The sequence below is a fragment of the Pseudomonas sp. GM18 genome, assembly GCF_000282195.1.
In the GTDB taxonomy this organism is placed as follows: domain Bacteria; phylum Pseudomonadota; class Gammaproteobacteria; order Pseudomonadales; family Pseudomonadaceae; genus Aquipseudomonas.
In genome coordinates, this window is sequence record NZ_AKJT01000108.1 from 1 (window position 1) to 43,034 (window position 43,034).

36 protein-coding genes are annotated in these 43,034 nt (G+C 60.4%); 29 read left to right on the forward strand and 7 right to left on the reverse strand.

Translation table 11 applies throughout. From position 1 onward, the window contains the following. The 8 genes from PMI21_RS03430 to PMI21_RS03395 all read left to right on the forward strand — a co-directional run. Nucleotides 1-850: WD40/YVTN/BNR-like repeat-containing protein (locus tag PMI21_RS03430; protein ID WP_007941328.1), on the forward strand; the 850-nt coding region annotated here is incomplete at its 5' end. Between the two features lie 11 nt (nt 851-861). After that, nucleotides 862-1,311, forward strand: coding sequence for a VOC family protein (locus tag PMI21_RS03425; protein ID WP_007941329.1), 450 nt, complete (start codon nt 862-864; stop codon nt 1,309-1,311). Nucleotides 1,312-1,325: 14 nt separating this feature from the next. After that, nucleotides 1,326-1,928, forward strand: coding sequence for an amino acid synthesis family protein (locus PMI21_RS03420; protein WP_007941330.1), 603 nt, complete (start codon nt 1,326-1,328; stop codon nt 1,926-1,928). A gap of 29 nt (nt 1,929-1,957) precedes the next feature. Beyond that, on the forward strand, nt 1,958-2,821 hold the full coding sequence (locus PMI21_RS03415) for an alpha/beta fold hydrolase (RefSeq protein ID WP_007941331.1): 864 nt from the start codon (nt 1,958-1,960) through the stop codon (nt 2,819-2,821). Nucleotides 2,822-2,823: 2 nt separating this feature from the next. Then, nucleotides 2,824-4,428, forward strand: coding sequence for a bifunctional 3-(3-hydroxy-phenyl)propionate/3-hydroxycinnamic acid hydroxylase (locus tag PMI21_RS03410; protein WP_033064217.1), 1,605 nt, complete (start codon nt 2,824-2,826; stop codon nt 4,426-4,428). Further along, on the forward strand, nt 4,425-5,204 hold the full coding sequence (locus tag PMI21_RS03405; RefSeq protein ID WP_007941333.1) for a 2-keto-4-pentenoate hydratase: 780 nt from the start codon (nt 4,425-4,427) through the stop codon (nt 5,202-5,204). Before PMI21_RS03410 ends, PMI21_RS03405 begins: the two co-directional genes overlap by 4 nt. Nucleotides 5,205-5,281: 77 nt before the next feature. Further along, entirely contained in the window at nt 5,282-6,226 is a 945-nt protein-coding gene (locus PMI21_RS03400; protein WP_007941334.1) for a helix-turn-helix domain-containing protein, read from the forward strand. A 345-nt stretch (nt 6,227-6,571) separates the two neighbouring features. Then, complete coding sequence (locus tag PMI21_RS03395) at nt 6,572-6,793, forward strand: SDR family NAD(P)-dependent oxidoreductase (protein ID WP_007941335.1); 222 nt, start codon at nt 6,572-6,574, stop codon at nt 6,791-6,793. Between the two features lie 72 nt (nt 6,794-6,865). On the opposite strand, the gene PMI21_RS03390 is transcribed toward PMI21_RS03395, so the two are convergent. Continuing rightward, on the reverse strand, nt 6,866-8,074 hold the full coding sequence (locus tag PMI21_RS03390; protein WP_007941336.1) for an MFS transporter: 1,209 nt from the start codon (nt 8,072-8,074) through the stop codon (nt 6,866-6,868). Between the two features lie 85 nt (nt 8,075-8,159). After that, on the reverse strand, nt 8,160-9,182 hold the full coding sequence (locus PMI21_RS03385) for an alpha/beta hydrolase (RefSeq protein ID WP_007941339.1): 1,023 nt from the start codon (nt 9,180-9,182) through the stop codon (nt 8,160-8,162). 202 nt (nt 9,183-9,384) lie between these two features. Between PMI21_RS03385 and PMI21_RS03380 the strand changes: the two genes are divergently transcribed. Continuing rightward, a complete protein-coding gene (locus PMI21_RS03380; RefSeq protein ID WP_007941340.1) occupies nt 9,385-10,302 on the forward strand; it encodes an AraC family transcriptional regulator in 918 nt (305 codons plus the stop codon). A 94-nt stretch (nt 10,303-10,396) separates the two neighbouring features. On the opposite strand, the gene PMI21_RS03375 is transcribed toward PMI21_RS03380, so the two are convergent. Further along, nucleotides 10,397-11,146, reverse strand: coding sequence for a GntR family transcriptional regulator (locus PMI21_RS03375; RefSeq protein ID WP_007941343.1), 750 nt, complete (start codon nt 11,144-11,146; stop codon nt 10,397-10,399). A gap of 135 nt (nt 11,147-11,281) precedes the next feature. Here PMI21_RS03375 and PMI21_RS03370 point away from each other — a divergent pair, with 135 nt between their 5' ends. From PMI21_RS03370 to PMI21_RS03355, 4 genes are all read left to right on the forward strand, one after another. After that, a complete protein-coding gene (locus PMI21_RS03370) occupies nt 11,282-12,121 on the forward strand; it encodes an ABC transporter ATP-binding protein (protein WP_007941344.1) in 840 nt (279 codons plus the stop codon). Further along, the gene (locus PMI21_RS03365; RefSeq protein WP_007941345.1) at nt 12,118-13,119 is read left to right on the forward strand and encodes an ABC transporter substrate-binding protein; all 1,002 of its coding nucleotides are present in this window, start codon (nt 12,118-12,120) and stop codon (nt 13,117-13,119) included. The genes PMI21_RS03370 and PMI21_RS03365 overlap by 4 nt, the downstream gene beginning before the upstream one ends. Before the next feature lie 7 nt (nt 13,120-13,126). Then, the gene (locus PMI21_RS03360; protein ID WP_007941346.1) at nt 13,127-13,876 is read left to right on the forward strand and encodes an ABC transporter permease; all 750 of its coding nucleotides are present in this window, start codon (nt 13,127-13,129) and stop codon (nt 13,874-13,876) included. A gap of 61 nt (nt 13,877-13,937) precedes the next feature. Next, nucleotides 13,938-16,307 (forward strand): hypothetical protein, encoded by a 2,370-nt coding sequence (locus PMI21_RS03355; RefSeq protein WP_007941347.1) that lies wholly within the window; start codon nt 13,938-13,940, stop codon nt 16,305-16,307. 77 nt (nt 16,308-16,384) lie between these two features. Here PMI21_RS03355 and PMI21_RS03350 read toward each other — a convergent pair whose 3' ends face one another. Further along, nucleotides 16,385-17,623, reverse strand: a complete 1,239-nt coding sequence (locus tag PMI21_RS03350; RefSeq protein WP_007941348.1) for an acyl-CoA dehydrogenase family protein — start codon at nt 17,621-17,623, stop codon at nt 16,385-16,387. A 432-nt stretch (nt 17,624-18,055) separates the two neighbouring features. On the opposite strand from PMI21_RS03350, the gene sfnG reads away from it, so the two are divergent. The 7 genes from sfnG (at nt 18,056) to PMI21_RS03315 (ending at nt 25,460) form a co-directional block, all read left to right on the forward strand. Then, a complete protein-coding gene (gene sfnG / locus PMI21_RS03345) occupies nt 18,056-19,156 on the forward strand; it encodes a dimethylsulfone monooxygenase SfnG (protein ID WP_007941351.1) in 1,101 nt (366 codons plus the stop codon). 15 nt (nt 19,157-19,171) lie between these two features. Beyond that, nucleotides 19,172-20,332: an AMP-binding protein gene (locus PMI21_RS03340; RefSeq protein WP_007941352.1), complete on the forward strand. Its 1,161-nt coding sequence runs from the start codon at nt 19,172-19,174 to the stop codon at nt 20,330-20,332. Nucleotides 20,333-20,346: 14 nt separating this feature from the next. After that, on the forward strand, nt 20,347-21,138 hold the full coding sequence (locus PMI21_RS03335) for an ABC transporter ATP-binding protein (RefSeq protein ID WP_007941353.1): 792 nt from the start codon (nt 20,347-20,349) through the stop codon (nt 21,136-21,138). Nucleotides 21,139-21,207: 69 nt separating this feature from the next. Continuing rightward, nucleotides 21,208-22,089, forward strand: coding sequence for a branched-chain amino acid ABC transporter permease (locus tag PMI21_RS03330; RefSeq protein WP_007941354.1), 882 nt, complete (start codon nt 21,208-21,210; stop codon nt 22,087-22,089). A gap of 11 nt (nt 22,090-22,100) precedes the next feature. After that, a complete protein-coding gene (locus tag PMI21_RS03325; RefSeq protein WP_007941355.1) occupies nt 22,101-23,168 on the forward strand; it encodes a branched-chain amino acid ABC transporter permease in 1,068 nt (355 codons plus the stop codon). An 84-nt stretch (nt 23,169-23,252) separates the two neighbouring features. Beyond that, nucleotides 23,253-24,578, forward strand: a complete 1,326-nt coding sequence (locus PMI21_RS03320; RefSeq protein ID WP_007941356.1) for an ABC transporter substrate-binding protein — start codon at nt 23,253-23,255, stop codon at nt 24,576-24,578. 96 nt (nt 24,579-24,674) lie between these two features. Continuing rightward, on the forward strand, nt 24,675-25,460 hold the full coding sequence (locus tag PMI21_RS03315) for an ABC transporter ATP-binding protein (protein ID WP_007941357.1): 786 nt from the start codon (nt 24,675-24,677) through the stop codon (nt 25,458-25,460). Nucleotides 25,461-25,475: 15 nt separating this feature from the next. Here PMI21_RS03315 and PMI21_RS03310 read toward each other — a convergent pair whose 3' ends face one another. Continuing rightward, nucleotides 25,476-26,753 (reverse strand): flavohemoglobin expression-modulating QEGLA motif protein, encoded by a 1,278-nt coding sequence (locus PMI21_RS03310; protein WP_007941358.1) that lies wholly within the window; start codon nt 26,751-26,753, stop codon nt 25,476-25,478. A 203-nt stretch (nt 26,754-26,956) separates the two neighbouring features. On the opposite strand from PMI21_RS03310, the gene PMI21_RS03305 reads away from it, so the two are divergent. From PMI21_RS03305 to PMI21_RS03295, 3 genes are all read left to right on the forward strand, one after another. Further along, nucleotides 26,957-28,219, forward strand: a complete 1,263-nt coding sequence (locus PMI21_RS03305) for a serine hydrolase domain-containing protein (protein ID WP_007941359.1) — start codon at nt 26,957-26,959, stop codon at nt 28,217-28,219. A 117-nt stretch (nt 28,220-28,336) separates the two neighbouring features. Further along, on the forward strand, nt 28,337-29,674 hold the full coding sequence (locus PMI21_RS03300) for a hypothetical protein (protein ID WP_007941361.1): 1,338 nt from the start codon (nt 28,337-28,339) through the stop codon (nt 29,672-29,674). 39 nt (nt 29,675-29,713) lie between these two features. Next, entirely contained in the window at nt 29,714-30,817 is a 1,104-nt protein-coding gene (locus tag PMI21_RS03295; protein ID WP_007941362.1) for a polyamine ABC transporter substrate-binding protein, read from the forward strand. 68 nt (nt 30,818-30,885) lie between these two features. Here the strand turns inward: PMI21_RS03295 and PMI21_RS03290 are convergent, their stop codons facing one another. Both PMI21_RS03290 and PMI21_RS03285 read right to left on the reverse strand, forming a co-directional pair. Then, nucleotides 30,886-31,497 (reverse strand): TetR/AcrR family transcriptional regulator, encoded by a 612-nt coding sequence (locus tag PMI21_RS03290; RefSeq protein WP_007941363.1) that lies wholly within the window; start codon nt 31,495-31,497, stop codon nt 30,886-30,888. Between the two features lie 323 nt (nt 31,498-31,820). Then, nucleotides 31,821-33,596 carry a sigma-54-dependent Fis family transcriptional regulator gene (locus tag PMI21_RS03285; protein ID WP_007941365.1) on the reverse strand — a complete coding sequence of 592 codons (1,776 nt, stop codon included), beginning with the start codon at nt 33,594-33,596 and terminating at the stop codon, nt 31,821-31,823. Nucleotides 33,597-33,878: 282 nt separating this feature from the next. Here PMI21_RS03285 and PMI21_RS03280 point away from each other — a divergent pair, with 282 nt between their 5' ends. From PMI21_RS03280 to PMI21_RS03255, 6 genes are all read left to right on the forward strand, one after another. Then, a complete protein-coding gene (locus PMI21_RS03280; protein ID WP_007941366.1) occupies nt 33,879-35,354 on the forward strand; it encodes a benzaldehyde dehydrogenase in 1,476 nt (491 codons plus the stop codon). 73 nt (nt 35,355-35,427) lie between these two features. Beyond that, nucleotides 35,428-36,195, forward strand: a complete 768-nt coding sequence (locus PMI21_RS03275; protein WP_007941367.1) for a coniferyl-alcohol dehydrogenase — start codon at nt 35,428-35,430, stop codon at nt 36,193-36,195. Between the two features lie 79 nt (nt 36,196-36,274). Beyond that, a complete protein-coding gene (locus PMI21_RS03270; protein WP_007941369.1) occupies nt 36,275-37,921 on the forward strand; it encodes a DUF1302 domain-containing protein in 1,647 nt (548 codons plus the stop codon). A 15-nt stretch (nt 37,922-37,936) separates the two neighbouring features. Then, complete coding sequence (locus tag PMI21_RS03265) at nt 37,937-39,298, forward strand: DUF1329 domain-containing protein (RefSeq protein WP_007941371.1); 1,362 nt, start codon at nt 37,937-37,939, stop codon at nt 39,296-39,298. 71 nt (nt 39,299-39,369) lie between these two features. Further along, entirely contained in the window at nt 39,370-40,470 is a 1,101-nt protein-coding gene (locus PMI21_RS03260) for a WD40/YVTN/BNR-like repeat-containing protein (protein ID WP_007941373.1), read from the forward strand. 52 nt (nt 40,471-40,522) lie between these two features. Further along, the gene (locus PMI21_RS03255; RefSeq protein WP_007941374.1) at nt 40,523-42,946 is read left to right on the forward strand and encodes an efflux RND transporter permease subunit; all 2,424 of its coding nucleotides are present in this window, start codon (nt 40,523-40,525) and stop codon (nt 42,944-42,946) included. The last annotated feature ends 88 nt before the right edge of the window (nt 42,947-43,034 follow it).

Consider the following 43,034-nt stretch of genomic DNA (forward strand, 5'->3'; position numbering starts at 1 on the left):
CCATGACACCGTTGGCCACTGGCGGCAGGTCGACTCGCCCTTCAACGGGCAGACGGTGTGGAAGGTGGCCGTCGACCCACAGGATGCGCAGCGTATTTTCGTCGGCACCGGTGCGCCGTCGCGTGCCGTGCTGTGGCGCACCCTTGACGGTGGCCAGACCTGGGACCGCGCACCCGTGGATATCCCGGAGTTCTGCGAGGGTGTCAGTCGGCCCCGTTTGCTGGCCTTCGCCTATGACCCGACAGACCGCAACCAGCTATGGTTCGGCCTGGAAGAGGGCGGGTTGTTTCACTCGCGTGATGGCGGTGATACCTGGACGCGTGTCGATGATCGGCTGCTATGGGACTACAACTCGGATGTTCACAACATTCTGGTGCTGCCTAACCATGGCAACAAAGTCATCGTGGTGGTGTGCGTCAACGCTGTCTACCGCAGCCTTGATGAAGGCCTGACCTGGACAGGCATCGTGGCTCGCGAAACCTTCGGCCTTTACTACGTGCGCGCCATGAATGCGCCGTTGGGCACGCAAAGCAGCCTGTACCTGAGCATTTCCGACGGCACCCCCGGCACCACCAGCAAGGTCCTGGTCTCCCACGACGCGGCGGTCAGTTGGGAAGTGCTGCCTCTTCCCCAGCAGCCCAATTCCTGCGTCTGGGCCATCGGCATCAACCCGGCTGACCCTCGGCAAGTCCTCGCCGGTACCAAGTACGGCCACTTGTTCACGTCCGAGAATGGCGGCGAGGGTTGGCAGAAACAGTGGCGTGAGTTCAGTGAAATCGCTGATGTGCTTTGGACGCCCGCTGTGGCGCAGATCAAGGCCGGACACCAGTCCATCGTCAAAAAGAACTGAGGTATCGCGCGATGAAAGTCGAAGTCGTTCGTACTCACTTATCGCTATGGGTGAGTGATCCTGATGTGTCGGCACGTTGGTACGCCGACATCCTGGGCATGCATGAAAGTGCCCGGGGCGATAGCTGGGTCATGATGGCGTTTGGTAGCAAACACCATGACATCGCGTTGATCCGTGCAGCGCCCGGCGCCCATCAAGGGGGCTTGGGGTTACAGCACTACGGATTGGAAATCGCCGGTGATTTCACCACCCTGCGCCAGCTCTACGGCATGTTGCTCAGCAAGGGGGTCGAGGTGGTGAAGATCACTGATCACGAAATCGGCAACGGTGTTTACTTCAACGACCCCGATGGCAATCGCATGGAATTCTTCCTCGAGACCGAGCACGACGACGCGCGGGGCAAGGCCCGCTTCAAGGCGGCCGGCGCGCCGAGCCGGAATTTTGATCTCGACCCACTTTAAGAAGAGAAAATCTGATGAAAGCGCAAAACTTTGCCAGTTACCACATCCGCAAATGGTACAGCTTCACCGAAGAAACGTTGGCCAACGAAAGCGGACAACTGGCTGACGGTGAGCCGCTGTTCAAGTACGCCGTCGCTGCAGTGATTCACAACCCGTACGCCGGCCGTTACAGCGAGAGCCTGGCCGAGCTGGTGGAACCGTCGCCGCTGCTGGGTGAAGAGTTCGGTCGACGCATTCAAGAACTGGCCGGTGAGCGCAAGATTGTCAGTTATGGCAAAGCTTGCCTGGTGGGTAGCCAAGGCGAATACGAGCATGGCAATGCGTTTCTCACCAACCCCGCAGCCGATCCGATCCGGGTTGCTTTAGGCGGGGGAAAATCCTGGGTGCCGTCCACGGGCAAACGCGGTGGTCCGGGCGCCACGATCGATGTGCCACTGGCGCACAAAGATGCGCTCTACGTGCGTTCGCACTACGACAGCATCTCCCTGTCCTTTGGTGATGGTCCGTCGCCCGATGAAGTCGTGATCATCTGGGCATTCGCCACTCGTGGCCGATTGCATGCGCGTCTTGGCGGTTTGCAAGCCAAGGACATCAAGGGTAACGACGGCCTGGTTTAAGACCCGGTCAACTGCGGGGGAGTATGCCGATGACTGCACAAAGCTGTTACTTCACCACTGGTTCTTCATTGCGCCTGCATTATCTGCGTTGGGGAAGCGAGCAAGGTATACCGGTGCTGCTCTTGCACGGACTTCGGGCTTACGCTCAAACCTGGGAGTCATTGGTCGAGGCGTTGGGCGATGGTTACTGCTGCTACGCGCTGGATCAGCGTGGCCGGGGCTTGAGTGACTGGGCACCGAGCACCAGCTATCGAACCGAGTCTTATGTCAGCGATCTCGAGGATCTGGTGGCACATCTGGGCTTGCAGCGCTTTGTGTTGGTTGGGCACTCCCTTGGCGGCACCAATGCCCTGGAATATGCGCGGTTGAATCCTGGACGACTGCAGGCATTGATCATCGAGGACATCGGTCCTGGATCGTCGATCAGTGGCGATGGCGCTGCGCGTATTCGTCGCGAGATGAGTCAGACCCCACTGCTGTTTCCAGACTGGGAAAGCGCCCGCAGCTTCTGGCGACAATCGCGCCCCGGGTTGTCGGAGCAGGGCCTGGCCTCACGGCTGGCTCACTCCATGAAAGAAACGGACAACGGCATCGTTTGGCGCCACGATCAGCAGGGCATTGCCCAGGCCCGTCTGAGCATAACGCCTACGGATTTGTGGCCAGCGGTGCGAGCTCTGGATTGCCCGACGCTGTTTATTCGTGGGGCTCGCTCAGACTTTCTTCCTGCGGCGACGCTTGCGGCGATCAAGTCCGCCAACCCCTTGGCGCAGACTGCGCAGATCGCTGACGCCAGCCACTACGTTCATGATGATCAGGGCGAAATGTTCAACCGTGTCGTGTTGCACTACCTCCAGGGGCTGCCTACACAACAACTACAAAAAATCGGTGAATGACGATGAAGCAGGAGAGAACCCAGGTTGTTATCGTGGGCGGTGGCCCCAACGGGATTACGGCGGCTCATTACATGGGCTTGTATGGTGTCGACTGCGTCGTATTGGAACTCTCCGACGGCATCCTGCCTTATCCTCGAGCGGTAGGCATGGATGATGAAGCGCTGCGTGTACTGCAGGGCATTGGCGTCGCAGAACTCGCGGCGCGCGACATGATTTGCGATGTGCCGTTGCGTTACTACAATGCTCGCGGTGTTTGCTTTGCCGAGGTCAAGCCAAGCACCGCCCATTACGGCTGGCCGATGCGCAACATTTTCATGCAGCAGATGCTTGAAGGCACTTTGCGTGAGGCGCTGGGAAAATACCCGGGAGTGGAACTGCGCCAGGGGCATGAGATGCTCGACCTGGTGCAGGACGACCAGGGCGTGACCTTGCAGGTTCGGGACGCCTCGGGTGAACAATACCAGTTGCACGCCCAGTATGTGATCGGCGCCGATGGTGGACGCTCAAGCGTGCGTAAGAAGCTCGGTATCGAGTTGTTGGGCATGACCCACCCACGCAAATGGGTGGTGGTGGACACTCGCAACGACCAGCTTGATGCGCCTTACACCGCATTGCATGCCGACCCGCAACGTCCCTTCGTTTGTATCTACTTGCCATACCGGCAACGTCGATGGGAGTTCATGCTGCTGGAGGGCGAGGATGAGACGCAGATGTGCGAAGAGGCGACTATCCGGACACTGATTCGTGGGCATATCGGCGACGCGGAAGAACAGTTGGATATCGTCCGCATCCGGGCCTATACGCACAACTCTCGGGTCGCCGCTCGATTTGTCGAAGGGCGCGTTGCCTTGGTGGGGGATGCCGCACACATTTCGCCGCCATGGGCCGGGCAGGGGCTCAACTCAGGCTTGCGCGATGTCGCCAACGTGGTCTGGAAACTGGCCGCCATCATCCAGGGACGGGCCAACGCCTCCATTCTTTCCAGCTACGATCTGGAACGTCGTGGTCATGCCACGGACCTGATCGGCCTGGCCGATAACATGGGAGCGGTGTTAGGGCTGACCAATCCGCTGATGGCGGGGGTCCGTGATTGGTTGTTTCAGGCCGTCAACACGGTGGATAACCTGCGCTCACACCTGCTGGAGTTCAAGTTCAAACCCAAAGCGACCATCACCAAAGGGTTGGTTTATCACGAGCGAGCAGAGTTGCTCGAAGGTGATCTGGTCGGCCAATTATTCGTGCAACCCTATGTAGAAGATGCACTGGGACGCAAGCGACGACTGGATGAAGTACTCGGCGACTCTTACGCGGTGCTCGGTTATCGGGTCAATCCGAGAGAGCACCTCAGCGAAGCGTCGGCAGCCTACTGGGCGCGCTGGAACACGCAGTTCATTCAGGTCAATCGCTCACGCAGCGGCGAACGTAATCAACCGCTCACCAGTGTGGGAGCCATCAGTGTGGAGGATGTTGATAATCGTCTGGGTGATTGGTTCTCCACGGTACGAGACTGCATTGTCGTCGTGCGCCCTGACCGTTTTGTCGCGGCCATCACTACGCCTGAACGGCTGGATAGCGTGCTCGTCAAACTCGCCAGGCAGTTGTCATGAGCCAGAATAAAATTTTGATCACGCGGCTGCGCAATGCGACCCGGTCGGCTGTCGCCTTGCCGCCAATGGGTCATGAAGCACTCGACGTACTCGACGGTTATTTTCTTCAGTGCCTGGCACTGCAGCAGCGCTTGATCTCAGGAGAGAAGTTGACCGGGTGGAAGGTTGCATTTTCCGGCGCAGCTGCCCAGAAGCGCTTTGGTCTTAACGAACCGGTGTTTGGTGCATTGACCGATGTCATGCGTGTCGAGGCGCAAGGCTCCGTTGATCTGGCGCTATTGATTCAACCGAAACTGGAAGTTGAACTGGCTTTTGTCGTGGGCCATTCACTGACTCCAGGGGACTACAGCGATGATGAGATCCTGGCCGCCATCGCCGAAGTCGCGCCGGCATTTGAGATTGCCGACTGTCGCTGGGAGGGCTGGAGTTTTGGTGCCGGGGCTTTTCTTGCCGACAACGCAGCGGCGGGATTCTACTGCATGGGTCAAATCCAGAAATTTGATCCGGTTCAACACGCCAGTGTGACCTATAGCCTGGAAAGCGAAGGAATGATGCACGGGGGCGGTGATACTGAAGAGCGAGAGGATACGCCGTTGGTAAACCTGTGTTGGCTGATTCGGCGATTGCTGGCAGACGGTCATCCGCTTGAAGCCGGACAGGTGATCTTGTCCGGCGCTCTATTGCCACCGATGAATATCCAGCCTACCCGGTATCGGCTACACATGCTTGGCACGGAATTGGCTTTAAGCTTCAAGGCGCCTTCCGGCGCAACCTGACTGACTCTACTGTCATGGATGATCGAGCACTCGAGTATTTGCCGATAAAAAATCACGGCATCTGAGGAAAGATGATCATGTTCACCGAAGTTCGTACGTTCAACGATCCTCAAAAACATGCTGGTTCCATCCTCGGCTGGCAACAGATTTACGACCAGTTGGGGCGTGGCTGTCTTTCCAGCGAGCTGAAGCAGGTTTCGGCGGACCGCTTCCAGATTTTTCAGGAGGTTTTGGACAAGCGTATTGTCCAGCACGGCTGTGCTCCGAAAGGACGCTTTTGCATCGCCATGTCGCTAGGTTCCGGCAATGCTCCGGTCGTACAAGGGCACCAAGTAGGGGCACATAGCGTGGTGCTGCTGCGTGATGGCGAGGAGTTTGTCTTGCACGCGCCAGAGGGTACTCATTTTTTTGCGGTTAACGTCGACACTGTCAGGTTTGCAAAACTGGCCGCGCTCGAACTCTCGAACGATCAGCTCATACGCTTGAAGAGGGTGCCGCAGATCAACGTCGATGACGCCGTTTTACTACGCGTGCAGCAACGGATACATCCGCTGTTTCGCCACCTGCTGGAACAGAAGGGCGCAATCAGTGCCGCTTCGGAAAAAATGCTTGAAGACACGCTGCACAACGCCCTCCTTGATCTTTTCAGCAACGCCTCGGATGAAGTGCGCTGTCGTCGGAGCAACTTTGCCGTCAGCGCCTACCTGGTCAAAAGATGCCAAGAGTTGGCTGATGCCAGCGGTGACACGCCGTTGAGTATCCTTGATCTGTGTGAACAATTGCGTGTCAGCCGCAGAACGTTGCAGAACAGTTTTCAGGCGGTCACCGGCACGCGTCCGGTCGAGTATCTGAGGAACCTGCGACTCAATGCCGTTCGCCGTCGTTTGATCACCACACACGCTGCAGAGATCAATGTCGGAGAGATTGCCGTCGAGATGGGTTTTTTTCACCTGAGCCACTTCGCCGCTCATTACCGGGCATTGTTCGGGGAGTCGCCTTCGGACACGCTCAGGGCGACGTGAAACCCTGCGTGATAGCGCTTCCAGACACGTACACGATCAAGGCTTTCCAAGCCATCTGGCACCATTGCCCGATTGCTTAAGTGAGCTACTTGGTCCTGCCGCGATTCTGTGGCGCTTTAATGTAGCGCTCAGTGATCTTGCCTATGCCGGCATGTTTTATCACCTGCTGCTCTCCGCTTTAGCACACCTGGGTGTTCGCAAGCCCAAAGGCTCTCTCCCGGCAGTTGTAGGATTCATCCTCCTGGTCGCCTCCTTCATGACACAAAACGCTGTTCGCGATCTTCCGTCGCCTTACGCACCGCCGACGGCGGTAATCCAGACGCCTCTTGAATAAAGGAGATCTATATGACTCGACTCAGTGGAAAAGTGGCCATTGTCACCGGTGCCGGCCGTGGCATCGGCCGAGCCATCGCCAAGCTTTTTGCGGTGCAAGGTGCGATGGTGGCGGTTGTTTCACGCACGGCTGAAAATGTCGATCAGGTGGTTGTCGATATCCAGGCCGCGGGCGGCATCGCTCTCGGAGTCGTCTGCGATATCGCTGATCCTGATCAAGACAGCGCACGCTGATTTTACCGAGCGGCTCCGGACGTTTGCGCCACCGAAACCACAAGAAACGCCTTGGCGCGTCTTGTGGTTTTTTCAAGCGATGTTCACCGATGCAACAGGCTCCCGCGAGGCTGCGCGTGCAGCCAGGAAGGCAAGCACAGCCGCCATGCCCAGCAATGCAGCGCTCAACTCGAAGGTCGCTCGATAACCGCTTGAATCAAAGACCAGCCCGCCAACGGTTGCCCCCGATGCAATGGCCAGTTGAATGATCGCCACCATTAAGCCGCCTCCCGCTTCAGCAGCCTCTGGCAATGTTCTGGCCAGCCATGTCCACCATCCCACCGGTGCAGCCGTTGCAACCAATCCCCAGAGGCCCAACAAGACAGTCGTGGTTGCGGCCGAACTGCCGAACGAAACCAGCGCCAGTGCCATCACCGCCATCAAGATCGGGATGACGATGAGGGTACGATGCAGGCCATTTTTCAAGAATGGTTCAATCAGGAAGGTTCCCGCGAAGCCCGCCAGACCCAAGACGAGCAACATCAGCGACAGTATGGAAACACTGACGTGCGTGACCGTTTCAAGGAAGGGGCGCAAATAGGTAAACAGCATGAACTGCCCCATGAAAAAAACACTGACTGCCCCCATGCCTGACGCAATCGGCAGGCTTTTCATCAACCTGAAGACATTTCCAGTGCCTGAACGGTTCTGCGACTTCATCGCTGGAAGGCTAAACAGAAGCCAGACAGAGGCGACTATCGCGACCGGGATGACGCACAGGAATGCGCCGCGCCAGCCGATCAAGGCGCCGAGAAAACTGCCCATGGGGGCTGCAATCACTGTCGCCAGAGCGTTGCCACCGTTGACGATTGCCATTGCGCGAGTGATCTGGTCATCAGGCACCAGGCGCATGGCGGTTGCCGCCGACAGTGACCAGAAGCCGCCTATCGCCACACCGATCAACGCGCGGCCGATCATGAACACCCAGTAGTTCGGCGCGAATGCAACCACTGTTCCGGAAAGGATCATCAACAGTGTCAGTGAAAGGAGCAGCGGTTTGCGCTCGACCCGCGCAGCCACCGAAGCAGTCAGGAGGCTGGCAAACAGCGCAACCAACCCAGAGACAGAAATGCCCTGGCCCGCTTGCCCCTCGGTGATATGCAAGTCGGCAGCAATCGGCGTCAGCAGGCTGACGGGCATGAATTCCGATGCCACCAGGACGAACGCAGCGAGCGACATGGCGAATACGGCGCCCCACGATTGTTCAGTGCTCCGGTGGGCTGGGAGGGAGTGACGGGTCATTGATTGAGTCCTGTATTGCGCGAAGCGTCTCGGCCCCGGGAACGAGGCCACGAGCCAACCGGTGCCCGACCGGGGCACCGGCAAGCTACTTCAGGTTGCTTTTGAAGAACGTGGTTAACTTGGCGAATGGAATGAGGTTGACCCGGTCGTAAAGATCCACATGCCCGGCATCTGGAATGATGAGCAGTTCTTTGGGCTCGGCAGCCCGTTTGTAGGCATCCTCACTGAACTCGCGTGAGTGTGCCTGGGCGCCAGCAATGAACAGCAGCGGGCGAGGGGAGATAGTCTCGATATCGTTGAACGGATAGAAGTTCATGAACTTCACGTTGCTGGTCTGCGTCGGCATGGTGGTTGTCTGCGCCGATGCGCCAGCCGGAGTGACTTCGCCCCGCGACGTGCGATAGAAGTCGTAGAACTCGTCGCCTACGGCGTTGCCGGTCAGTTTGAGCGGTGTGCCGCCGGTGTAGCGGATTTCACCGCCCTGGAATTCGGCATAGCGCTGCTCGCTCGCTTCGCGAATGATCTGCTGGCGCTGTTCTGCCGTTACACCGTGCTTGAGGCCATTACGATTGGCCGCGCCCATGTCGTACATGCTGACGGTGGCGATGGCCTTCAGTCGCGGATCAATCTTGGCCGCACTGATGGCGAAGCTGCCACTGCCACAGATGCCGATGACGCCGATTCGTTCACGGTCGACAATCGGTCGAGTGCCGAGAAAATCAACGGCGGCACTGAAGTCTTCTGCGTAGATATCCGGCGAGACAGCCTGGCGAGGCGTGCCCTCGCTCTCGCCCCAGAAGGACAAGTCCAGCGACAGCGTGACAAACCCTTGCTCGGCCATTTTGCTGGCGTACAGGTTCGCACTCTGTTCCTTCACCGCCCCCATGGGATGGCCCACGATGATGGCGGCGTTTTTCGTTTTCGGGTCGAGGCCTTTCAGGGTGAACAGGTTGCCCACCACCTTCATGCCGTATTGATTCCTGAAGGTGACCTTTTCTACTGTCACTTTTTCGCTTTTGTAGAAGTTGTCCGCGCCGTTCGACAGATCGGCTCCCATTGAAGAAAAAGAGGTAACAAGCAGCCCTAGGGCAAGCAAAATGCCTTTCACGGGATAGTCCTTTTGATGAGTGGTTATTCGCTGGCGCCTTTCGCTTGGCCAGTCAATGTGGCGATGAACATTCTCCGGCTCTGCCCAGACTTCCTGTAGTGCATTGCGCTGGATTACTTGCCTGATTCTATGAGTCTCTGTTTTTTTGCAGGACGGTCGCGAGCGGGCGAGTTAGAGTTCAGCGAAGAGGTGCAAGACGAACATGACGATCAAACACGGCACTGCTGCTCAACACCTATCGCCACAAGAAACGTTTGCGCGGATCATTGGTGAGCAGATCCCGAAACCAGGTGACTACGGAACGCCTATTACGGGCCTCGGCTTTTTCCGGCGCGAACATCCATCGCCGCCCGTCGTCTGCATGGTCGAGCCAAGCATCATCCTCGTCGCCCAAGGTGAGAAGCAGCTATGGGTTGGTGGCGAGGGCTACCCGTATGACACGTCGCGATTTCTGATCACTTCATTGGACTTGCCTGCCAATTCAGAGGTGCTGGCGGCAAGCCCGGAGCAGCCATGCCTGGGGCTGACTTTGAAGCTCGATCTGCGCATGCTGGCTGAGCTGATAGTGCAGGGTGACTTGCCGCCAACCCGTGATCGATCAGTGGTGAAAGGTGTAGGCATTGGTTCAGTAACGCCTGCCATGTTGGCGTCGTTCGAGCGCTTGCTGGCGCTACTCGATGAACCCGAAGCCATCCCTGTGCTTGCGCCCTTGATTCAGCGCGAAATTCACTATCGTCTCTTGAAGAGTGATCAGGCTGCCAGGCTGCGGCAGATTACCTCGGTCGACGGCCAGGGTTATCGCATCGCAAAAGCCATCGACTGGCTGAAGTTGAATTACGCCTCGGCGCTTCGCGTCGAGGAGCTTGCGGCGCGAGTGCAGATGAGCACACCCACTTTTCACCACCACTTTCGCCAGCTCACCGCGATGAGCCCGTTGCAGTACCAGAAATGGCTGCGATTGAACGAGGCGAGGCGATTGATGCTCAACGAGCATCAGGAAGTATCAAGCGCAGCCTACAAGGTCGGTTATGAAAGCCCGTCGCAGTTCAGCCGCGAATACAGCCGCCTGTTTGGAGTCGCGCCTAAACGTGATATCGCAGTGTTGCGAGGGGCAGGCTAGCGACATTCAAAAATGGCCGTTGGCGGCTCTTCAATGTGCTGCCATATCTAGATACTTTGGGGTTCCTTTCTCAAGCACCGTGCGGCCTGCATGATCAATCTGCCGGTGCGGATCTGGACTTGAAGACACCACTGAGGACAAAGGCATAACGTTCCGGGCGGATGTAGAAGGTCGTACGGTCGCAGCAGCGGCCGTCGGCAAACCAGGAAGTGCGCTCCATGACCAGCAGTGCCGCGCCACGTTTGATGTGCAAGGCACTGGCCAGGTTTTTATCGGCTTCTTGCGCGCGGATCGCCAGATCGGCGCGGGTGACCGCCATGCCGGTGATCGACTCGAGAATGGAGTAGATCGGTTGATGCTCGACTTCAGTCCAGACCACGCTGGCCAATTCGGCCGGTAAATGGCTGCGGCCCAGCGCGATGGGTTCGTCATCGACGAAATGCAGTCGTTCCAGAAGCAGGCAGTCGTCCGCTTCTTCAAACAAACCACGCAATGCCTCTGGAACCGGCTGCAGGGTATGGCTGATGACGCGCATGCTCGGTTCGAGCCCTTGCAGCAACAAGGCTTCATGAAAACTACGCAACGCGTCCAGGCCGTGCCGCACCTGTTTGGCCGCCACGAAGGTGCCTTTGCCTTGCTTGCGCTCCACCACGCCGTCATCGCTGAGTTTGCCCACCGCCAGGCGAACCGTGACGCGGCTCACTGCAAAGCGTTTGCCCAGCTCCGCTTCTGACGGCAGCTTGCCGCTGGGCTCAAAGTCGCCGCGTTGAATCTCTTCCAGCAATTGATGGGCTATCTGTTCGTAGAGCGAGGTGGTGCTGTCGCGAAGAATGGACGTAGACACTGTCGGTTTCCATGGCCTTGGAGGAGGGCGGTGCGCCTTCACTTCTAAGGTTATAAAAATAGGTTATTGGGACTACTTGTATTAATACGTATTATGTCAGGAGTTCCCATTGTAAACGACCTGACGACACTTGCCATGCTCAAAACTCTCCCTTACGCACAGCAGCAAGCCGACGCGCTGACGGTCGATGACATCAGCTTCAGCTACCCCAATGGCCATCGCGTGTTTTCCTCTTTCAGTCTGAACGCCAGGCCTGGTGAGTTCGTCGCGATCCTGGGGCCATCCGGCTGCGGGAAAACCACCTTGCTGAATTTGTTGTCAGGCTTTCAGCAACCTCAGAGCGGTCAGATCAGTATCAACCAGACGGCGGTGCGTCCAGAGCGTTCGGAGTTGGGTTATGTGTTTCAGGCGCCGCAGTTGTTTCCCTGGTTGAGCGCCTTGGAAAACGTCCGTTTCGGTCTGCGGATGGCGGCTCGGATCAACGAATCGCAGCAGCGTTCTCAAGCCTTGCAGTACCTGCGTCTGGTCGGTCTGGAGAATGCCGCGCATCGGTTGCCGCATCAGCTTTCTGGCGGCATGCAGCAGCGGGTTTCCCTGGCCAGGACTCTGGCATTGGAGCCCAGCGTGTTGCTGATGGATGAGCCGTTCGCCGCGCTGGATGCCATCAGCCGCAACAGCATGAACGAAGAGACCTTGCGCATCTGGGCCGAATTGGGCCAGACGGTGCTGTTCATTACCCACGATATCGACGAAGCGGTGTTTCTGGCGGATCGGGTCATCGTGCTCAACATTGCCCCCGGCGGTATCCACAGCGAGCTGAATATTCATCTGCCGCGCCCTCGCTCCAACCTGAAAACCCGCCGCCTGCCGGCCTTTCTCGATTACCGCAATGAGCTGATGGAGCGCATTTCCCAGGTCATGGAAGTGTCTGCGGCCTCCGCTTACCCAACCCGCCAACCTGAGTTAACAGCATGATCAAACATTCGCTGCTTGCCCTTTCCTTGTCTGTTGCCGCCCTGGCAAGCAGCGTATTCGCCGTGGCTGGTGAAGAGAAACCCTTGCGTGTGGGTTACGTATTCGCCATGGCCAACGCCCCGGCGTTGATCGCCGACAAACAGGGCTACTACCGCGAGGAAGGTCTGAATGTCGATCTCAAGGCCTTGGGCGATGGTCCGGTGATCCAGCAGGCGCTGGCCGCTGGCGAGCTGGATGTGGCCTATGTCGGTACGCCGCCGGTGTATCAATGGTTTTCCCGGGGGCTGCAAAGCCGGATTCTGGCCAAGGTTAATTACGGTCAGGCCGCAGTGATCGTCGACGCCAAGAGCCCGATTGCCACCCTGGATGAACTCAAGGGGAAAAAGCTGGCCGGGGTCAAGAAGGGCAGTGGCATGGATGTGCTGTTGCGCGGCTATGTGCTGAAAGAAAAGGCCGGGCTCAATCCTGACAAGGATCTGGACATCATCGACATGCCACCCGGCAATATGAACGCGTCGCTGGAGCGCGGCATCGTCGACGCGGCGTTTTCCTGGGAACCCTTTGTCAGCCAGTCGTTGCTGCGTGGGTCGAGCCGGATCTTGCTCGACGTCAATCAGGCGCTGCCGAATTACCCGTGGTACGTGGTGATCGCCTTACCGAAAACCTTGCAGGAACGACCGGACGATGTGGTGAAGCTGCTGCGTGCGCACCGCAAGGCCATCGCCTTCCTCAACGAGCATGCCGATGAGTCGAATCGAATCATCGCCGAGGCGTTCAAGCTTGAGCCGGTGCAAGGTGCTGACGGCAAGACCATCGCCCCGCAAACCATCGTCGCCCAGGCACGTACCCGGTTGGGTTGGTCAGCGGACTTGCAGCCTGCGGATATTCAATTCATCCAGCGCCTGATGAATTACTCCCACGACTTGGGCTTTATCGATACCACGCTCAAGACTGAACAGATCGTGGACACCTCCTACCTGCAAAAAGCCTCGCACTGAGTCCGTCATGTCCTTGCCAAAACCGAATTGGGGCTGGGCGTCGCTGCCATTCCTGCTGTTGATCTGGATGGCCCTGGCCAGCCGCTTTCCCACTTACATCCTGCCGCAACCATGGGATGTTGCTCGCGAGGCTGTGCGCTGGCTGGGCGACAGTTCGCTGTGGCAGCACCTGCGGGCCAGCGTCCTTGAAGAGGTTGGCGGCTTCTGCGCGGCAGTGGTCGTTGCGGTGCTGCTGGGTACTGCCGGTGGCTTGTCCTCGCGGTTCCGCGATTTCATCTCGCCGCTCAACAGCCTGTTCATGGCCATCCCGCCGATCGCCTGGGCGCCGCTGATCATGATCATTTTCGGCCTGGGTTATGTCTCCATCGTGCTGGTGATTTTCATTGCCGCGATGTTCCCCATGGCCGTGACCATTCAGGAGGGCGTGCAGAGCATCCGCGGCGGAGAAGTCCGCGCGGCACGCACCTTGGGCGCCAACCGCTGGCAACTGCTGGCCCACGTTTACCTGCCAGCCTCATTGCCCTTCGTGACAGCGGCCTTGCGCATCGGCTTCAGCCAGGGCTGGAGGGCATTGGTCGCGGCGGAAATGATCGGTGCGTCCCAGGGCATCGGCTGGATGGTGTCGACGGGTGGGCAGATCGGCAACAGCAGCCAGGTGTTGCTGGGCATTGTCGTGATCGGCCTGATTGCCTGGCTGATGGAGAGTTTTGTGTTCAGGCGTATCGAGCGTCATTACCAGAAATGGCGAGTGCAATAAGCATCGTCATTTGGTTTCAACCCCCTTCAAACCTTCAGTGGACCACTGCACGAGGTGTCATGTGAGTAACGTTTTCGATCCCCGCGAAGCCGGGTATTACATCGCCCCTCAAGGCCTCTATGAACGCAACAAAAAACGCCCGTTTCTGGGCAGCATCCACTGTGATCGTGACACGCTGATTGCCGGCCAATGGGATGAAATCACCCTGGTCTACGAGGTCGGCGGCAGCGGCCTGGCGGACGGCGCCTGGTTGAAGCTGGCCTTCAAGTTCTACTCTGACTGGGCCTTGTTCCAGACGTCGAATCCGACTGGCCCCAACTATGTCAGCGCCGAATATCAAACCGGCGAGCTGGTCCCCGGTCAGAGCCAGGCCTCTGTGCAGCATCTGAAAGTGCGCTTCGACCAGAAGGGGCATGAACGACCGTTTCAGAAAGCGATCATCATCGACATCATCGACGGTTACCTGAATCCGGGAGACAAAATCATCATTCGCCTGGGTGATCGTCGTCAGGGCGGCGCGGGTACGCGGGTGCAGAGTTTCGTCGAGAAAGACTTCCGTTTCCGTTTGTTCATCGACCCGTTGGGCAGTTCGAAATTTGCCGAGGTGCCGGGTGATCCGCTGCTGAACATCGTGCCGGGACCGGCGCAAAGCGTGCAGTTGATCGTGCCTCGTCTGGTCAGCGCGGGTGAGGCGTTCGACGTACTGCTCAGGGTTGATGATGCCTGGGGCAACACCTGCCGCAATTTGCCGCTCCAAGGTGTCCTGACGCTTGTTGATCCTGAAGGGGGCGAGCGCCAACAGCCGTTCACCTTGGCGGCTGAAGGCTGGGCGACTGCCCGGCTTGAGGGTTTTGATCTCGGTGCGGTGGGGGAGTGGCGTTTGTCGGCCAATGTGGAGGCGCCGTTTGTGCGCGGGGCTCAGGCGTTTGTCACGGTCGATCCGGTCGGCACCGGATTGCGTCCGCTGTACGCCGACCTGCATGTGCACTCCGATGACACCGTGGGCACCAACGACACCTTGTACAACCTCAGTTACGGTCGCGATGTCGCCGGGCTCGATGTACTCGGTTACACCGCCAATGATTTCAATATCACCGAGCAGCGCTGGGATCAGGCGGTCAAGCTGATTCACGAGCTCAATGAACCTGGACGATTTGTTTGCTATCCCGGCACCGAATGGTGCGGCAACTCCTGCGCGGGCGGCGACCGTAATGTGGTGTTCCTGCATGACCGCAAACCCGAGTTTCCCTTCGACAATCAAGGCCGATTGGTGCGTTCCTTCGAGTGGAACGAGTTCACCGCAGGGACCATCAAACCGGGTGCCTGGCCGGTGGATGAGTTGTATGCCGCCTATGCCAAGGACCCCGAAGGGCATTTGATGATGCCTCACGTCGGCGGGCGCCGTTGCAACCTCGACTGGCATCATCCTGAGCTGGAACGGTTGATCGAAGTCGGTTCGGCCTGGGGGCAATTCCATTGGGTCTACGCCGAAGCCCTGCAGCGTGGTTATCGGGTTGGCGCCGCAGCGAACAGCGATGAGCATCAGGGCCGTTGCGGCGGCGGTGTTCCGGCCACGGCGGTGTTCGGCTCTCGCGGTGGGCTGACCGGCGTGGTGGCTGAGGCCTTCGATCGAGCCAGTGTCGGCAAGGCACTTCGCGCCCGTCGCACTTTTGCCACCACCGGCGAACGTTCATTTGCGAGCCTGCGCCAGGGCCAGCATTTTATGGGTGAAGTTTTCACGGCCGATGCAAATGCCACGCTGGACTATCGACTGCTCGGAGAGGCGGGCTGGGAGCAGGTCGATCTGTTCGATGGCGACAAACTGATCTGGTCGCGCAACCTGCACCAGGAGCTGGGGTTTTCCGGCCAGCGCATTCGTCTACGCCTGGGCGGCGCACGGATCAAGGATCGCTATCGCGGTGCCTACTGGACCGGCGAGATTCGCGTGACGGGTGCGGTCATCAATGGCTTTCGCGCCTTGGGTCTCGACCACCCCGAGCAAACTGTATGGCGCAAGGATGCAACGGTTCTGGCTTTTCGCACCGACACCAATGGCGACACCGACAGCATCGAAATCGACCTGTCGCAATTGGCCGGCGCCACGCTGCAGGTTCATAGCCGCATCGATAACTACATCAAGGTCGGCGACCCGTCTGAGCCGCAACCTTATGTGCATGCGCCGACGGTGCTGATGGAGGTGTCCGGCGATGAGTTGCTGGCGCAATCACAAGTGATCGAAGAACTGCCGGGCGCGGAGTTGAAGGTGTCCCTCGAAAGGACAACCGCTGCACCGCTGCCTCGAGAACTGCAAGGGCAAATCGAGCTTGCCCGGTTGAATCTGCAACCGGGTCGTGAGCATCCATTGTTCATCTGCGCCCGTCAGCGCGATCAATCCCGAGTCTGGACCTCGGCGCTGTTTCTAACGTTATAAACGCTCATGCCCCGCGACGTTTTCCTCGAACGTTCGGCGACTGCTCAATAATGATTGAGCAGTCGCGTAATGTCGGCTTACTTCGATCCTGCACCGATCTGCCAGACGTAGGGCGGTTCGGTGCCGTTGATTTCCCAATCGCCGATGATGCGTTCCTTGTAGATCAGCGGGTTGTGTGAGGCCGCGGTGCGCGCGTTGCGCCAGTGCCGGTCGAGGGCCTTGCCGGTGCTGGTGGCCGAGGCGCTGAGGGCGTTGAACAGGTCACTGGTGGCGCGCAGCACCAGGTCGGCGATCACCACTTGGGCCTGGGCCGATTCCAGTTCGGCGGCGATGTTGGCCTCGCGTTCGGCGACTTCGTCGTGGGCGAAGCGGCTTTCGTACGCCACCTGCAAGGCGGCCGCCGCGCGCAGGGTGGTGGCGTGTGCGGCGTAAACCTGCGCCGACGCCTTGCCCACCACTTGCTGCACCTGAACGTCCTGGCTGACGTGGCTGGCATTGCCGGTGCTGAAGATGCGCGTGCGCTTGCGCACTTCTTCCGTGATGTCGTGCACCGCGGCACGGCCGGCACCGGTCTGAACCGCCAACAGTACCAGTTGGTAGAAGGCCGTCTGGTACTTGAAGCGGGTGGCGAAGTCCAGCAGGTTCTCGGGCTCCACCACCGCGTCTTCGAACACCGAGGTACCGCTGCCGGTGGTGCGCTGGCCAAAACCATCCCAATCGTCGCTCTGGGTGATGCCCGGTTGCTGCACACGAACGGCGGCGATCACGTCGGCGCCGGTGTCATCGCGCTGGGCATAGAGGTCGATCCAGTCGGCGAAGATGCTGCCGGTGCTGTAGTACTTGGTGCCGTTGACCACCCAGTGTTCACCCAGGCGCGAGACACGGGTGCCGACCTGGCCGATCTTCACGCTGCCGACTTCGGTCCAGGCGTTGCCCACCAGGTCACCCTCGACAAAGCGCTTGAACCAGGTGTCCTGCGGCGCGTCGGCCTGCGCATTGAGGCGGTCTTCGACAAAGGCAAAGTGACCGCGCAACGCCTGCGGCAGGTTGGAATCGGCTGCGGCCAGTTCGATCAGCAACTCAAACAACTGGGGCAGGGAAGCGCCGGCGCCACCGTACTGCACTGGCACGCGCACGGCGCCAAAGCCAGCTTCCTTCAGCCACTTCACTGGTTCAAAGGGCAGGCTACGGCTTTGCTCGCGCTCCAGTGCGCCGGCGGCGATGCGTGCAAAGATCGGCCGGAAGCGCTCGGCCAGGGCCTGGTATTCGGTATCGCTGGAGAGGGGGCGTGGCAGGTGCTGTTGCTGGACAGTCATGGTGCTGCTCCTTATGGAAGGCAAGAGAAGCAACAGAGCAGTCGATCTGTTGCGTACTGCTGTCAGTGCACAGGTCGTGCCTGGCGCTGCAAAGGCCGTTTTACCGGGTGCGCGGGGGTGTTGACGAAGCTCGCGGCTGTCGCCTGCCGGGTAACTTGCTGAAGCACTGACCGCCCGGCAACAGTAGCCGAGACGCGCTGTGTTGCGCGGACCCGGAGGCAACTGTTGGGCGCGCAACAGTTGAACATCAGCCTGTCCGCCAGGCGACACCGCACAAGTCTGCAAGAACTAAATAACCATTTGATTAATAAAGGTTTATTGAAGTGGCATGGTTGCTGCCTTAGTCCTTGTGCAGGTGCCGTGATGGCCTCTGCCATCACGAGGACGGGCAATGAGCAACACACTGAAAATGGTCGCAATGGAGTACATGCAATGAGCCAGGACAACATCAAGTTTGCCTACTGGGTTCCCAACGTCAGCGGTGGCCTTGTGGTCAGCAAGATCGAACAGCGCACCAGCTGGGACATCGATTACAACCGCAAGCTGGCGCAAATCGCCGAAAAGGCCGGCTTCGAATACGCCTTGTCACAGATCCGCTTTACCGCCGGTTATGGCGCCGAAAACCAACACGAGTCGGTGACCATCAGCCACGCGCTGTTGGCCGCCACCGAGAAGCTCAAGGTGATCGCGGCCATCCTGCCTGGCCCTTGGAATCCGGCGCTGGCGGCCAAGCAGCTGGCCACGATCGACCAGTTCACCAACGGTCGGGTGGCGGTGAATATCGTGTCGGGCTGGTTCAAGGGCGAATTCCGGGCCATTGGCGAGCCGTGGCTGGATCACGATGAGCGCTATCGTCGCTCGGAAGAGTTCATCCAGGCGCTGAAGGGCATCTGGACCCAGGACAACTTCAGTTTTCACGGCGACTTCTACCGTTTCCATGACTACACCCTCAAACCCAAGCCACTGCAGCAACCGCACCCGGAAATCTTCCAGGGTGGCAGCTCGCGCGCGGCGCGGGACATGGCTTCGCGGGTTTCCGATTGGTACTTCACCAACGGCAACAGCGTCGAAGGCATCAAGGCCCAGGTCGACGACATTCGGGCCAAGGCCGCGATCAATGGCCACTCGGTGAAAATCGGGGTGAACGCCTTTGTCATTGCCCGCGAAACCGAGGCTGAAGCCCGCGCGGTCTTGCAGGAGATTATCGCCAAGGCCGATCCGGAGGCCGTCAATGGTTTTGGCAGCGAGGCGAAGAACGCCGGCGCCTCCAGCCCTGAAGGCGAAGGCAACTGGGCCAAGTCCACCTTCGAAGACCTGGTGCAGTACAACGATGGCTTCAAGACCAACCTGATCGGTACGCCGCTGCAGATTGCCGAACGCATCGTCGCACTCAAGGCGGTGGGGGTGGACCTGGTGCTCAGTGGCTTCCTGCACTTTCAGGAGGAAGTGGAGTACTTCGGCCGCAAGGTGTTGCCGCTGGTGCGTGAGCTGGAGCGCGAGGCGGTGGCGACCAAGGCTGCGGCACTGGCGTAAGGGACGGGAAAGGTCATGCCTACATTCACCGATAACCCGCAACCTGCCGCGAGCACCTTGCCGCAGTGGCTGCAACAGCAGGCACGTCAGCAAGGGACGAGCATTGCCCTGCGCCATAAGCGCCTGGGGGTGTGGCAGGTGCGAACCTGGCGCCAACTGGCCGCTGAGGTTGAACACCTGGCAACGGCCTTGCAGGTGCGTGGTTTTGTGCCTGGCGCGAACTTGGTGATTGTCAGCCGCCCGCGGCCGGAGGCGTTGATTGCTGCCCTGGCGGCACAGTGGTTGGGCGGCGTGGCCGCACTGTTGGATCCGCTGGAGGCTATGGACGCGCAGGTGCCGCTGTTACATGAGTTGCGCAGTGAATGGGTGTTCGCCGAAGGCCATGAGGAGATTCAGCGCCTGCGCGCCGCCGGACTGGCGCCAAGGCTGCTGATTTACGCCGACGGCCGTGGCCTGGCTGAGGTGAGTCAGGTCGGTGACACCCTGGCGTTCGCACAACTGCTGCAGGGCAGCGATCAGCGGCTGCAACCCCAGGCCCGAGCCGAGCGCACAGCTTTTGCCTTCTACCGTTTGGGCGCGGGGCAGCGCATCGAGCAGCAGCGCATCAGTCACGCCGAGTTGCTACAGGAAGGCCGGCGCCTGGTGCACAGCGAGCAATTGGGGCGGCAGGAAGAAGCCCTGGCGGCGCGAGCGTTTGCCGCGAGCGGTCAAGCGCGCTATTTGCTGGCGCCTTGGTTGATTGCCGGCTTTCGCCTGAATTTTCCGGAGAACCTGGCGACTCGCGACCAGGACCGTCGTGAGCTGGGCCCGACGCTGGTGGCGGGCACCCGGGAAACCTACGAGCGCCTGCATGCTCAGGTCCTGGCCCGCTTGCCGGAGCCAGGCAGCTGGCGCCGGCGGCTGGTGGATTGGGCGCTGGTGGCGCACCCCGGTGCGCTGCAACGGCACCTGGGGTACTGGCTGATCCGCCGGCCGCTGCGCGACGTCCTCGGCTTTTCCCGCACCCGCGCGCCGTTGTTGGTGGGCGAGGCGCTGGCGCCACACACCCTGGCGTTTTTCCAGGCCTTGGCGATTGAGGTCCGCACTTGGCCGGACCCGGCGCAGTGGCACCGCCCCACGACGTGGCCAGCCCCGCTGGTCAACGGCTGGATCGAAGACAGCACGCAACCGGCCTGACAAGGACATGATTCATGGCACAGACACAGGCGACAAAGGTTGAACATTTGCTGGTGCTGGAAAACATTGGCTTGTCGTTCAAGGGCGTCAAGGCAGTGACCGACATCAGCTTTGCCGTGGCCGCCGGGGAGATTTGCGCCTTGATCGGCCCCAATGGCGCGGGTAAAAGCTCACTGCTGAATGTGATCAATGGCGTGTACCAGGCCCAGCAGGGGCGCATCCGCTTTGCCGGAGAAGAGCACCGGCGCATGCGCCCGCATGATGTGGCGGTGCGCGGCATTGCCCGCACCTTTCAGAACATTGCCTTGTTCAAAGGCATGAGTGTGCTCGACAACGTGCTCACCGGACGCACCCTCAAGCGACGCAGCAGCTGGATCGAGCAGGCCCTGCACATCGGCCGCGCCGCGGGCGAAGACGACCGCCAGCGTGAGGCCGCCGAACGGATCATCGACTTTCTGCACATCCAGCCCTGGCGCGACACTCTTGTCGGCAAGCTGCCCTATGGCTTGCAGAAACGGGTGGAGCTGGCCCGTGCCCTGGCTGCCGAACCGCGCTTGCTGTTGCTGGACGAACCGATGGCCGGGATGAACGCCGAAGAGAAGCAGCAGATGAGCCGGTTCATCGTCGACATCAACCGTGAGCTGGGCACCACGGTGGTGTTGATCGAGCACGACATTGGCGTGGTCATGGGCATTTGCGATCACGTGGTAGTGCTCGACTACGGCCGCAAGATCGGCGACGGCCCGCCCGATGAGGTGCGGCAAAACCCCGAGGTGATTGCCGCCTACCTCGGCACGCGCCACTAACCCCCGAGTCTACAGCGCCGCCAGCGATCTGCTGGCCGGGGACTCTTTGCCCGCAAAACAGGAAGGCCTATGGAATTTTTCTTCGAGGTGTTGATCGGTGGACTGCTGGCCGGGGTGATGTACGCCTTGGTGGCCATCGGTTTTGTCCTGATCTACAAGGCGTCCGGCGTCTTCAACTTCGCCCAGGGCGCGATGGTGCTGTTTTCGGCGCTGACCTTTGTCAGCCTGCTGGAGCGCGGGGTGCCGTTCTGGCTGGCGTTCGCCATCAGCCTGGCGGCGATGGTGCTGCTGGCGGTGGCTGTGGAGCGGGTGGTGTTGCGTCCGCTGGTCAACCGCTCGCCGATCACCTTGTTCATGGCCACCCTCGGCCTGTCCTACGTGATCGAAGGGTTCGCCCAGGCGTTGTGGGGCGCCCAGGTGCATGGCCTGGAACTGGGCATCAGTGACGAGCCACTGGAACTGGGCGGCATGCTGCTGTCGCAGTTCGACATTTTTGCCGCCGTGACCGCCGCGTTGCTGGTGTTGGCGCTGTCGCTGCTGTTCAACAAGACCCGTATCGGTTTGTCGTTGCGTGCCGTGGCCGATGACCCGCTGGCGGCATTGGCCGTGGGCGTTCGCCTGCAACGGGTGTGGGTGCTGGTGTGGGCGGTGGCCGGGTTTGTCGGTCTGGTAGCCGGCCTGCTCTGGGGCGCGCGGCTGGGGGTGCAGTTTTCGCTGTCGCTGGTGGTGCTCAAGGCCTTGCCGGTGCTGATCATCGGTGGCTTTACCTCGATCAGTGGGGCGATTGTCGGCGGCTTGATCATCGGCGCCTCGGAGAAGTTGGCCGAGGTGTACCTGGGCCCCGTCATCGGCGGTGGTATCGAGAACTGGTTTCCCTATGTGCTGGCGTTGCTGTTCCTGTTGGTGCGGCCGGCCGGGCTATTTGGAGAACGCGCGATCGAGCGGGTTTAAGGAGATGCGTCATGTTTTATCAGGAATCTGGTCAGTTCAGTACCCGCTATGCCCAGGACCGCCGGGTGTTTCGCCTGCGCCAGGACCGTTACGGCTTGATTGCCTTGCTGCTGTTGGCCTTTGTCGGTGTGCCGTACCTGGGTAATGACTATTGGTTCAGCGCCATTCTGATTCCGTTCCTGGTGCTGTCGCTGGCCGGGCTGGGGTTGAACCTGCTGACCGGCTACGCCGGACAGCTGTCGCTGGGCTCGGCGGCCTTCATGGCGGTGGGCGCCTTTGCCACTTACAACATTGAAGTGCGGGTGCCGGGCTCGCCGTTGTTGCTCAGCATGGCCCTGGGCGGGGGAGTGGCAGCGCTGATGGCGGTGCTGTTCGGCCTGCCCAGCCTGCGGATCAAGGGTTTCTATCTGCTGGTGTCGACCCTCGCCGCGCAGTTCTTTGTGACTTGGGCGCTGACCCGCTTCAGCTGGTTCTCCAACAACAGCGCTTCGGGGGTGATCAGCGCACCGCGCCTGGAGATTCTTGGTGTGGATCTTAACTCGCCGGTGGGCCGTTACTTGCTGACCCTGGGTGTGGTGGTGGCGTTGTTCTGGCTGGGCAACAACCTGGTGCGCAGCGAACTGGGACGTAACTGGATGGCCGTGCGCGACATGGACACGGCCGCCGCAGTGATGGGTATTGCCTTGCTCAAGACCAAGTTGCTGGCGTTTGCCATCAGCGGCTTCTTTCTCGGGGTGGCCGGAGCGCTGTGGGCCTTCACTTACCTGGGCACCGTGGAGCCCCACGGTTTCGACTTGAATAGGTCCTTCCAGATTCTCTTCATCATCATTATCGGTGGCCTGGGCAGCATCCTCGGCAACTTCCTGGGCGCGGCATTCATCGTGCTGTTTCCGGTGCTGCTGTCGAACCTGGTGGCCTTATTGCCGACCGGGCTGATCGATGCCGGGCAAATTGAAAACCTGCAGAAGATGGCATTTGGCGCCCTGATCATTGTGTTCCTGGTCAAGGAGCCGGAGGGCCTGGCGCGCCTCTGGCAAAAGTTTCGCGAGCGCGCCCGGTTGTGGCCGCTGCGCTACTGAGCGACCGCGTAAGCGCCGGTTGCTCTGAATCCCTTTGAGTGGCCCTTCACTTGATTGCTTCATTACTTGATAAGGAAAACATTGATGTTGAAACGATCTCTACTCAGTAGCCTCGCCCTGGCTGTCAGCCTTAGCGCTGCCACATTGACTGCGCAGGCGAATAACGAACAGTACTTCCCGCTGCAGAGCTATCGAGTCGGGCCTTACGCGGCCGGCGGAACCGGGTTTTTTGGTGGTTTTATCGACTACCTCAAGTACGTCAATGCCAATGGCGGGGTCAACGGCGTCAAGCTGACCTGGAGCGAGTGCGAAACCGAGTACGTGGTCGAAAAGGGGGTGGAGTGCTACGAACGCCTGAAAAAAGGCCTCAATGGCGCGCCTGCCACCGCTACCAACCCGCTGTCGGTGGGCATTGCCTATGCCACCCTGGAGCGCTCGACCGCGGACAAACTGCCGTTGATTACCATCAACCACGGTCGCACCGATTCCACTGACGGCAGCGTGTTCCCCTATGCCTTCCCCTTGCAGTTGAACCCGTATTCCGAGGTGTCGGCGATCATCAACTACATCGGCCAGCAGGCCGGTGGCCTGGACCAGCTCAAGGGCAAGAAGATCGTCACCCTGTATCACGGATCGCCCTACGGCAAGGAAACCAACGAGGTGTTGCAGACCCTGGCCGACAAGTACGGGTTCAAGCTGACCCTGCTGGAAGTGCCCCATCCAGGTAACGAGCAGCAGTCGCAATGGCTCAACATTCGCCGGGAAAAACCCGACTGGGTGATTCTGCGCGGCTGGGGCGTGATGAACCCGGTGGCGTTGAAAACCGCGCAGAAAGTCGGCTTCCCGGCGGATCACATCATCGGCAACATCTGGAGCAATTCCGAGGACGATGCTCTCCCGGCCGGTGCCGCCGCCAAAGGCTTTATCGCGATCACCACGCACCCCTCGGGCACCGATTTCCCGGTCCTGCAAGGCATCCAGCAGCAGGTGGTAGCCAAGGGCAATGGTGACCTGGCCGATCCGAAACGCTTCGGTACCGTGTATTACAACCTCGGCGTGGTGAACGGCATTCTCAATGTCGAAGCCGTGCGCATTGCCCAGGCGAAATTCGGCAATCAACCGCTCACCGGCGAGCAGGTGCGCTGGGGCTTCGAGCACCTCAAGCTGGACGATGCGCGCCTCAAGGCGCTGGGTGCGCTGGGCCTGGTGCAACCCTTGCAGCTGTCGTGCTCGGACCATGAAGGGGGCGGTGCGGTGCGCTTCCAGCAGTGGGATGGCAACCAGTGGAAACTGATCAGTGACTGGGTGCAGGCCGACCGTGCCTTGCTCAGGCCGATCATCGAAGCCTCGTCGCACCAGTACGCCAAGGAAAAGGGCATCACGCCGCGCGATTGCAGCCAGGACAGCTGAGAGGTGAATCGGACGTGTGGCGCGCTGTAGGCACTGGCTTGACTGACTGGCATCAGGCAGGTGTCCAGTCATTTTTTTGGGGGGAGGAAGAGCAGCATGAACCATGTACCGATCTTGCAGATCGACGCAATTGAAGTCCTTTATGAGCAGGCAATCCTCGCCGTGCGCGGGATATCCCTGGCGGTGCCGCAAGGGCAGATCGTGGTGTTGCTGGGGGCTAACGGTGCTGGCAAAAGCACCACGTTGAAGGCCGCGTCCAATCTGGTGAGGGCCGAGCGGGGCGAGGTGGTGCAGGGGCGGATTCTTTATCGAGGTCAGGATGTCACCCGCAGTACGCCCCATAGCCTGGTGGCCAGAGGACTGGTGCAGGTGCTGGAAGGCCGGCATTGCTTTGCCCAACTGACCGTGGAGGAAAACCTGCTGACGGGCGCCCTTGCGCGTCAGGTGTCCCTTGGGCAACTGAAGGCTGATCTGGAGCGTATTTACAGCCAGTTTCCGCGACTCAAGCTGCGGCGCAAAAGCCTGGCCGGCTACACCTCTGGCGGTGAACAGCAGATGGTTGCGCTTGGCCGGGCATTGATGGCCCGGCCACAACTGGTGCTGCTGGACGAACCTTCGATGGGGCTGGCGCCGCAGATCGTCGAGGAGATCTTCGAGATTATCCATCAGCTCAATCAGCGCGATGGCGTGAGCTTTTTGATTGCCGAGCAGAACATCAACCTGGCCCTGCGTTATGCCCGGTACGGCTACGTGCTGGAAAGCGGCCGGGTCGTCAGCGAAGGCACGGCCGAGCAGTTGGCAGCGCGCAGTGATATTCAGGATTTCTACCTGGGGGGCAGCGCCGTGTCGAGCGCCCAGTCACCCGGTTCATGGAGCTTGTAGTGCATGGGTCCGCGATCACATGGCGCTGGCATCGGTTTCGTGTTCGTCTGCAAATGCCATGAGCACCTCCAGATCGAGCACATCCAGCTTTATCCGGGCGATAAAAGCAGAGAAGGCCAGGTTAGCGGCGAGTAGACGCAGATCGGAGGCCCAGGCCGGTAGATGGATTGGACTCTGGAGCCAGCCGGATTCGAAAAGTGGAGCCAAGCGTACGGTATCACCCAGACTGAGGCGCCCCGCAAACAAATGGCCCACCAATTCCGGCCGGTTGTCGCGGATCGCGATGCGCAACAGGGTATGGACGGCGAGCAAACCGGTCAGGTAAGCGGCATCCTTGGTAAACGCCGAACCGCCATGCAGGTCGGCGCCGCGGAAAATCCGTTGGGTTGAGCGGAAGGACTCCTCTTGCGACTGACCGGCAGCAAGAAACCCTTCGAATACCTGGATGAAATCGGCGCCATCCAGCGCCTGCTGGACCGCAAGCACGCGCAGGGCAAGGCGACGCAAGCGGTTGATATCCATGCTGCCGGTGAACAGTTCTGCCAGGGTGGCAATGCCCTCCTGAGTCTGAGTCGTGCGTGGCGCCCCCAGGCCCAGGCTTTTGAGGTTGGGTTGGAGCGCGCCGTTTTGTGCCGTGGCGACATGCACGAAGGCCTCGTGGTGCAATAACTGATTCTTGTCCAGTTCCGAGAACAGAGCGCTGGCACGTAGGCGTATACGGTTCGTACCGGCGATGGCCTTGGCGGCCAGGGTCGGGTCGAGAATGACCGTGATCCGGCCTGCGCCGAAGAAGCGGTCCAGTTCCGGCTGCATCCAGGCGGCGAAGGCCTCGGCCGGGATCTCGGCCTGACTCGGCGGAATCCGGGCACCGCCCAGAAGGGCGTCGGTGGTCTTGAGGAAGAAACGGGCCGCGTCCAGCATGCTCAGGTTCTGGCTCTGATAATAGAAATCCGGGCGCCGGTACAGCGCTGACGAGTATTGAGTAAAGGCGGGAGTGCCGATGGCACCCAGCATGCGTCCAGCCGTGGCATAGCTACGCGCGGTCATGGCGAGGTAATTCCCGGCCGGATGCCCCTCATCGCATCGGCCGATAAAGGCTTCCAGGGCGGCGATGTCGGCGCTGTGCTCGCGTGGGCGCAATTCGACTCTGGGCAATTCTGCTTTCCCGCCGCGCCAATGCGCGAGGAAGACTTCCTCGACGCCATCCGGCCAAGACAGGGCATCCAGCACGCGGATCTTGCGGGCCAAACCGGGCAGAGCGGCATCGAGTTCAGACAGGGAGGCGGCGCTCATGGAGATCCCCTTGAGAGACGAGGTTCACTCGAAACAGCTTAGTCGTTGCCGACGTATTGCGTTGTGACTGATCAAGGGACCTGCTGTCGGCAGGGGTTATAAACATTTTAATCTGCAAAATGTTTTATTGACTAAAAAATAATACCGGGTAATTATTTCCCTGCATCTGCTCTCACGCAGAGTCATTTTTCAGGGGAAACCCGATGAGTCAGAACACCGTGCCGTTGCTGGCCAATCTTTACATCGAGACGAATGAAGCGTCACTTGACAGGCGCTCGGCGCCTTTGTTTATGCAGGGTTTTCCGGCCGAGCCAAAACGCCGCGTCACCTGGAACAACTGGATGCGTCCACCGTTCAATCAGTGGGGGTTCCGCAATCTGGCGCGCCTGCGCCCCTCCATTGATGTGGAGGCGGGTGGCGGACCGGTCAGTGTCCTGAAGGAAGCACCGCAAGCGCTGGATGAACTGCACTTCGACAGTGAGTGTGGTTTGAGCGTCAGTGTCATCGATCACCTGGTGGCCAGTCAGACCGACGCTTTCTTGGTGATGCAGGGCGACACCGTGCTGTTCGAGCGTTACTTCAACGGCCAGCGTTCCCGCGACCGGCACGTCATGTTCTCGGTGACCAAGTCGCTGATCGGCACCCTGGGGGAGCAACTGGTCTGCGATGGCATCCTCAATCCAGAGTTGCCGGCGGCGTATTACGTGCCCGAACTATTGGGCAGCGCGTTTGGCGATGCCACGGTGCGCCAGCTGTTCGACATGGCCGTGGGTATCGACTACAGCGAAGTCTATGACGATCCCAACTCCGAAAGTTCGCAGTACGGCTACGCCTGCGGTTTCCAGCCGGCACCTGCGCAGTACGCTCAGTTCGAGTCGCTGTATCAGTACCTGCCGTCGCTGAAAAAACGCGGCAGCCACGGCGGCTTTTTCCATTACGTGACCGCCACCACCGAGGCCCTGGCCTGGGTCATGGAGCGCGCCTCGGGCAAGGCCTGCAATCAATTGCTGCAAGACCTCTGGAGCCAGTTGGGGTGTGAGCGCGACGGCTACTTCATGGCCGACCCTTGGGGGCGCAGCGTTGCCGGTGCCGGTTTCAACGCCACCTTGCGAGACATGGCGCGGTTCGGTCGGCTGCTGGCCAACGACGGTCGCCATGAGGGGTTGCAGTTGCTGTCGACCGAGACGGTTGCACGCATCGCTGCCGGCTCCGATCCGGCGATCTACGCCAAAAATTCCGAGTTCTCCCAATGGACTCCTGACGCTTCCTACCGCAGCCAGTGGTACGTCTTCAACGACCACAGCCAGGCGATCATGGCCGGTGGTATCCACGGCCAATACCTGTTCGTCGATAAGCCGTCCGGTGTGGTGATCGTCAAGCAGTCATCGCTGACCGAGGCTGTCAGCCCGTTCGATGCTGACAGCGTGCGCATGCTGCGTGCCATCGCCGCGCACCTTCGCCACTGAAACACCCCATAAAGACAAGAAATTTGCGTCCTATTCGCCTGGCTCGGCCAGGTGTTGGCGGCGCTCTGCGCCGCCATTCACTGCCCTGTAACAACAATAATCACACAGGAGCTTCATATGGTTTTCATGACGCGTTTCTCTCGAACGCTCTTAGCGGTCGGCTTACCCCTGACCGCCCAAGTCGCGCTGGCGGGCTACACCTTCGAGGATGGCAACCTCAAGGGTGAGGTCAACTTCACCGCCGGCGGTGCGACCCTTTCCACCCGTAACGTCAACTTCGGCAGCGGCCGCGTCGATGCGCGCAGTGGCAAGAAGGACGGTACGAAAATCGACTGGCAGGAGCTCTACGTCAAGCCCGGCGTCAAGCTGGAATACGCCCTGCAGCCAGACTTCAGCCTGTTGGCTGGTGGTTCGCTGGTGGCGGCGACCACCTTTGGCGATGGCGATGCCGGCGGCTTCACCCGAAGCTCTGATGGCGACGTGGCCACCGAAGAACTCTACGGCGGTTTCCGGGCCGGCGAGTGGACGCTGACTGCCGGTCGCCAGAACTACATGATCGGGACGGGCTTCATCGTCATGGACGGTAACCTCGACCAACTCAAGGACGGCGCCTACTGGCTTGGCCCCAGGACCGCCTTCAAGGATTCGGCCATTCTGGCCTGGGATCATGGCGCATTGAAGACCCAGGCCTTCACCTTGCGCACCGACGATGATCTGGGCGACTTCCGCATGACCGGCGCTAACCTGGATTACAACCTCGATGACCAGGTGACGCTGGGGGCCATGGCGATGAAGGTCAATGCGCTGGGGCCCAAGGGCAGTACACTGCCACGACGCCGGGACGGGATGCAGGTGTACAACGTGCGTGCGTTGAAGGCCAAAGTACCGGGTGTGCCGGACCTGACCCTGAATGCCGAGTACGCCGTGGAGCGGGGTAGTGGTGAAGGCGTGGATTACGATGCCAACGCCTGGTACGGCCAGGCGGATTACGCCTTCAACACGTTGCCGCTGACCCCGGTGATCGGCTATCGCTACGCCAGTTTTTCCGGCGACGACAACCTCGCCGACAACCGGCAAAAAGCCTGGGAGTCATTGAGCAAGGGCTTCGTCGACTGGAGCACCTGGCTGGTGGGGGATGTCGTCGGCAACTACCTGCTGTTCAACAGCAACGAAAACGTTCAACAGTTCTCGCTCAAGACCCATCTCAATGAGACGCTGACCCTCGGCGCGATCCACTATCAGTTCTGGCTGGATGAGAAAAACTACATGGGTGCGCCGGTCAGTGATCGGCGATTTGCGGACGAGAGTGTGGTTTTCCTCGACTGGACCCCGACGCCATCGTTCTATACGTCACTCTCCTATAACTGGGTCAAGCCGCTGGCCGCTGCCAAACAGGTGTTCGGCGATGACCAGAAATTCAGCGCGCTGGAACTGTACTTCACCTACCGCTATTAAGTGCCGCGAGCCTTCGCGGCCGCGCAGGAGTGCTTCACCATGAACACGTTTTTGCGTAACACCTTATTGGGCGCTGTAGTGTCGTTGCTGGCCAGCGGTGTGTGCCTGGCTGAAGAGCGCACGGTGCGGATCTACAACTGGATCGAATACCTGCCACCTGAGGTGCTCAAGAGCTTCCAGGAGGAAACGGGCATCCGTCCGGTCTACGACGTTTTTGACAGTGTCGAAACCCTGGAGTCCAAACTGCTGACCGGCAATTCCGGGTATGACGTGGTGTACCCCGGTAGCGCCAACCTGAGTCACCTGATCACCGCCGGTGCTGTCCAGCCGCTGGACCGCAGCCAGCTGCCGAACTGGCAGCACCTGGACCCGGAATTCATGAAAACCCTGGAAGCCGCGGGTGATACGGGCAACCGCTTCGCGGCACCGTACCTATGGGGCACCACGCTGATCGGCTACAACGTCGACAAGGTTAAGCAAGTCCTGGGCGCCAATGTGCAGATGAACACGTGGGACATGATCTTCAAGGAAGAGAACCTCGCCAAGCTGGCCAGTTGCGGCGTCGGTTTCCTCGACGCGGCCAACGAAATCGTGCCTATTGCCTTGCACTACAAGGGCCTCGACCCCAACAGTCAGAAGCGCGAGGACTACCCGCAGGCCCAGGCGGCGATGATGAAGATTCGCCCGCACATCACCTACTTCAATTCCTCACGCTACGGCATGGACCTGGCCAACGGTGACATCTGCGTAGCCGTCGGCTGGTCGGGCGGCGTGGCGCTGGCCAAGCAACTGGCCGATGCCGCCGGCAAGGGCGTCAAGGTCGAGATGGCGTTACCCAAGGAAGGTGCGCCGATGTGGTCGGACGTGATGATGGTGCCGACCAACGCCCCCCATACCAAAGAGGCCCATGAGTTCATCAACTACATCCTGCGCCCTGACGTCATTGCCCGGATCAGCAACAAGATCGGTTACCCCAATCCGAACAAGGACGCCACCGCGCTGGTGAACGCCGACATCCGTAATAACCCCAACATGTATGTGCCGGACGAAGCGCGCAAAACACTGTTCGCTTTGGAGCCTATGCCGGCAGCCGTGGAGCGGATCCGCACTCGCACCTGGACCACCATCAAGACCAATCGCTGATCATTGTGGCCCGGCGTCGCGACGCCGGGCTCGCCGCATGCAGCCAGTCTTGGAGGAGGCTGGCGTTCTCAGGCCTGCATTCCGTAAAACAGCAGTTCGGTGATACGCCTTACCTGGGCGGAGTGTGACTCGATGTCCGGCTGCTCCTGGTTAACCAGCCTGAACAACAGCAGGTGTGAGTAGTCGTTCAACAGGAAGGCGGCCAGGTCGACGTTGAGGTCGGCGCGCAGCTTGCCGGCCTGCTGCAGTTCTCTGAGCAACCCGCTGATTTCGGCCCTGAGCGCATCGTTCATGGCCCGATAACCTTCGGGCAGTCCGTTATCACCACCAAACAGAATCAACGGCAACAGTTCACGCCAGAGGCTGGGATGCATAACTTCCAGGGCGTAACCGGTCAGCAGGCGCTCCAGGTAGCACAGGGCCTCGACCGGATCTTCAATTTCAGGAATCTGGCTGCGGGTGTCCTTGAGCGCACGCTGGTCGGCGTCGTGCAGGATTTCCAGGATGATTTCCTGTTTGTTGCCGAAGTACTTGAACACGGTGGGCGCCGACACCCCAGCCTGGCTGGCGATCTGTTCAATGGTAGTGTTCTGGAAACCTTGACGCTCGAACAGTTCGATCGCCGCCTTGCTGATGGCTTGGCGTCGTTCGACTTTCTGGCGTTCACGCAGTCCGCTCACGGGAGATCCTTGTCGCTATGAAAAAGGAGGGCACATGCCTAATGCCTGTCAGTTAAGCAACATCAGCTACGACTCACTCCCTGTAGCAGCTGGCGAAGCCTGCGTTCGGCTGCGCAGCAGTCGTGAATCCGGTTGATACCGTCTGCCTGATGCACCGCAATCTCTGGTTTTACGACTGCTGCGCAGCCGAACGCAGGCTTCGCCAGCTGCTACAGATTGCATTGCGGCTTAACTGACAGGCATTAGGGCACAGGTCGCCCAAATATCTCTGCAAAATACTTAATTGGGTAAAATTTTTAAAGCGATAATTTCTGTAGTGCGAATCAAGCCGATGCCTGTCGGTATTTTTTCAGTCGATAGGCAAACTGCGCACGACTCAACCCCAGCAGTCGCGCGGCAGCGGCCAGATTGCCTTGGCTTTTTTGCAGCGCTTCATCGATCAGGCGCGACTCCAGTCCTTCAATGGAGAAGCCGTCTTCCAGACGAGCCAGGGTTTCCAGCAAGGCTGGGCGAGGCTGTGAGTCGGAGGGGCTGTGGTCGGTGGCGGCGAGGCTGCCATTGTCGTCCAGCGAGTACGCCTCCTGCGGCATCGGTTCGTTGCGAAACAGGTGGACCAGGTCGATGGCCTGGCCGTCTTCGCTGGCGATCAGGCCGCGCTCCACCAGGTTCTGCAATTCCCGTACGTTGCCGGGAAAGTCATAGCGCAACAACACCTTGAGTGCGCGCATGGTCAGGCCGGCGGGTTTGCGGCCGTAGGCCTGACAGAAGCGCCGCAGGAACGCGTTGACCAGCAATGGAATGTCGTCGCGACGTTCGCGCAGTGGCGGCAGCATGATGGGGTAGACATTCAGCCGGTAGAACAAGTCTTCGCGAAAGTCTCCGGCCGCCACGGCTTTGCGCAGGTCGACATTGGTGGCCGCCACCACCCGGACGTCGACCTTGATGGGCTGGCCACCGCCGATGCGCTCGATCTCCCGCTCCTGCAATGCACGCAGCAACTTGCCTTGGCCCGGCAGGCTGAGACTGGCGATTTCGTCGAGAAACAGGGTGCCGCCCTGGGCGCGTTCGAAGCGTCCGGGGCGCGAATGGGTCGCGCCGGTGTAGGCGCCACGCTCGACACCGAACAGTTCAGCCTCGATCAGATTATCCGGGATGGCGGCGCAGTTGAGCGCCACGAAAGGTGCTTGATGGCGCGGGCTGAACTGATGCAACTGACGGGCGAACAACTCTTTGCCGACCCCGGACTCGCCGCTGAACAACACTGTGGCGGGCGTCGGCGCTACGCGCTGCAAGGCGAGGGTAGCGGCATTGAAGGCCGCGCTGGCGCCAATGGGTTTTTGCCCGCCGGGTATTTCGCTGTCGTCTTCCAGGGGGGCGGACGCAGGGGTTGAGCGCTGACTGGGGACGACGCTGGAGGGCGAGGCGGTGAGATAGCTGAGGTCCTGTTCGACATCGCCCCATTGCTCGGCGGTCTTGCCGATCACCCGGCAGCTCTCATGGCCCATGCCCCGGCATTCGGTCTCGCGGAAGATCACCAGACGGCCGAACAGCCCGCTGACGTAGCCGATGGCATAGCCCAGTTCAGTCCAGCACACCGGATCCTGACCGATGCCGAAGGCGGCGATATGTTCATCGGCCTCACAGGAATGGTGCCAGAGGAATTCACCTTCGTAGAAGCCGGAGTCGGCGTCGAATTTGAAGTGCAGGGGCTCGACCTTGGTCATTCCTTCGAGTGTATGCAGACGCGTGCCGGCCGAGAAAACTGCCGCGGCGTCGGCGTCTGGCCAGCGCTCGCGGATCAATCGCGCATCGCGTGCGCCGGAGAGATAGCCGGTGCGGGTAAACAGGCCACGGGTCTGTTCCAGTCCCTGGCGCTCGATAATTTCGCGTCGCAGTGCGCCGAAAGATGAGCTGTGCAATAGCAGCATGCGCTGGTCGTTGAGCCAGATACGTCCGTCAACAGGGGAAAAGAACAGGCATTCGGTCAACTCGGCCAGGGTTGGTGAGTTGCCTTCGGCCAATTGGGTACTGTCTCCTCGGGGCGAGAAATGCTCCTCCTGCACCGCGAGATGAGGAAGCAGCGAATGGGGATTGTTCATTGTTATGCCCCTGAGCGAGTCGACTGATCGAAATGATCAATCAGCAAAACAGTTATTAAACATAACTTTATCATTTGGACAATAGGCGAGCTGCCAAGCACCTTGGCCTATTCACAAGCGCCCCTCTAAAGCCCGCAGGCCAGAGCCTTCGCCACCTGAAATGCGGCACAACGCAGGAAGTCGGCACAGCCCTTGCTCTACTGCTTTCACCACGCAGACGCTTTGCATCGTTTTAGCAAGGCCGCGTCAGGCAATGACAAACATAAGAGCCGGGAGACCGAAATGTCGGTAAGTGAACCATCTGATTTTCTGCGGGACGAGCCATGGCGTGAACGCATCTTCAATGGCGACTGGCTACGTCCATTGGGCGGCAGCCATAGCGTCATCGAACCGGCCACCGGCGAGGTGTTGACCGTCACCGGTTTGGCTGATGCTGCGGACATCGCGTTTGCCAGCCTGAACGCCGCTCGTGTTCAACCGGCCTGGGCGGCATTGGGGCCACGGGAACGCGCAGAGATCTTTCGTAAAGCTGCCGCACTGGCCCAGCAACACATTGCCGAACTGGCGTTGTACATCGCCCGGGAAAGCGGCGGCAGCCTGTTCAAGGGTGAACATGAGGTCCGCGAGGCGATCGTGTTGCTGCATCAGGCGGCCGGGCTGCTGTCGCAACCCCATGGTCTGGTTCTGCCGAGCGAAGCGGGGCGCTTGTCCTATGCACGCCGCTTGCCCCATGGCGTGGTCGGGGTGATCTCGCCGTTCAACTTCCCGCTGGTGCTGTCCCTGCGTTCGGTGGCGCCGGCGCTGGCGGCGGGCAATGCCGTGGTGCTCAAGCCCGATCCGCAGACCCCGGTCAGTGGCGGTTTCATCATTGCTCGGTTGTTCGAGGCGGCCGGTCTGCCCAAGGGGTTGTTGCAGGTGTTGCCGGGGGCCGCAGCGGCCGGTGAGGCGCTGTGCCGCGACCCGCATGTGCGGATGATCGCGTTCACCGGCTCCACCGCTGCGGGGCGCAAGGTCGCGGAGCTGGCCGGGCGTCATCTGAAAAAAGTCGCCCTGGAGCTGGGCGGCAAGAACTCGTTGATCGTGCTCGAAGATGCCGATCTCGAACTGGCGGCCAGCAATGCCGCCTGGGGGGCCTGGCTGCATCAGGGCCAGATCTGCATGGCTACGGGACGCATCCTGGCCCATGAGTCGATTGCGCAAGAGCTGGTCCGTCGGCTGGCAGAAAAGGCACGGGCAATCACGGTCGGTAATGCCGCTCGCGGCGAGGCGGTGCTGGGGCCGCTGATCAACAAGCACCAGTTGTTGCGAGTGCATGAAATCGTCACGGAGAGCGTGGCGGCCGGGGCAACGCTGGAAGCCGGCGGCGAGTTTGAACGGCTCTTCTACCAACCCACAGTACTTTCCGGCGTGCGCCCCGGCATGCGCGCATTCGACGAGGAAATCTTTGGCCCGGTGGCCACAGTGGTGAGCTTTGCCAGCGACGATGAGGCCATCGACCTGGCCAACCGCACCGAGTATGGCTTGTCCGCCGGGATCATTTCGCCTTCGGTCGGGCACGCGATGGCGATGGGCGAGCAACTCAATTGCGGTCTGCTGCACATCAACGACCAGACGGTGGCCGACGAATGCATCAATCCCTTCGGCGGACGTGGCAGCTCAGGAAATGCCGGCAGCGTTGGCGGCCCGGCCGACTGGGATGAATACACCCAATGGCAATGGGTGACGGTCAAGGATAAGGCGCCGTGTTACCCGTTCTGACGGGCCGGTCTTTTACCGGGTCGACAAGGCAGGTCGGCCCACCGAGTACACAAAAATAATAAGAGGACTCAACATGAAACTCGACAACAAGATTGTGCTGGTGACCGGCGTCTCATCGGGTATCGGCGCCGCCACGGCAAGCCTGCTGCGCAGCCACGGCGCTCAGGTGATTGGCGTGGACCTGAAGGCTCCACACATGACCCTGGACGGTTTTGTCCAGGGCGATCTGAGCAGTGCAGAGAACATCGACCGGCTGTTGGCGCAGTTACCGGCGCAGATCGACAGCCTGTGCAATATCGCCGGGGTGCCGGGCACTGCAAACCCGCAACTGCTGGCGCGGGTCAACTACCTGGGATTGCGCCACTTGAGCAGCGCGTTGCTGCCACGCATCAACGCTGGCGGCAGCATCGTCAATATCGCCTCGATCCTCGGCGCCGAGTGGCCGTTACGTCTGGAACAGCACAAGGCGTTGGCGCGCATCGAAGGTTTCGCCGCCGGGCAAGCCTGGCTGGCCGAACACCCGGTACCGGACCAGACCTGCTACCAGTATTTCAAGGAAGCCTTGATCGTCTGGAATTACCTGCAGGCCCAACCCTGGTTTCTTGAACATTCGGTACGCATGAACAGCGTCGCGCCAGGTCCGGTTTTCACGCCGATCCTCGGCGACTTCGTGAGCATGCTCGGTGAGGCCCGAACCCAGGCCGATGCCCATCGTATGAAACGCCCCGGTTATGCCGATGAGGTGGCGGCGGTGATCGCTTTCCTGTGTGCCGACGAGTCGCGCTGGATCAACGGCGTCAACCTGGCAGTCGATGGCGGGTTGGCCTCCACCTACATCTGAAATGCACACCTGTAGACAGCGGCGCAAGCCGCTACCTGTGGCGAAGCCATGCCAAAAATAAAAATAATGAGGAGCGTCCATGGACATTAAACGTTGCTTTCGTTTCAAACATTGCACCCTGTTCCTGGCGTTATGCAGCGCCGGTGTGATGGTCGAAAGGGTCGAGGCCATGCAAATGGACCTTGGTGATTCCGACTGGAAACTGCGTTGGGACAACACCATCAAGTACAGCCAGGCCTGGCGCCTGCAGGGGCAGGACAGCCGATTGGTCAACGCGCCGACCGCCAACGGTCTGTACCCCTCGATCCAGAGTCAGGGCGATAAAAACTTCAGCAGTGGCCTGGTCTCCAATCGTCTGGACCTGTTTTCCGAAATGGACCTCAGCCGGCAAAACTATGGGCTGCGCGTGAGCGGCGCGGCCTGGTACGACGATATCTACAACCAGGACACCGACAGCAGCGAGCAAACGTATTTCCTCAGCGAAACCCGCAAGCTCCATGGTCGCGACGCGGAAATTCTCGACGCCTTTGTGTTCCTGCGCGGTGACCTCGGTGAAGACTCCCAGGGCGTGATGCGTCTGGGCCGACACAGCCTGATCTACGGCGAAAGCCTGTTCTACGGTGGCAACGGCATTGCCAATGCCCAGGGTCCGACCGATGTGGTCAAGTTGCTCAGCGTGCCGGGGACCCAGTTCAAGGAGATCCTGCGTCCGGTCAATCAGATCTCCGGGCAGTTGCAGATCAACCCGCAGCTGTCGGTGGGCGCTTACTACCAGTTCGAGTGGGAACGTTCCAATGTGCCCGGCGCCGGCAGCTACCTGAGCGATGTCGATGCCATCGGTCACGGCAGCGGTTCGCTGCGCGAAGTGTTCGGCAACGACACGGTGAATGGCGGCGATTTGAAACCGCGAAATTCGGGGCAGGGCGGTATGCAGATCCGCTTCAAACCGACCGGCACCGAGCTGGAGCTGGGTTTCTACGCTGCGCAGTATCACGACAAAACCCCGACCGGCCTGTACGCCTACCTCGACGGTGCGGCTGCGGCGGCCACCGGGCTGCCAATCCTCAGTTCTTATCGTCAGGTCTACGCCGAAGACATCAAGACTGCCGGCGTCAGCTTCTCCACCGCTTATGGGCCGTTCAACTTTGCCGGTGAAACCTCCGTGCGCTGGAATGCGCCGCTGGTGAGCAATCTGCAAGTGGTGACCCCTGGCACGGCGGCCGATGGCGGCGATGATGCCCTGTTTGCCAGGGGTAAAACCGCTCACGCCAACCTGTCGGCGATTTACCTGTTATCGCCCACCGCATTTTGGGACGGCGGCTCGGCACTGGCCGAATTGGCCTGGAACCGCACCCTGAGCGTGACCGAGAACGCCGCCGCACTGGACTCCAACACCACCCGCGATGCCACGGCGCTGCGGGTATTGGTGGAGCCGGCGTACTTCCAGATTGTCGACGGGATCGACCTGACCGTGCCGATCGGCATGGGTGTGGTACTCGATGGGCGCTCTTCGGCGGTCAACAAATCGGGCTTCGGCAATACCCATTCCGGCGACTGGAGTGTCGGGCTCAAGGCCACTTACTTGCAGCGCTGGGATGTCGGGCTGAACTACGTGAACTTCTTCGGCGCCCCGAAAGCCGGGCTGCGCGAGGACGGCAATTTCAGTTACGGGCAGTCGTTGGCCGACCGCGACTTCGTCTCGCTCTACGTGAAAACCTCATTCTAATAAGGTGGATTCGCCATGCAGAACAAAGCATTTCTCAACACTTGCGTCCTCACCCTGGCCCTTGCTGGCATGAGTCTGGCGCAGGCGACGGTGTCGCCTGAGCAGGCTGCACGTTTGAAGTCTGAACTGACACCCCTTGGTGGCGAGCGCGCCGGCAATGCCGATGGCAGCATCCCGGCCTGGCAGGGCGGTTACACCAAGGTCGCGCCGGGCTACAAGCCGGGTGACAAACGTCCCGATCCATTTGCCGGCGAGAAACCGCTGTATTCGATCAAGGCCTCGAACATGGAGCAGTACGCCAGCGAACTGGCCGAAGGTACCAAACTGCTGCTGAAGAAATACCCGGACTATCGTCTGGACGTGTACCCGACCCATCGCTCGGCGGCAGCCCCGCAATGGGTCTATGACAACACCGGCAAGAATGCCACCCGCGCCACGCTGGATGTGGCGAGCGAGAAAGTCGCCGGCGCCTATGGCGGCATCCCGTTCCCGATCCCGGAAAACGGTACGCAGGTGCTGTGGAACTATCGGTTGTCCTGGCAGGGCGGCGACACCATCAGCTCGCCATTCGATACCTGGCTGATGACCGCCGGCGGCAAGAAAGTCCAGGCGACCCGAGCCCAGTACACCTACCAGTTTCCCTACTACGTCGAAGGCGGCAGCCTGGAAAACTTTTCCGGCAAGTACCTGGTGGGCAAGCTGCTGACCGAGTTGCCGTCGTCCAAGGCCGGTGAAGACCTGATGACCCATTGGGACCTGGACCCGGCCAACCGTGCGGCCTGGCAGTATCTGGTCGGTCAGCGCCGGGTGCGTCGGGCGCCGAACATCGCCTACGACACTCCGGACTTCGTGACCTCGGGGGTCGGTCTGTTCGACGAAGCGTTCATGCTGTTCGGGCCTACCGATCGCTATGACCTCAAGCTGATGGGCAAGAAAGAACTGATCGTCGCCTACAACAATAACCGCGCCGCCCTGGCCAAGAGCGACGACCTGGTCAAACAGAACTTCCTCAATCCTGATCTGGTGCGTTGGGAGAAGCATCGGGTGTGGGTGGTCGAGGCCACGCTCAAATCCGGCAAACGCCATGTGGTGCCGCGTCGCACTTACTACATCGACGAAGACTCCTGGCAGATCCTGATGGCCGACGGGTATGACGCCCAAGGCAAACTCGGACGGCAGATGTATTCGCTGACGCTGCTGGCGCCGGACCTGCCGGCCCTCACCGCGCAGGTCATGTGGGGCAGCTACAACCTCGACACCGGCGCCTACTTCCTCAACTCATCGAGCAACGATCTGGCGGTCCAGTACCAGAAGGTCGCGAAACCTTCGGCGTCCTATTTCACGCCGGATGCCATGGCCAACGAAAACATGCGTTGAACCTGAGGGAGGCCGTGGCGGGTGAGGGTGCGCGCTGCGGTCGCCTGTGACTTTGCGAGTGGGATAAAGACATGATGGGGCAAAAACGCTATGCGGGCTTCGGCCTGCGCCGGGGCGCCTGCGTCCTGGCATTGGGTTTGATGGCGTGTGTGTTCAACGCCCAGGCGAGCACGTTTGCAGTACTGCAGCAGCCGGCACTGCCGACCGCCAAGGCCCAGCGCGCGGCATTGCTTGGGCTGACCCGGGCCGGCGAGCGTCTGGTGGCGGTCGGCGAGCGCGGGATCGTGCTGCTCTCGGATGACGCTGGAATCCATTGGCGCCAGGCCAGTGTGCCGGTCAGCGTCAGCCTGACGGCGGTGCAATTCGTCGATGCCGAGCAGGGCTGGGCGGTCGGTCATCTGGGCGTGGTGTTGCACACCGAGGACGGTGGTGAAACCTGGCGCAAGCAACTCGACGGTGAACGCGCCGCCGCGCTGGCGGTGCAGGCCGCTGAGCGCGATGCCGATCAACCGGGCGGCGCCGGCAACCTGGCGCAGGCCCGGCAGATGCTCGACGACGGACCGGACAAACCGTTTCTCGACCTGTACTTCAGTGACCGCCTGCACGGCTACGTCGTTGGCGCCTACAACCAGATCTACCGTACCGACGACGGCGGGCGAAGCTGGCAGCCGTGGATGCAGCATGTGGACAATCCGCAGGGCCTGAACCTGTATGGCATCCGTGCCTCGGGCAACGATCTGCTGCTGGTGGGGGAGCGCGGTTTGCTGTTGCGTTCGACCGATGCCGGGCATTCATTCCAGGCCTTGAAGTCACCTTATGAAGGCAGCTTTTTCGGCTTGCTCGGCACTCGCGGTGGCGCCTTGATTGCCTACGGTTTGCGCGGTAACGCCTGGTGGTCCGATGACCGTGGCGGCAGTTGGCGACGCCTCGACACCGGCATCGAATCAACACTGGCGAGCGCCATCGAACTGCGCGATGGCAGCCTGCTGTTGGCCAGCCAGGGCGGCGAACTTTTATTCAGCCATGACCAGGGTCGTAGCTTCGACAAACGCCAGAGCCGCAGCGGCGGCACTGTCGCGGCCGTGCAACAGGCGGCCGATGGCAGTCTGGCCAGCGTCGGTTTGAGCGGTGTGGCCGCTGACCAGGATCCACGAGCCTCTGGCAAACCTTGAATATTCACGGTGTAGCGCTATCGGGCCACGGCCCGTGCAACAGGAGTCAGACTTGAAAGACGACAAACCCCAAACCGTGATCGGCCGCCTGGCAGACTTCGACCAGGCGTCGGGCAACTTCGCCGAGCGGGCGATCTTCAACCATCGACCGCTGGTGATCCTGCTGTGTCTGCTGGTGACGCTGGTGCTCGGCTGGCAAGCCACGCGCATCGGCATCAATGCCAGTTATGAGAAGACCATTCCCACGGGGCATCCCTATGTCGCCAACTTTCTGCAGAATCGCAGTGAGTTGAGCGGCCTGGGCAACTCGCTGCGGATCGCCGTGGAGGTCAAACAAGGCAGCATTTTCACCAAGGACTATCTCGACACCCTGGCCAGGCTCAACGATGAGCTCTATCTGCTGCCGGGTGTCGACCGGCCCTACATGAAATCGTTATGGACCCCGACCACGCGCTGGACCGCCGTGACCGAGGAGGGGCTCGATGGCGGCACCGTGATCCCCGACGACTACGATGGCTCGGCGGCCAGTATCGAACAGGTGCGGACCAACGTCGCCCGCTCCGGTGAAGTCGGTCAATTGGTGGCCGGCAACTTCAAGTCCAGTGTGATCTTCGTGCCGTTGCTGGACATCAGTCCGCAGACCGGCAAGGCGCTGGACTACGGCGAGTTTTCCCGGCAACTGGAAGCCCTGCGGGACAAGTACCAGAGCGACGACCTGCGAATTCATATCACCGGTTTCACCAAAATCGTCGGCGACCTGATCGAGGGATTGACCCAAGTCTTGTTGTTCTTCGTGGTGGCGGTGCTGGTGACGGTGTTGGTGCTGTTTGGCTACACCCGTTGTGCGCGCAGCACGCTGGTTGTGGTGACCTGTTCGCTGGTGGCGGTGCTCTGGCAGTTGGGTCTGCTCGCCATCCTCGGTTATGAGCTGGACCCGTACTCGGCGCTGGTGCCGTTTCTGGTGTTCGCCATTGGCATGAGCCATGGCGCGCAGAAGATGAACGGCATCATGCAGGACGTCGGTCGCGGCACCCACCGGGTGGTGGCCGCGCGTTATACCTTCCGCCGACTGTTCGCTGCCGGCATGACCGCGTTGCTCTGCGATGCGGTGGGCTTCGCCGTGTTGCTGCTGATCAATATCCGGGTGATTCAGGAACTGGCGATCACCGCCAGCCTCGGCGTGGCGGTGCTGATCTTCACCAACCTGATTCTGCTGCCGATCCTGCTCAGCTATATCGGTGTCAGCCCGGCAGCGGCGCAACGCAGCCTGAGTTCGGAAACCGCCGAGCTGCAGGCGCAGATCAAGCATCCGTTGTGGCGCGTGCTCGATTTGTTCACCCAACGGCGCTGGGCCATCGGCGCCATGCTGGGCGGTCTGCTGCTGGCAGCGTTCGGTTTTGCCGTGAGTCTGCACCTGAAGATCGGCGATCTCGATCCCGGCGCTCCGGAGTTACGGGCTGACTCGCGCTACAACCGTGATGCGCTGTTCATGACCCAGAACTATGCGGCCAGCTCGGATATTTTCGTGGTCATGATCAAGACTCCGGAAGATCAGTGCACCCGCTACGCGAGTCTGTCGGCAGTGGATGCGTTGGCCTGGCGACTGGAGCAATTGCCCGGCGTGGAGTCGACCACCTCGATGGCGGCGCTGAGCAAAATCGCCACGGCCGGTTACAACGAAGGCAACTTCAAATGGTATGAGCTGATCCCTAACGACGGTGCCCTGGGCGCAGTGCAAACCCGAGCACCGCGGGAGCTGTTCAATCAGGGCTGCTCGATGTTGTCGCTGTACGTTTACCTGGCCGATCACAAGGCCGATACCCTGAATCGGGTGGTGGAGGCCAGCGAGAAATTCATCAGCGAACATCAGGTGCCAGAGGTCAAATTCATGCTGGCCGCCGGCAGCGCCGGGATCGAAGCCGCGACCAATATCGTGGTGAAAAAATCCATGCGCGAGATGCTGTTCTGGGTCTACGGCGCGGTCAGCCTGTTATGCCTGCTGACCTTCCGCAGCTGGCGCGCAACCCTTTGCGCGATGCTGCCGCTGATGCTCACCTCGATTCTGTGCGAGGCGCTGATGGTCGCATTGGGGATGGGCGTGAAAGTGGCGACACTGCCGGTCATCGCACTGGGCGTGGGCATTGGCATCGACTACGCGCTGTATGTCTTGAGTGTGATCCTGGCTCGAATGCGTGCCGGCGACACCCTGGCACAGGCGTATTACCAGGCGCTGCTGTTCACCGGCAAAGTGGTGTTGCTGACCGGCATGACCCTGGCGGTCGCAGTGTCGACCTGGGCGTTCTCACCGATCAAGTTCCAGGCCGACATGGGGATTCTGCTGGCGTTCATGTTCCTGGTGAACATGCTCGGTGCCCTGATCCTGCTGCCAGCCCTGGCCTGGCTGCTGTTGCCGCAGAAGGTCTTCGCAAAAAAGCCTGAAGCGAGCCGGCATGGGCTGTTGGTCAAGGAGGGCTGAAGGGCTGTAGCAGCTGCCGAGCCTGCGAGGTTGCGTTCGGCTGCGAAGCAGTCGTCAAACCAGAACTTGCGGTACTTCAGGCAGACCG

Excerpts from the sequence above, each read along its gene's own strand:
- PMI21_RS03425 (WP_007941329.1), top strand. The coding sequence starts at position 862 with ATGAAAGTCGAAGTCGTTCGTACTCACTTATCGCTATGGGTGAGTGAT.
- PMI21_RS03420 (WP_007941330.1), top strand. The coding sequence starts at position 1,326 with ATGAAAGCGCAAAACTTTGCCAGTTACCACATCCGCAAATGGTACAGC.
- PMI21_RS03415 (WP_007941331.1), top strand. The coding sequence starts at position 1,958 with ATGACTGCACAAAGCTGTTACTTCACCACTGGTTCTTCATTGCGCCTG.
- PMI21_RS03410 (WP_033064217.1), top strand. The coding sequence starts at position 2,824 with ATGAAGCAGGAGAGAACCCAGGTTGTTATCGTGGGCGGTGGCCCCAAC.
- PMI21_RS03405 (WP_007941333.1), top strand. The coding sequence starts at position 4,425 with ATGAGCCAGAATAAAATTTTGATCACGCGGCTGCGCAATGCGACCCGG.
- PMI21_RS03400 (WP_007941334.1), top strand. The coding sequence starts at position 5,282 with ATGTTCACCGAAGTTCGTACGTTCAACGATCCTCAAAAACATGCTGGT.
- PMI21_RS03395 (WP_007941335.1), top strand. The coding sequence starts at position 6,572 with ATGACTCGACTCAGTGGAAAAGTGGCCATTGTCACCGGTGCCGGCCGT.
- PMI21_RS03390 (WP_007941336.1), bottom strand. The coding sequence starts at position 8,074 with ATGACCCGTCACTCCCTCCCAGCCCACCGGAGCACTGAACAATCGTGG.
- PMI21_RS03380 (WP_007941340.1), top strand. The coding sequence starts at position 9,385 with ATGACGATCAAACACGGCACTGCTGCTCAACACCTATCGCCACAAGAA.
- PMI21_RS03370 (WP_007941344.1), top strand. The coding sequence starts at position 11,282 with ATGCTCAAAACTCTCCCTTACGCACAGCAGCAAGCCGACGCGCTGACG.
- PMI21_RS03365 (WP_007941345.1), top strand. The coding sequence starts at position 12,118 with ATGATCAAACATTCGCTGCTTGCCCTTTCCTTGTCTGTTGCCGCCCTG.
- PMI21_RS03360 (WP_007941346.1), top strand. The coding sequence starts at position 13,127 with ATGTCCTTGCCAAAACCGAATTGGGGCTGGGCGTCGCTGCCATTCCTG.
- PMI21_RS03350 (WP_007941348.1), bottom strand. The coding sequence starts at position 17,623 with ATGACTGTCCAGCAACAGCACCTGCCACGCCCCCTCTCCAGCGATACC.
- sfnG (WP_007941351.1), top strand. The coding sequence starts at position 18,056 with ATGAGCCAGGACAACATCAAGTTTGCCTACTGGGTTCCCAACGTCAGC.
- PMI21_RS03340 (WP_007941352.1), top strand. The coding sequence starts at position 19,172 with ATGCCTACATTCACCGATAACCCGCAACCTGCCGCGAGCACCTTGCCG.
- PMI21_RS03335 (WP_007941353.1), top strand. The coding sequence starts at position 20,347 with ATGGCACAGACACAGGCGACAAAGGTTGAACATTTGCTGGTGCTGGAA.
- PMI21_RS03330 (WP_007941354.1), top strand. The coding sequence starts at position 21,208 with ATGGAATTTTTCTTCGAGGTGTTGATCGGTGGACTGCTGGCCGGGGTG.
- PMI21_RS03325 (WP_007941355.1), top strand. The coding sequence starts at position 22,101 with ATGTTTTATCAGGAATCTGGTCAGTTCAGTACCCGCTATGCCCAGGAC.
- PMI21_RS03320 (WP_007941356.1), top strand. The coding sequence starts at position 23,253 with ATGTTGAAACGATCTCTACTCAGTAGCCTCGCCCTGGCTGTCAGCCTT.
- PMI21_RS03315 (WP_007941357.1), top strand. The coding sequence starts at position 24,675 with ATGAACCATGTACCGATCTTGCAGATCGACGCAATTGAAGTCCTTTAT.
- PMI21_RS03310 (WP_007941358.1), bottom strand. The coding sequence starts at position 26,753 with ATGAGCGCCGCCTCCCTGTCTGAACTCGATGCCGCTCTGCCCGGTTTG.
- PMI21_RS03305 (WP_007941359.1), top strand. The coding sequence starts at position 26,957 with ATGAGTCAGAACACCGTGCCGTTGCTGGCCAATCTTTACATCGAGACG.
- PMI21_RS03300 (WP_007941361.1), top strand. The coding sequence starts at position 28,337 with ATGGTTTTCATGACGCGTTTCTCTCGAACGCTCTTAGCGGTCGGCTTA.
- PMI21_RS03295 (WP_007941362.1), top strand. The coding sequence starts at position 29,714 with ATGAACACGTTTTTGCGTAACACCTTATTGGGCGCTGTAGTGTCGTTG.
- PMI21_RS03285 (WP_007941365.1), bottom strand. The coding sequence starts at position 33,596 with ATGAACAATCCCCATTCGCTGCTTCCTCATCTCGCGGTGCAGGAGGAG.
- PMI21_RS03280 (WP_007941366.1), top strand. The coding sequence starts at position 33,879 with ATGTCGGTAAGTGAACCATCTGATTTTCTGCGGGACGAGCCATGGCGT.
- PMI21_RS03275 (WP_007941367.1), top strand. The coding sequence starts at position 35,428 with ATGAAACTCGACAACAAGATTGTGCTGGTGACCGGCGTCTCATCGGGT.
- PMI21_RS03270 (WP_007941369.1), top strand. The coding sequence starts at position 36,275 with ATGGACATTAAACGTTGCTTTCGTTTCAAACATTGCACCCTGTTCCTG.
- PMI21_RS03265 (WP_007941371.1), top strand. The coding sequence starts at position 37,937 with ATGCAGAACAAAGCATTTCTCAACACTTGCGTCCTCACCCTGGCCCTT.
- PMI21_RS03260 (WP_007941373.1), top strand. The coding sequence starts at position 39,370 with ATGATGGGGCAAAAACGCTATGCGGGCTTCGGCCTGCGCCGGGGCGCC.